At 75.7% G+C, this 56,382-nt stretch carries 54 protein-coding genes, 1 pseudogene and 1 riboswitch (2 of these 56 only partly in view); of the genes and pseudogenes, 25 read left to right on the top strand and 30 right to left on the bottom strand.

The features are described 5' to 3' along the window. Positions 1 to 535, bottom strand: the 5' portion of a protein-coding gene (locus E9549_RS02015) for an HAD hydrolase family protein (protein WP_236824901.1). It extends 287 nt beyond the left edge of the window; the window shows 535 of its 822 coding nt (coding positions 1–535); the start codon lies at positions 533 to 535; its stop codon lies off the left edge, out of view. A 58-nt stretch (positions 536 to 593) separates the two neighbouring features. Further along, a riboswitch (SAM riboswitch) is annotated at positions 594 to 728 on the top strand. Between the two features lie 12 nt (positions 729 to 740). Between E9549_RS02015 and thrC the strand changes: the two genes are divergently transcribed. The 3 genes from thrC (at position 741) to groL (ending at position 4,293) form a co-directional block, all read left to right on the top strand. Further along, positions 741 to 2,042: a threonine synthase gene (thrC, locus tag E9549_RS02010; RefSeq protein ID WP_236824900.1), complete on the top strand. Its 1,302-nt coding sequence runs from the start codon at positions 741 to 743 to the stop codon at positions 2,040 to 2,042. A gap of 175 nt (positions 2,043 to 2,217) precedes the next feature. Continuing rightward, entirely contained in the window at positions 2,218 to 2,418 is a 201-nt protein-coding gene (locus E9549_RS02005; protein WP_040337424.1) for a cold-shock protein, read from the top strand. 246 nt (positions 2,419 to 2,664) lie between these two features. After that, complete coding sequence (groL, locus tag E9549_RS02000) at positions 2,665 to 4,293, top strand: chaperonin GroEL (protein ID WP_236824899.1); 1,629 nt, start codon at positions 2,665 to 2,667, stop codon at positions 4,291 to 4,293. Between the two features lie 212 nt (positions 4,294 to 4,505). On the opposite strand, the gene E9549_RS23945 is transcribed toward groL, so the two are convergent. Further along, positions 4,506 to 6,584, bottom strand: a complete 2,079-nt coding sequence (locus E9549_RS23945; RefSeq protein WP_236824898.1) for a chitobiase/beta-hexosaminidase C-terminal domain-containing protein — start codon at positions 6,582 to 6,584, stop codon at positions 4,506 to 4,508. Between the two features lie 293 nt (positions 6,585 to 6,877). Then, positions 6,878 to 8,917: a fibronectin type III domain-containing protein gene (locus tag E9549_RS01990; RefSeq protein ID WP_236824897.1), complete on the bottom strand. Its 2,040-nt coding sequence runs from the start codon at positions 8,915 to 8,917 to the stop codon at positions 6,878 to 6,880. 267 nt (positions 8,918 to 9,184) lie between these two features. On the opposite strand from E9549_RS01990, the gene E9549_RS01985 reads away from it, so the two are divergent. Next, positions 9,185 to 9,982, top strand: a complete 798-nt coding sequence (locus E9549_RS01985) for a DUF72 domain-containing protein (RefSeq protein WP_236824896.1) — start codon at positions 9,185 to 9,187, stop codon at positions 9,980 to 9,982. A 9-nt stretch (positions 9,983 to 9,991) separates the two neighbouring features. Here the strand turns inward: E9549_RS01985 and E9549_RS01980 are convergent, their stop codons facing one another. The 3 genes from E9549_RS01980 to E9549_RS23090 form a co-directional block, all read right to left on the bottom strand. Further along, the gene (locus E9549_RS01980) at positions 9,992 to 10,654 is read right to left on the bottom strand and encodes a hypothetical protein (RefSeq protein WP_236824895.1); all 663 of its coding nucleotides are present in this window, start codon (positions 10,652 to 10,654) and stop codon (positions 9,992 to 9,994) included. A gap of 103 nt (positions 10,655 to 10,757) precedes the next feature. Then, a complete protein-coding gene (locus tag E9549_RS01975; protein ID WP_236824894.1) occupies positions 10,758 to 11,594 on the bottom strand; it encodes an SDR family oxidoreductase in 837 nt (278 codons plus the stop codon). After that, positions 11,591 to 12,586 carry a Gfo/Idh/MocA family protein gene (locus tag E9549_RS23090; RefSeq protein ID WP_236824893.1) on the bottom strand — a complete coding sequence of 332 codons (996 nt, stop codon included), beginning with the start codon at positions 12,584 to 12,586 and terminating at the stop codon, positions 11,591 to 11,593. The genes E9549_RS01975 and E9549_RS23090 overlap by 4 nt, the downstream gene beginning before the upstream one ends. Before the next feature lie 38 nt (positions 12,587 to 12,624). Between E9549_RS23090 and E9549_RS01965 the strand changes: the two genes are divergently transcribed. Next, the gene (locus E9549_RS01965; RefSeq protein ID WP_236824892.1) at positions 12,625 to 12,909 is read left to right on the top strand and encodes a DUF4031 domain-containing protein; all 285 of its coding nucleotides are present in this window, start codon (positions 12,625 to 12,627) and stop codon (positions 12,907 to 12,909) included. Here E9549_RS01965 and E9549_RS01960 read toward each other — a convergent pair. Next, positions 12,866 to 13,507 (bottom strand): metal-dependent phosphohydrolase, encoded by a 642-nt coding sequence (locus E9549_RS01960; RefSeq protein ID WP_236824891.1) that lies wholly within the window; start codon positions 13,505 to 13,507, stop codon positions 12,866 to 12,868. The genes E9549_RS01965 and E9549_RS01960 overlap by 44 nt on opposite strands. Beyond that, the gene (locus tag E9549_RS01955) at positions 13,504 to 14,769 is read right to left on the bottom strand and encodes an ArgE/DapE family deacylase (protein WP_236824890.1); all 1,266 of its coding nucleotides are present in this window, start codon (positions 14,767 to 14,769) and stop codon (positions 13,504 to 13,506) included. Before E9549_RS01955 ends, E9549_RS01960 begins: the two co-directional genes overlap by 4 nt. A 62-nt stretch (positions 14,770 to 14,831) precedes the next feature. Here E9549_RS01955 and E9549_RS01950 point away from each other — a divergent pair, with 62 nt between their 5' ends. Next, positions 14,832 to 15,554 carry a phospholipid scramblase-related protein gene (locus E9549_RS01950; RefSeq protein WP_236824889.1) on the top strand — a complete coding sequence of 241 codons (723 nt, stop codon included), beginning with the start codon at positions 14,832 to 14,834 and terminating at the stop codon, positions 15,552 to 15,554. Positions 15,555 to 15,862: 308 nt separating this feature from the next. Here the strand turns inward: E9549_RS01950 and E9549_RS01945 are convergent, their stop codons facing one another. Beyond that, positions 15,863 to 16,108, bottom strand: a complete 246-nt coding sequence (locus tag E9549_RS01945) for a DUF6458 family protein (RefSeq protein ID WP_236824888.1) — start codon at positions 16,106 to 16,108, stop codon at positions 15,863 to 15,865. Between the two features lie 226 nt (positions 16,109 to 16,334). Here E9549_RS01945 and E9549_RS23085 point away from each other — a divergent pair, with 226 nt between their 5' ends. Both E9549_RS23085 and E9549_RS01940 read left to right on the top strand, forming a co-directional pair. Beyond that, entirely contained in the window at positions 16,335 to 16,460 is a 126-nt protein-coding gene (locus E9549_RS23085; protein ID WP_255714284.1) for a hypothetical protein, read from the top strand. 62 nt (positions 16,461 to 16,522) lie between these two features. Further along, entirely contained in the window at positions 16,523 to 19,513 is a 2,991-nt protein-coding gene (locus tag E9549_RS01940; RefSeq protein ID WP_236824887.1) for an AAA family ATPase, read from the top strand. 140 nt (positions 19,514 to 19,653) lie between these two features. Here the strand turns inward: E9549_RS01940 and E9549_RS01935 are convergent, their stop codons facing one another. Both E9549_RS01935 and E9549_RS01930 read right to left on the bottom strand, forming a co-directional pair. Next, positions 19,654 to 20,442 carry an alpha/beta fold hydrolase gene (locus E9549_RS01935; RefSeq protein ID WP_236824886.1) on the bottom strand — a complete coding sequence of 263 codons (789 nt, stop codon included), beginning with the start codon at positions 20,440 to 20,442 and terminating at the stop codon, positions 19,654 to 19,656. Between the two features lie 118 nt (positions 20,443 to 20,560). Next, positions 20,561 to 22,336 carry a DEAD/DEAH box helicase gene (locus tag E9549_RS01930; RefSeq protein WP_236824885.1) on the bottom strand — a complete coding sequence of 592 codons (1,776 nt, stop codon included), beginning with the start codon at positions 22,334 to 22,336 and terminating at the stop codon, positions 20,561 to 20,563. 237 nt (positions 22,337 to 22,573) lie between these two features. On the opposite strand from E9549_RS01930, the gene E9549_RS01925 reads away from it, so the two are divergent. Continuing rightward, entirely contained in the window at positions 22,574 to 23,113 is a 540-nt protein-coding gene (locus E9549_RS01925; protein ID WP_236824884.1) for a GNAT family N-acetyltransferase, read from the top strand. 37 nt (positions 23,114 to 23,150) lie between these two features. Next, entirely contained in the window at positions 23,151 to 25,370 is a 2,220-nt protein-coding gene (locus E9549_RS01920) for an HNH endonuclease signature motif containing protein (protein ID WP_236824883.1), read from the top strand. A gap of 41 nt (positions 25,371 to 25,411) precedes the next feature. Here E9549_RS01920 and E9549_RS01915 read toward each other — a convergent pair whose 3' ends face one another. The 4 genes from E9549_RS01915 to E9549_RS01900 form a co-directional block, all read right to left on the bottom strand. After that, positions 25,412 to 27,097 (bottom strand): DNA repair helicase XPB, encoded by a 1,686-nt coding sequence (locus tag E9549_RS01915; RefSeq protein WP_236824882.1) that lies wholly within the window; start codon positions 27,095 to 27,097, stop codon positions 25,412 to 25,414. A 126-nt stretch (positions 27,098 to 27,223) separates the two neighbouring features. Beyond that, the gene (locus E9549_RS01910) at positions 27,224 to 27,685 is read right to left on the bottom strand and encodes a PaaI family thioesterase (protein WP_236824881.1); all 462 of its coding nucleotides are present in this window, start codon (positions 27,683 to 27,685) and stop codon (positions 27,224 to 27,226) included. Between the two features lie 79 nt (positions 27,686 to 27,764). Further along, the gene (locus E9549_RS01905) at positions 27,765 to 28,082 is read right to left on the bottom strand and encodes a DUF1905 domain-containing protein (protein ID WP_236824880.1); all 318 of its coding nucleotides are present in this window, start codon (positions 28,080 to 28,082) and stop codon (positions 27,765 to 27,767) included. 40 nt (positions 28,083 to 28,122) lie between these two features. Further along, positions 28,123 to 30,366 (bottom strand): helicase C-terminal domain-containing protein, encoded by a 2,244-nt coding sequence (locus E9549_RS01900; protein ID WP_236824879.1) that lies wholly within the window; start codon positions 30,364 to 30,366, stop codon positions 28,123 to 28,125. Between the two features lie 52 nt (positions 30,367 to 30,418). Here E9549_RS01900 and E9549_RS01895 point away from each other — a divergent pair, with 52 nt between their 5' ends. The 3 genes from E9549_RS01895 to E9549_RS01885 all read left to right on the top strand — a co-directional run bounded on the left by E9549_RS01895 (position 30,419) and on the right by E9549_RS01885 (position 32,926). Then, positions 30,419 to 30,931, top strand: a complete 513-nt coding sequence (locus tag E9549_RS01895; RefSeq protein WP_236824878.1) for a hypothetical protein — start codon at positions 30,419 to 30,421, stop codon at positions 30,929 to 30,931. Between the two features lie 115 nt (positions 30,932 to 31,046). Next, positions 31,047 to 31,274, top strand: coding sequence for a hypothetical protein (locus tag E9549_RS01890; protein ID WP_236824877.1), 228 nt, complete (start codon positions 31,047 to 31,049; stop codon positions 31,272 to 31,274). Continuing rightward, positions 31,271 to 32,926 (top strand): AMP-binding protein, encoded by a 1,656-nt coding sequence (locus E9549_RS01885; protein WP_236824876.1) that lies wholly within the window; start codon positions 31,271 to 31,273, stop codon positions 32,924 to 32,926. The genes E9549_RS01890 and E9549_RS01885 overlap by 4 nt, the downstream gene beginning before the upstream one ends. Here the strand turns inward: E9549_RS01885 and E9549_RS01880 are convergent. After that, a complete protein-coding gene (locus tag E9549_RS01880) occupies positions 32,923 to 33,237 on the bottom strand; it encodes a hypothetical protein (protein ID WP_236824875.1) in 315 nt (104 codons plus the stop codon). The genes E9549_RS01885 and E9549_RS01880 overlap by 4 nt on opposite strands. A gap of 46 nt (positions 33,238 to 33,283) precedes the next feature. Beyond that, the gene (locus E9549_RS01875; protein WP_236824874.1) at positions 33,284 to 34,051 is read right to left on the bottom strand and encodes an endonuclease/exonuclease/phosphatase family protein; all 768 of its coding nucleotides are present in this window, start codon (positions 34,049 to 34,051) and stop codon (positions 33,284 to 33,286) included. Positions 34,052 to 34,126: 75 nt separating this feature from the next. Between E9549_RS01875 and E9549_RS01870 the strand changes: the two genes are divergently transcribed. Then, complete coding sequence (locus tag E9549_RS01870; protein ID WP_236824873.1) at positions 34,127 to 34,693, top strand: nucleotidyltransferase family protein; 567 nt, start codon at positions 34,127 to 34,129, stop codon at positions 34,691 to 34,693. Here E9549_RS01870 and E9549_RS01865 read toward each other — a convergent pair. Then, the gene (locus E9549_RS01865; RefSeq protein WP_236824872.1) at positions 34,680 to 35,000 is read right to left on the bottom strand and encodes a DUF202 domain-containing protein; all 321 of its coding nucleotides are present in this window, start codon (positions 34,998 to 35,000) and stop codon (positions 34,680 to 34,682) included. The two genes, E9549_RS01870 and E9549_RS01865, sit on opposite strands and share 14 nt — an antisense overlap. Beyond that, a complete protein-coding gene (locus E9549_RS23940) occupies positions 34,997 to 35,338 on the bottom strand; it encodes a DUF202 domain-containing protein (RefSeq protein ID WP_236824871.1) in 342 nt (113 codons plus the stop codon). The genes E9549_RS01865 and E9549_RS23940 overlap by 4 nt, the downstream gene beginning before the upstream one ends. A gap of 138 nt (positions 35,339 to 35,476) precedes the next feature. On the opposite strand from E9549_RS23940, the pseudogene E9549_RS01855 reads away from it, so the two are divergent. Continuing rightward, positions 35,477 to 35,659: pseudogene (locus E9549_RS01855) on the top strand (cold-shock protein); the annotation flags it as partial. A 217-nt stretch (positions 35,660 to 35,876) separates the two neighbouring features. Here the strand turns inward: E9549_RS01855 and E9549_RS01850 are convergent. Then, complete coding sequence (locus tag E9549_RS01850) at positions 35,877 to 36,341, bottom strand: DUF2771 family protein (protein ID WP_236824870.1); 465 nt, start codon at positions 36,339 to 36,341, stop codon at positions 35,877 to 35,879. Next, positions 36,338 to 37,774 carry an MFS transporter gene (locus E9549_RS01845; protein ID WP_236824869.1) on the bottom strand — a complete coding sequence of 479 codons (1,437 nt, stop codon included), beginning with the start codon at positions 37,772 to 37,774 and terminating at the stop codon, positions 36,338 to 36,340. The genes E9549_RS01850 and E9549_RS01845 overlap by 4 nt, the downstream gene beginning before the upstream one ends. Positions 37,775 to 37,920: 146 nt before the next feature. Between E9549_RS01845 and E9549_RS01840 the strand changes: the two genes are divergently transcribed. After that, entirely contained in the window at positions 37,921 to 38,712 is a 792-nt protein-coding gene (locus tag E9549_RS01840; protein ID WP_236824868.1) for a DUF3027 domain-containing protein, read from the top strand. A 6-nt stretch (positions 38,713 to 38,718) separates the two neighbouring features. Here the strand turns inward: E9549_RS01840 and E9549_RS01835 are convergent, their stop codons facing one another. Further along, positions 38,719 to 38,946 carry a DUF2530 domain-containing protein gene (locus E9549_RS01835; protein ID WP_236824867.1) on the bottom strand — a complete coding sequence of 76 codons (228 nt, stop codon included), beginning with the start codon at positions 38,944 to 38,946 and terminating at the stop codon, positions 38,719 to 38,721. A 105-nt stretch (positions 38,947 to 39,051) separates the two neighbouring features. Between E9549_RS01835 and E9549_RS01830 the strand changes: the two genes are divergently transcribed. From E9549_RS01830 to thpR, 5 genes are read left to right on the top strand one after another with little or no spacing between them, the layout of a single operon-like run. Further along, positions 39,052 to 40,611 (top strand): NCS2 family permease, encoded by a 1,560-nt coding sequence (locus E9549_RS01830; protein ID WP_236824866.1) that lies wholly within the window; start codon positions 39,052 to 39,054, stop codon positions 40,609 to 40,611. Between the two features lie 26 nt (positions 40,612 to 40,637). After that, complete coding sequence (locus tag E9549_RS01825; RefSeq protein ID WP_236824865.1) at positions 40,638 to 41,072, top strand: MarR family winged helix-turn-helix transcriptional regulator; 435 nt, start codon at positions 40,638 to 40,640, stop codon at positions 41,070 to 41,072. Positions 41,073 to 41,119: 47 nt separating this feature from the next. Then, on the top strand, positions 41,120 to 42,439 hold the full coding sequence (locus E9549_RS01820; protein ID WP_236824864.1) for an MFS transporter: 1,320 nt from the start codon (positions 41,120 to 41,122) through the stop codon (positions 42,437 to 42,439). A 55-nt stretch (positions 42,440 to 42,494) separates the two neighbouring features. Further along, entirely contained in the window at positions 42,495 to 42,878 is a 384-nt protein-coding gene (locus E9549_RS01815) for a hypothetical protein (RefSeq protein ID WP_236824863.1), read from the top strand. Further along, the gene (gene thpR / locus E9549_RS01810) at positions 42,875 to 43,444 is read left to right on the top strand and encodes an RNA 2',3'-cyclic phosphodiesterase (protein ID WP_308191113.1); all 570 of its coding nucleotides are present in this window, start codon (positions 42,875 to 42,877) and stop codon (positions 43,442 to 43,444) included. The genes E9549_RS01815 and thpR overlap by 4 nt, the downstream gene beginning before the upstream one ends. A 76-nt stretch (positions 43,445 to 43,520) precedes the next feature. On the opposite strand, the gene E9549_RS01805 is transcribed toward thpR, so the two are convergent. Next, entirely contained in the window at positions 43,521 to 44,489 is a 969-nt protein-coding gene (locus E9549_RS01805) for an aldo/keto reductase (RefSeq protein WP_236824862.1), read from the bottom strand. Between the two features lie 27 nt (positions 44,490 to 44,516). Here E9549_RS01805 and E9549_RS01800 point away from each other — a divergent pair, with 27 nt between their 5' ends. Beyond that, positions 44,517 to 45,344 carry a thioesterase family protein gene (locus E9549_RS01800; protein WP_236824861.1) on the top strand — a complete coding sequence of 276 codons (828 nt, stop codon included), beginning with the start codon at positions 44,517 to 44,519 and terminating at the stop codon, positions 45,342 to 45,344. On the opposite strand, the gene E9549_RS01795 is transcribed toward E9549_RS01800, so the two are convergent. The 4 genes from E9549_RS01795 to E9549_RS01780 form a co-directional block, all read right to left on the bottom strand. Beyond that, positions 45,345 to 46,046, bottom strand: a complete 702-nt coding sequence (locus tag E9549_RS01795) for a TetR family transcriptional regulator (protein ID WP_236833420.1) — start codon at positions 46,044 to 46,046, stop codon at positions 45,345 to 45,347. It abuts the gene before it with no gap. Continuing rightward, the gene (locus tag E9549_RS01790) at positions 45,962 to 46,765 is read right to left on the bottom strand and encodes an ABC transporter permease (RefSeq protein ID WP_236824859.1); all 804 of its coding nucleotides are present in this window, start codon (positions 46,763 to 46,765) and stop codon (positions 45,962 to 45,964) included. The genes E9549_RS01795 and E9549_RS01790 overlap by 85 nt, the downstream gene beginning before the upstream one ends. Beyond that, a complete protein-coding gene (locus E9549_RS01785; protein ID WP_236824858.1) occupies positions 46,762 to 47,484 on the bottom strand; it encodes an ABC transporter ATP-binding protein in 723 nt (240 codons plus the stop codon). The genes E9549_RS01790 and E9549_RS01785 overlap by 4 nt, the downstream gene beginning before the upstream one ends. Positions 47,485 to 47,546: 62 nt before the next feature. Beyond that, positions 47,547 to 48,500: an NAD(P)/FAD-dependent oxidoreductase gene (locus E9549_RS01780; protein ID WP_236824857.1), complete on the bottom strand. Its 954-nt coding sequence runs from the start codon at positions 48,498 to 48,500 to the stop codon at positions 47,547 to 47,549. A gap of 53 nt (positions 48,501 to 48,553) precedes the next feature. Here E9549_RS01780 and E9549_RS01775 point away from each other — a divergent pair, with 53 nt between their 5' ends. Continuing rightward, complete coding sequence (locus E9549_RS01775) at positions 48,554 to 49,354, top strand: RNA methyltransferase (RefSeq protein WP_236824856.1); 801 nt, start codon at positions 48,554 to 48,556, stop codon at positions 49,352 to 49,354. Positions 49,355 to 49,364: 10 nt separating this feature from the next. Here the strand turns inward: E9549_RS01775 and E9549_RS01770 are convergent, their stop codons facing one another. Together E9549_RS01770 and sepH are read right to left on the bottom strand one after the other, a co-directional pair. Further along, positions 49,365 to 49,838 carry a general stress protein gene (locus E9549_RS01770; protein WP_236824855.1) on the bottom strand — a complete coding sequence of 158 codons (474 nt, stop codon included), beginning with the start codon at positions 49,836 to 49,838 and terminating at the stop codon, positions 49,365 to 49,367. A gap of 46 nt (positions 49,839 to 49,884) precedes the next feature. Then, the gene (sepH, locus tag E9549_RS01765; protein ID WP_236824854.1) at positions 49,885 to 50,778 is read right to left on the bottom strand and encodes a septation protein SepH; all 894 of its coding nucleotides are present in this window, start codon (positions 50,776 to 50,778) and stop codon (positions 49,885 to 49,887) included. Between the two features lie 235 nt (positions 50,779 to 51,013). Here sepH and E9549_RS01760 point away from each other — a divergent pair, with 235 nt between their 5' ends. Continuing rightward, positions 51,014 to 52,912 (top strand): prolyl oligopeptidase family serine peptidase, encoded by a 1,899-nt coding sequence (locus E9549_RS01760; protein ID WP_236824853.1) that lies wholly within the window; start codon positions 51,014 to 51,016, stop codon positions 52,910 to 52,912. Continuing rightward, the gene (locus E9549_RS01755) at positions 52,909 to 54,354 is read left to right on the top strand and encodes a circularly permuted type 2 ATP-grasp protein (protein ID WP_236824852.1); all 1,446 of its coding nucleotides are present in this window, start codon (positions 52,909 to 52,911) and stop codon (positions 54,352 to 54,354) included. Before E9549_RS01760 ends, E9549_RS01755 begins: the two co-directional genes overlap by 4 nt. Before the next feature lie 12 nt (positions 54,355 to 54,366). Here E9549_RS01755 and E9549_RS01750 read toward each other — a convergent pair whose 3' ends face one another. Continuing rightward, positions 54,367 to 56,382, bottom strand: the 3' portion of a protein-coding gene (locus E9549_RS01750; RefSeq protein WP_236824851.1) for an ATP-binding protein. 684 nt of this gene lie beyond the right edge of the window; only the last 2,016 of its 2,700 coding nucleotides appear in the window; its start codon lies beyond the right edge, outside the window — the gene reads right to left on this strand; it ends in the stop codon at positions 54,367 to 54,369.

Below are 56,382 nucleotides of genomic sequence, written 5' to 3'. Positions count from 1 at the left end.
CCTCGGCCAGCCCCATCCACGGTGCGGCGGGGATCGCGCCGTTGTCCTTGAGCGTCAGCCAGCCGGCCCCGCGCTCGGCCAGCCACGCGTCCACGGCGAGCGCGTCCACCCGGCCGCGGAGCAGCGCGTCGGTGGCGTGGGTGGCGTGCCACGGCGCGTGCCACTCCAGCCGCCCGGGGTGCGCGGCGACCAGGTCCTCGACGACGCCGAGCTCGGCCATGACGTCCATCGGGGTGCGCTCCCCGTACTCCTCGGGCAGCGCGCCCCGCAGCCGGTGGGTGTTCCGCCCGGAGCCCCAGCCGATGGTGGCGCCCAGCTCGGCGATGGCGCCGTCGGCGGCGAAGATCCGCGCGGCCTCGACCACCTGCTCGTAGGTGCGGCCGCTGACCAGCACCAACGCCGTCCCCGCCCGGTGCAGGTCCAGCAGCGCGCCGGCCGGCCCGTCGGTGAGGTCCCGTCCCGCCGTGTGCCAGAAGGAGCCCCGCGGGCCCACCATCGTGCCGTCGAGGTCGGTGTAGACGACGCGCGCGCTCACCGGCCCATCCTGTCCCGCCGCCGGGCGCGCGCCGCGACTGGGTAGAGTCCACCCCGTTCACTCATCCAGAGGGGCAGAGGGACACGGCCCGACGAAGCCCCGGCAACCGCCGCCTGCCGCGCTCCGCGCGACGGGCGGGAGGTGCCAATTCCGTCCCGCGCGGCTCGACGGCCCGCAGCGGGGAAGATGAGGAGGTAGTCGTCGCATGACCCTCACCGCTCCCGGATCGCTCCAGGCCGACTCCGCTGCCGGCGGCCCGGTGCCCCCCTGTCCCGCGCGCGGGCTGGTCTGCCGCAACTGCGGCGCCACGTTCGGGCTCATCGCCCAGCACGCCTGCGCCGAGTGCTTCGGCCCGCTGGAGGTCGACTACGACCCCGAGCTGATGAAGGCCGTCACCCGCGAGCAGATCGAGGCCGGCCCGCAGAACATCTGGCGGTACGTGGCCCTGCTGCCCGTGGGCCAGGACCCGGCCGACCGCGTCTCGCTCGACCCGGGGATGACCCCGCTGGTTCGCGCCGACCGCCTCGCCGCCGAGCTCGGCCTCACCGGCGGGCTCTGGGTCAAGGACGACTCGGCCAACCCCACCCACTCCTTCAAGGACCGCGTCGTCAGCCTCGCCGCGACCGCCGCCAAGGGCCTTGGCTACAAGAAGATCGCCGCCGCCTCCACCGGCAACCTGGCCAACTCCGTGGCCGCGCACGCCGCCCGCGTCGGCCTGCCCTCGTTCGTCTTCATCCCGAGCGACCTGGAGCCCGGCAAGGTCGTGCAGTCGGCGGTCTACGGGCAGACGCTGGTCGCCGTCGACGGCTCCTACGACGACGTCAACCGGCTGACCAGCGAGCTCGGCGAGACCGACGAGTTCGAGGACACCGCCTTCGTCAACCAGAACGTCCGGCCCTACTACGCCGAGGGCTCCAAGACGATGGGTTACGAGATCGCCGAGCAGCTGGGCTGGCGCATCCCGGCCCAGGTGGTCATCCCGATGGCCTCCGGCTCGCTGCTCACCAAGGTGGACAAGGCGTTCCGCGAGCTGGCGGCGGCCGGCATCGTCGAGGCCACCGAGTGGACGATCTTCGGCGCGCAGTCGGCCGGCTGCGACCCGATCGCCACCGCGTTCGACAACGGCTGGGACGTCGTCAAGCCGGTGAAGCCCACCGGGATCGCGAAGTCGCTCAACATCGGCAACCCCGCCGACGGCCCCTACGCGCTCGACGCGATCCGGCGCACCGGCGGCGCGGTCGCGCGGGTGGGCGACGACGAGATCGTCCAGGGCATCCGCGACCTGGCCCGCACCACCGGCATCTTCGCCGAGACCGCCGGCGGGGTGACCGTCGCGGTGCTCCGCACGCTGGTCGAGAGCGGGCGGCTCGACCCGGCGAAGGAGACCGTCGTCCTCAACACGGGGGAGGGGCTGAAGACCCTCGACCCGCTCGAGCCCGTCGTCGGCCCGACGCACCGGGTGGAGCCCTCCCTCAGGTCGGTGCGGGCCGCCGGGCTCATCGGCTGAGGCCGCGGTCGCCCGATCCGGCAACACGATGGCGGGGAAGCTCTTGCGCCCGGCCGCCGCTGATGTACCTTCTCGCGCGGATCCAGTTCCATGTTCGTGATATGCGGGCGGAAGAGCTAGGCCCGGTCTCCCGATCCAGAGGGACCGTCCGCACGCACGAAACGTGGGAGCACACGTGGCACAGGGCACCGTGAAGTGGTTCAACGCCGAGAAGGGCTTCGGCTTCATCGCCGTCGACGGCGGCCAGGACGTCTTCGTCCACTACTCGGCCATCCAGATGGACGGGTACAAGAGCCTCGACGAGGGTCAGCGCGTCGAGTTCGAGGTCGTCCAGGGTGCCAAGGGCCCCCAGGCCGACGCCGTCCGCAGCGCCTGAGGACCACCCAGCAGCACCGATCGGAGGCCCGGTCCCCCCAGCGGGGGGCCGGGCCTCCGGCGTTCCTTGCACTCACCCGCCCCGAGTGCCAGACTCGGGCCTGGCACTCGTACCCTTTGAGTGCCAATCAGGTCGGTCGGTGAGGCACCGGCGCGCGGGCCGAAGGAGCGCCCGCACCGCTGGTGTCGTCCGTCGCGGGCGCCGCACCCGGCCGTGCAGCGATCAACGCATGGAGGACATCACCACATGGCCAAGATGATCGCCTTCGAGGAAGAGGCGCGCCGCGGCCTCGAGCGGGGCATGAACACCCTCGCCGACGCCGTCAAGGTGACCCTCGGCCCCAAGGGCCGCAACGTCGTCCTGGAGAAGAAGTGGGGCGCCCCCACGATCACCAACGACGGTGTGAGCATCGCCAAGGAGATCGAGCTCGAGGACCCGTGGGAGAAGATCGGGGCCGAGCTCGTCAAGGAGGTCGCGAAGAAGACCGACGACGTCGCGGGTGACGGCACCACCACCGCCACCGTGCTCGCCCAGGCTCTCGTGCGCGAGGGTCTGCGCAACGTCGCCGCCGGCGCCAACCCGATGGCCCTGAAGAAGGGCATCGAGAAGGCCGTCGCCTCGGTCAGCGAGTACCTGCTCTCCACGGCCAAGGACGTCGAGACCAAGGAGCAGATCGCCGCCACCGCGTCGATCTCCGCCGCCGACCCCGCCATCGGCGAGCTCATCGCCGAGGCGATGGACAAGGTCGGCAAGGAAGGCGTCATCACCGTCGAGGAGAGCAACACCTTCGGCCTCGAGCTCGAGCTCACCGAGGGCATGCGCTTCGACAAGGGCTACATCTCGCCCTACTTCGTCACCGACGCCGAGCGCATGGAGGCCGTCCTCGACGACCCGTACGTGCTCGTCGTCAACAGCAAGATCAGCTCGGTCAAGGACCTGCTCCCGCTGCTGGAGAAGGTCATGCAGTCGGGCAAGCCGCTGGCCATCATCGCCGAGGACGTCGAGGGCGAGGCCCTCGCGACCCTGGTCGTGAACAAGATCCGCGGCACCTTCAAGTCCGTCGCCGTCAAGGCGCCGGGCTTCGGTGACCGCCGCAAGGCCATGCTCGGCGACATCGCCATCCTCACCGGTGGCCAGGTCATCAGCGAGGAGGTCGGCCTCAAGCTCGACACCGCCGGCCTCGAGCTGCTGGGCCGCGCCCGCAAGGTCGTCGTCACCAAGGACGAGACGACGATCGTCGAGGGTGCCGGGGACACCGACCAGATCGCCGGCCGGGTCAACCAGATCCGCAGCGAGATCGAGCGGTCGGACTCCGACTACGACCGGGAGAAGCTGCAGGAGCGCCTGGCCAAGCTGGCCGGTGGCGTCGCCGTCATCAAGGCCGGCGCCGCGACCGAGGTCGAGCTCAAGGAGCGCAAGCACCGCATCGAGGACGCGGTGCGCAACGCCAAGGCCGCCGTCGAGGAGGGCATCGTCGCCGGTGGTGGCGTCGCCCTCGCGCAGGCCACGGCCGTCGCGTTCGACAAGCTCGAGCTCGAGGGCGACGAGGCGACCGGTGCCAACATCGTGCGCGTCGCGCTCGAGGCGCCGCTGAAGCAGATCGCCATCAACGCCGGCCTCGAGGGCGGCGTCGTGGCGGAGAAGGTCCGCAACTCGGAGACCGGCTGGGGCCTCAACGCCGCCACCGGCGAGTACGTGGACCTCGTCGCCGCCGGGATCATCGACCCCGCCAAGGTGACCCGTTCGGCGCTGCAGAACGCCGCCTCCATCGCGGCGCTCTTCCTCACCACCGAGGCCGTCATCGCCGACAAGCCGGAGAAGTCCGCTCCGGCCATGCCCGGTGGCGACGGCGGCATGGGCGGCATGGACTTCTGAGTCCGACCACCTGGCACCACCTCCGGCAGGGGCCGGTCCGCGCGAGCGGGCCGGCCCCTGTCGGCGTCTTCGGGGCGGCCGCCGCACGAGAGGCGCCAGATCGGTCGGCGCACGAGGCGTCGGAGCCCGATGTGCCGCAGCTCGTGGTCACCCCAGCACAAGGCCGGGGGCCCGCCACCGTGTGGTGACGGGCCCCCGGGATGTGCGACGGGTCAGCGCACCTCGACCGGGAAGGGGCCGGAGACCCCGCCCTCGCTCGACTTGACCCAGATCTCGGTCGGCGCGGTCGCCGGAGCCGGGTCGACGGTGATCGCCCAGGCGCCGACGGCCTCGGGGGCCTCGATCGGACCGACGACACCGGTCGGGTACCCGGCGATCGGGTTGAGCGCCGGCCCGGTGCCCGCGGTGTTGGTGCGGTGCACCGTGATCGTCGCGCCGGGCACGGTGCCCGACCCGTCGATCCGGAACTCGTCGCCGGTCCGGAACTGGGCCAGCCCGATCGCGATGTCGTCACCGACGACCCGGTGGTTCACCGGCGCCGACAAGGTGCTGTACGGCGTCGTCGTCCCGGTGCGGGACTGCACCCGGAACAGGTACCGCTGGCCGTCCGCGCTCTTGGCCAGGCCGGTGACGTCCGCCGTGGTGCCCGTGACGATGACGTCGTGCTCGGGCATCGGCGTGACCGTGAGTGCCGTCGTGGCCGTCGCATCGGTGCGCAGGAACACCCGCACCCGGTAGGACACCGCGTCCGGAACGGGGTTCCAGCCGAGGCTGACCCGGCCCTGCGGTGCGGCCGGGTCGGGACCCGCGCCGCTGGTGCTGGTGATGGCCAAGCCCGTGGGCGTGACCGCCTCGGCGACCGGGGCGGGCGACACGAGGCCGGAGGCGTGCGTGGCGTTGCCGGCGGCGTCGATCACCGCGATGGCGACGGCGGTGTTGTCGGCCGTGATCGGGATCGGCTGCTGGTACAGCACCGCCGTGGAGGACGGCACGTTGCCGCCTTCCTCCGTGGTGACCGCCGAACCGTCGACCGTGTAGTAGATCGTGCCCTCGTCCGCGGACAGGGTCAGGGTCCGGTTGGGCGCGATCACCGCGGTGGCCGGGTCGAGCACCGGGTCGGTGGTCAGCACGGGTGGGGTGGTGTCGGTCCCGCCGTCCGGGGGCGGCGGCGAGGTGGTGCCGGCGAGGGCGAAGGGAGCGCCCATCTCGGTGCCGACCATCGAGCGGACCTCGATGTCGTACAGCGCGCCGCCGGTGAGCCCGTCCAGGACGACCTGGGTGGCGTCAGCACCCACGCGGTAGCCCTCCTGCCGCTGGGTGGCCTGGTCGACGGCGGTCACGCTGTAGCCGGTGACCGCGTCGCCACCGAGGACCGGCGTCGCGGCGGCCCAGGTGACCGTGGCCGCGGTCCCGTCGGCGTTCCACACCGTGGAGTACTCGCTGACCGGGGGCTTCGCGCCGTCCGGTCCGGGCGGGCAGCCGGGGGCACCGCCGCTGGCCAGGCCGTACTCGGAGAGGGTCAGGCCCAGCTGCTGCTCGACCGTGGTGGCGTCGGCCATCCAGCTCAGCGCGACCGCCTGGCCCTCGAACACCAGCTGCTGGTCCGAGGCCGACATGTCGGCGAACGTCACGGAGAACTCGCCGTTCGCCGCGGTGCCGGAGACCGTGTAGCCGGTGGGGACCTCGTCGGGCACCTCGTTGGGGCTCCAGCCGATGGCCCGCTCGCCGATGGCGCCCTCGTCCCGCATGGTCGGGTTGACCACCTCGACGGCGAAGCGGTCGAGGCTGACCTCGGGGCCGTAGGTGCCGCTGATCGTCACGGAGTTGGCGTTGCCCTCGACCGGGTCGCTGGCGGTGATCTCGGTGATCTGCGCCGAGCTGACCGTCATGCCGTCGACCAGGGGGGACCCGCTGAAGGACACCGACACCTCGTCACCGGCCTGCAGGTCGGGCGTGACGTCGGTGAAGCAGCTCGCCGAGTCGTGGTTCCACTCCCGGAAGCCGGTGTTGTCGACCTCGCCGGTGGCGGTCCCGACGACCTGGCCGCCGCGCCGGACGGTGACGGTCGCGGTCTGGCCGGCCTGGGCGGTGTAGCCCTCGATCGCGATCATGTCCCGATCGGGGAAGACCTCGATGTTGCCCGGCCCGGTCGGCGGCGTGCCGGCGCTCGCCACACCGGCGAGGGTCGTCACGACCCCCGCGGCGGTGACGACGGCGAGGCCGCCCGCCAGCGCGGCGCGGCGGGCTCTGGTGGTGGGGGTGCGGAGCGCTCCGGCCGCGGAGGAGGACACCGGTCCGGTCCCTCCTCCGCGACCACGCTCGGTGGTCGGTCCTGTCCTGGTCATGGCTGTCTCCGCAGTGAGCAGTGGTCGCCTCGGTCGAGGGAACGTGCTCACGGTTGTGGAGCCGGGTGGCGCGAGGCAGCCGAGGGGTGGGGGCCGGGCACCCCCCAAAAGGGGAGGGCGACGGCGTCCTGCCGGTCGCGGTGGCAGCAGGCGTGGACGCGCCGAGGGCCCGCCACCGGTGTGGTGACGGGCCCTCGGGTGCCCGCTCGTGGCCGCGGCAGTTGCCGCGACCGCGGTGCTCAGCGGCGTTCCATCGGCACCCCGGTCAGGTTCCCCCCGGAGGACGAGGTCACCGTCAGCGTCGCCGTCGGCGTGGCCTGCGGGCCGTTGCGGGTGCTGATCGACCAGGCGCCGTCGGCCGTGACCGCCACGTTCTGCGCGACCAGCTCACCGGTGCTGAGCCGCACTGTCACGGTGTTGGCGGTGGTGTCCTGGGCAGTGCCGGTGATCCGGTACTCGTTCCGGTCGTCCCGGAACTGGGCCCGGCCGACGGTGAGGACGTCGTTCGGCACCACCGTCCCGGGGTGGCCGTCGGCGAAGGTCGCCGCCGAGCCCCTCGACTCCCCGGCGAGCGCCACCACGTCGAGGTCGTACGTGGTGCCGTTGCTCAGGCCGGTGATCGTGCCGGTGGTGACGGCGCCGACCGTGGCCGTGACCGGCGTCCCGAGCGTGCCGTTTGCGTTGACCGGGGTGGCCGAGAGCTCGTAGCCGGTCACCGGAGCAGCCGGGTTGCCCGCGGTGGCCGCGAGCCATTCCATCGTGACGCGCTCGTGGCCACCGACGACGCGGGTCACCGTCGTGCTGCTCGGTGCGTCGCTCAGCGTGGTCGCCGACACCGTCTCGGTCGAGGTGGTGCGGGTTCCGGCGCTGTCGACCGCGGTGACCGAGACGCCGTACGTGGTGCCCGCTGTGAGCCCGGCGAACGAGGCGGTCGTGGTGGTGATGCCCGTCTGGGTGACGGCGTCACCGGTGGGCGGAGTCAGGCTCACGTCGTAGGAGACGGCGTCGAGCGCGGCCGTCCAGCTCACGTCCACCGAGGTCGTCCCGGTGGCCGTGGCGGTCACGCCGGTCGGTTCCGCGGACGTGGGCGGCGGGGTCTCCCCACCCGTACCACCGTCCCCGGCGCCCGGTGAGGTCCGCGGCGTGTACGCCCCTGTGGCGAGGTCCACCGAACCGAGCGGGGCCGGCTCGCTCCACCGGCCGTCGAACGGGACGACGGTGCCGCTGAACGCCTCGATGAGCAGCTCGTAGCTCTTGGACCCGTCCAGTCCTTGGAACGTGGCCGTGGTGCCGGTGGTGCGGATCGCGGCCTCCTGACCGGTCGCGGCGTCGTAGGCCGATACCCGGTACTGGCTGACGGCGGGGGCGTCGACCGGCTGCTGGGGAACGGGCCAGGTGACGGTGAACCCGGTCCCGCCCGCGGACAGGCCGGTCACGTCGGCCGTGGTGGGAGGCACCGGCATGCCGTCGGCCGCCCCGGGCGGGCACGACGGGTCGCCGGGGCCGTTGACCTGACCGCTCTCCCACAGGGTGAGGCCGAGCTGCTGCTCCACGGTCGGGTGGTCCGCCATCCAGCTCAGGACGACGTGCTCACCGGCGGCCACGTGCTGCTGGTCGGCCTCGGACAGCCCGCCGAAGGTGGCCGAGAATGCGCCGTCCGCCGCCGTCCCCACGGCGGTGTACCCCCTGCCGCCGTTGGTCTCGCCGTCGGCCAGGGTCGGATCCCAGGAGATGGCCCGGTCCTCGATGCCGCCGGGCTCCTCGCGCATGTCCGGGTTGACGACCTCGACCATGAAGCGGTTGAGATCGACGTCGGCGCCGTAGGTCCCTTCGATGGTGACGGAGTAGGCGCCCGAGGCGTCCGGTCCGGTGGTCGTGTACCCCGTGATGACCGAGGAAGCGATCACCATGCCGTCGCTGAACGCGGTGTCGCTGAAGGACACGTCGATCCGGTCGCCACCCCTGAGGTCGGGGGTGACAGCGGTGCTCGGGTCGCTGGGGTCGAGCGGGCCCCAGCACGCGGCGCCCGCGTGGTTGAACTCGAGGAAGCCGTTGGCGTCCACGGTGCCGGTGCCGCGGCCGATCACCTGACCGTCGCGGGTCGCGGTGACGGTGGCCGTCTGGCCGGCCTGCTCGGCGTAGCCGTCGATCGCCACCATGTCCCGGGCCGGGAACGCCTCGATGTTCCCCGGGCCCAGCGGTGGTGTGCCCGCCTCGGCCGTGGCGGCCAGCGTGACGATCGCACTGGTGGTCAGGGCGGCGCCGAGCCCCCCGGCCAACAGACGCCTCCGCGTCGTTCGAGGGCCGGGGAGTGGCGCGGCTCGGTGCGCTCCTCCGCGACCAGGGTTCCGGGTCGGTCGTGTAGTCATCATCGCGCGCTCCGCTGTTCCCGCCGTGCCCACCCCGTCGCGGGCAGGTCTGGTGCGGGCCACGGTCGTCCGTATCCCGGGGGAGGAGCACCCGAGCAGAGGGGTGCGCCCGTCCCCCAATACGGGGGCGCGGGTCGGTGCCGCGTCAGTCACCGCGGCGCGGGGTAGCGGCGGGGGATGGCGGTGATCATCGGGACCTCGGGGTGGCAGTACCGCGACTGGCGCGGCGCCTTCTACCCGCCCAAGCTGCCCCAGCGCCTCTGGCTGGAGCACTACGTCCAGCACTTCGCCACGGTCGAGAGCAACAACGCGTTCTACCGGCTGCCCGAGCGGGAGACGTTCGAGAAGTGGCGCGAGCGCACCCCGCCGGACTTCCGGTGGGCGGTCAAGGCCAGCCGCTTCCTCACCCACATCAAGCGGCTGCGCGAGCCCGAGGAGCCGGTCGCCCGCCTGATGGGCCGCGCCGAGGGGCTCGGGCCCAAGCTGGACACGGTCCTGCTGCAGCTGCCGCCCACGCTGAAGGCCGACCCGGAGCTGCTGCGCGACTGCCTGGCGCAGTTCCCGGCCGGCGCCCGGGTGGCGGTCGAGCCGCGGCACGAGTCCTGGTGGACCGACGAGGTGCGCGCCCTGCTGGAGCGCTACGGCGCGGCGCTGTGCTGGGCCGACCGCGACGAGCAGCCGGTGGCGCCGCTCTGGCGGACCGCCGGCTGGGGCTACCTGCGGCTGCACCACGGGTTCGAGGGCTGGGGGTACCGCCCGCAGACGCTGCAGCTGTGGGCCGACCGGCTGGTGGCCGCCTACGGGGACGACGACGTCCTCGTCTACTTCAACAACGACCCCGGCTGCGCCGCGGTCATCGACGCGGTGCGTTTTGCCGAGGCGGTGCGCCGCGCCGGGGGGACGCCCACCCGCGTGCCCACGGCCGCCGAGGCGACGGGCCTGGCATGGGCACCGGTGGAGGTCCCCCCGGGCTGACCCGGCCGGTCAGTTGCCGCCGCGCCCCTGCTTGCCCCGGCCCTGGTCGGCGGGCTGCGCGGTGCCGGCGCCGTCGGCCTGCTCGACCGGCTCCTCGACCGGGGTGGGGACGCCGCGGGTGGCCTTCGCCGCGTCGCGGGCGGCCTTCTCCGCCTCCCGGGCCGCGTCCCGCGCGGCCTTCTCCGTGTCGTGGGCCGCCTGGCGGGCCTGAGCCGCCGCCAGTGCTCCCTGGGCGTGCTCGTCGGCGTGCGCGATGGCGTTGTCCAGGCCGCGGAGCCCGGTCTCCTCCGCGCTGGTCTCGTCCTCGGTGGTCTCGTCCTCGGGCGCGCCGTCCTCGGTGGTCCCGTCCTCGGTGGTCCCGTCCTCGGGCGCGCCGTCCTCGGTGTCCCCGTCGTCGACGACCTCCGGGTCGGCGGTGTCCTCGGTCGCCTCCACGTCGACGTCCGTGGCGCCGTCGGTCGTGGCGTCGTCGTCCGAGCTCGGGAGCTCGAACGGCGTCACCGTCTCCACCGTGCCGGCGACGGCGTCCTGCACCGGCGTCGGCAGGACGCCGACGGCGCCGGCGCCGGTGACGCCGGCGGTGGCGATGCCGACGCCGGTCGCCACCTGGGCGACCGTGCTCGCGCCGGCGAACTTCGCCGCCAGCGCGGCCAGACCTTCGAGCAGTGCCATGGGTGTCGTCCCCTCGGGAGGATGGCCGTCGGTACGGCCGTTCCCGTTCCCCATCGGCAGGTGGCGGTGGCAGCTGCAGGCGAGCCACCCGGTCGGGGGACGGTCAGGCGCCCGCCGGGACCCGCTCGGCGAGGTGCTCGGCGAACGTGCGCGGCGCCCGGCCGAGCAGCGCGGCGAGCACGCGCGGGCTGCCGGTGAAGCCGTGCGCCCGGTACCAGTCGAACATGGTGGTGCGGCAGCGGCCGGCGTAGGTCCCGTCGTCCTCGGCGTGGACGTCGACCGCGGTGACCGGCCGGCCGGCCCGCTCGCCGAGCAGCGCGGCGACGTCCGGGGCGGTGAGCGCCTCGGGGCCCACTGCCTCGAAGGTGCCGCTGTCCAGCCCGTCCTCGGTGAGCAGCACGGCCGCCGCCTCGGCGACGTCGCGGAGGTCGACGAAGGACTGCGCCCGCTCCAGGCCCCACGGGCTGCGCAGCTCTCCGCTGTCGACCGCCCCGGGCAGCTGCCCGTCGAGGTTGTCGGCGTACGCGCAGGGCTGCAGCACCCGCCACCGCGCCCCGGTGCCCGCGACGGCCTCGTCGAGCGCCTCCTCGACGAGGTCCTTGGCGGCGTGGTGCGGCATCGCGCGGGCCTGCGGGCGCAGCACCGAGTGGTAGACGAGCCGGGGCACCCCTGCGCGGGCGGCCGCGGTGAGCACGGCGGCGGCCCCGGCGGCCTCGCCCGGGTCGAAGTTCGGCCAGATCAGGTACAGGGCGTCCGCACCGGCCAGCGCGTCCGACAGGTCGCCGGTGAGGTCACCCACGACCACCTCGGCGCCGAGCGTGTCCAGCTCCGGCCGCGGCTTCCGCGACGGCACGACGGCGCGCACCTGCTCGCCGCGCGCCAGCAGGGCCCGGACGGCGGCGGTGCCGGTGGACCCGCCGGCCGCGGTCACCACGATCACAGGACGTCGACCGCCTCGGCGTGCCGCACCCCGAGCTGGTCGGCGGCCTGCCCGAGCACATCCTGCACCACCAGCGTGTCGGCCAGCGGCATCGCAGGGCTCTCGGTGCGGCCGGCGCGCAGGCACCCGGTCACCTCGGCCAGCTCGTGCGCGTATCCGGCGCCGGTCTGCGGGCGGGTGATCTCCTCGGGCTCGGCGCCGTCGCGGTGCAGCACGATCGTCTGCGGGTGGTGGAAGCGGGGGACGACGTCGATCCAGCCCGTCGTCCCCACCACGCGGGCCGTCCCGGGCAGGGCGTACTTCAGCGAGGTGGTGAGCGCGGCGTTGCGGCCGTCCTCCCAGCCCAGCAGGATCGCCGCCTCCGCGTCGGCTCCTGACGGGAACAGCGAGCCGGTGGCGACCACGCGGTCGGGCGTGCCCAGCAGCATCTGGGCGAAGGAGACGACGTAGACCCCCAGGTCGAGCAGGGCTCCGCCGCCGAGCTCCAGCGCGAACAGCCGGTCGACCGGGTCGTACTCGCGGGAGACGCCGAGGTCGGCCTGCACCGAGCGCACCTCGCCGATCGCGCCGTCGGCCACGAGCTCGTTCAGCCTGGCGACGGCCGGCTGGAACCGGGTCCACATCGCCTCCATGACGAAGGTGCCGCTCTCCCGGGCGAGGTCGACCACCTCGGCGGCCCCGGCGGTGGTGGCGGTGAACGCCTTCTCCACCAGCAGCGCCTTGCCCGCGCGCAGCGCGGCCAGCGCGAACTGGTGGTGGTGCGGGTGCGGGGTGGCGACGTAGAGGACGTCGACGTCGGGGTCGGCCAGGATCTCGCCGTAGGAGCCGTAGGCCCGCTCCAGGCCGTGCCGCGCGGCGAACCCGTCGGCGCGCTCCTGCGACCGGGAGGCGACGGCGACCGCGCGGGCGCCGTCGACGACCGCGAAGTCCTCCACCACCTTCTCCGCGATGCGGCCCGGCCCGACGATTCCCCAGCGGATCTCTGCACTCACCGGGCAGACGCTAGTCGCGGCCCGGCACACTGCTCGCCGTGGCGGTGCTGATCGACTCCCCGGTGTGGCCGTGGCGGGGGCGGATGTGGTCGCACCTGGTCAGCGACGTCTCCTACGAGGAGCTGCACGCCTTCGTCGCCGTGGAGCTGGGCATCCCGCGCCGGGCGTTCCAGGGCGACCACTACGACGTCCCCGCGGACCTCTACGAGGTCGCGGTCGCCGCGGGGGCGCTGCCGGTGGGTTCCCGGGAGCTGCTGCAGCGGCTGCTCGCGGCGGGGCTCAGGCTCCGGAAGCCTCGCCGGCCCGCTGCCTCAGCAGGGTGATCTCCGCGGTCAGGTTCGCGCGCGCCGGCTGCTCCCACTCCGCGGCCGCGGGCAGCCGGTAGAGGCGGGGCAGCTCGAGCAGCCGCTCCAGGACCGCGATCCGCCCGGCGGTGAAGTCCTCGTCGGAGAGGTGCCCGTACTCCGCGCGCACCGCGGAGGCGTAGCCCGCGTACGCGGCCGGGGGCGCGGCGAGGACGGCGAGGTCGGCGTCGCACAGCGCCGCACCGTTCACGTCGCCCGGCTCGGGGTCGTGCGCGGCGGTGAGCAGCACCAGGCGGGCGACCTCCTCCACCCGCTCCTCCGGCACGAGGCCACGCAGCCCGGCCCGGGCGCGGTCGGCGCTGACCTGCTCGTTGTCGGCGCGCAGCGGGTCGTAGACGACGTCGTGGTACCAGGCGGCCAGGGCGACGGCGGCCGGGTCCGGCGCGTCGGCGGAGAGCCGCTCGACCAGCCCGAGCACGGCCGCCAGGTGCGCGAGGTCGTGGTAGCGGCGGTGCGGCTCGCTCCAGGCGGCGACGACGGCGGCCCACTCGGTGCGCGAGATGGGGGAGTCCCCGGCCAGCGCGGCCCAGGCCTCGAACCCGACCGGGCCGCTCACCGGACCCCGCAGGTGCGCAGGGCGAGCAGCGCGAACGCCCGGGCAGCGGTGACCAGCTCGGCGACCGGCACCTGCTCCTGCGGGCCGTGCGCCAGGTGGAGGTCACCCGGCCCGTAGTGCAGCGTCGGGACGCCCCTGGCGGCGTAGAGCCGCAGGTCGGTGCCCGCGGGCAGGGCGCGTTCGACCGGTGGCGGCCCGCCGGCGTCGACGACCGCGGCCCGCACGGCGGGCAGCAGCGGGTGCCCGGCCGGCAGCTGACCGCTGGCGAACGCGCCGCCGACCCACGTCAGCCGCACCGGGTGCCCGGCCAGCCACGGGTGCGCCGCCGAGACCTCCGCCAGCCGGGTCTCCAGTGCCGCGCGCGCCGCCTCCACCGGCTCGCCGATGCGTACCCCGTACCGCCCCTCGGCCACCAGCCGGTCGGGCACCGAGCTCGCCCAGTCGCCGGCCCGGACCCGGCCGATGGAGATGCCGTACGGGAAGCGGGCGTCGCCGAAGCGCGGGTCGGCGTCGCGCTGCCGCTCCGCCTCCAGCTCCCGCAGCGCGGCGTGCACGTGCGCGAACAGCTCGACGGCGCTCACCCCGCGGTCGCGCATGGCGGCGTGCGCGGCGCGGCCGGTGACCTCCAGCCGGAAGGTGAGCGCGCCGGCGTGCGCGGTCACCACGGCCTGCGCCGTCGGCTCCGGGATCACGCACAGCTCGCCGGTGTGGCCACGGCGCAGGGTGGCCCAGGCGCCCAGGCCGCCGTCCTCCTCGCCGACGACGCCGTGCACGGCCAGCGGCCGGGCCAGCCGCACCCCCGCCGTCCGCAGGGCGTGCACGGCGGCGAGCGTGGCGACGACGCCGGCCTTCATGTCGCAGGCCCCGCGTCCGTGCACCGCGCCGTCGGCGAACCGGGGGACGAAGGGGTCGCCGGCCCACAGGCCCGGGTCGCCGGCCGGGACGACGTCGGTGTGCCCGGAGAGCACCAGCGCCGGGGTGCCCTCGCCGCCGGTGGTGCCGACCACGCCCCACGCCTCGGTGCGCACGACCTCCTGGCCGGGGGCGTCGGCGGCGGTCGCCGCCTCCGCGAGGTCGACCGGCCAGCAGTCGACGTCGCAGCCCAGCTCGTCCAGCCAGCCCGCGAGCAGGTGCTGCACCTCGCTCTCGGCCGCCGAGCCGCCCACCGACGGGACGGCGATCATCGCCGCGAGCCGGTCCACCGCCCACTGCTCGTCGACGGCGGAGAGGACGCGGGCCTCCACGTCGGTCAGCTCGGCCACGGTTCGGAGTCTGGCACGCCGGCCGCGCGGCCCCGCGGGGCAGCGGCGCTAGGTTCACCGCCGTGACGCAGCCCCCGCCGCCCGGTTGGTACCCCGATCCCGCCGGCGGCCCCGGCACCCGGTGGTGGGACGGCCAGGGCTGGAGCGAGCACGTGCAGCAGCCCGCGGCGCCGCCGCCGGCGGCCGGGCCGTCGCTGTACGACCAGCCGGTCCTCCTGGTGAACCAGAGGACCAAGCTCGTCGAGCTCACCAACGAGTACGCCGTCCTCGACGGGAACGGGCAGCAGATCGGTGCCGTCGTCCAGGTCGGGCAGAGCGGGCTCCGCAAGGCCGTCCGCTTCGTCTCGAACCTCGACCAGTTCCTGACCCACCGGCTGGAGGTGCGCGACGCCCGCGGGCCGGTGCTGGTGCTCACCCGGCCGGCGAAGCTGGTGAGGTCGCGGGTGGTGGTCGAGCGACCCGACGGGGCGCCGGTCGGCGAGATCGTGCAGGCCAACGTCTTCGGGAGGATCCGCTTCGACCTGGTGGCCGACGGGGCGCTGGTCGGGGCGATCCAGGCGGAGAACTGGCGGGCGTGGGACTTCGCCATCACCGACGCCGCCGGTGTCGAGATCGCCCGGATCACCAAGAAGTGGGAGGGCCTGGCCCGCATCATGTTCACCACGGCCGACCGCTACGTCGTCCTGGTGCACTACCGCCTGCCCGAGCCGCTGGCGAGCATGGTCATCGCCGCGGCGCTGACCGTCGACACGGCCCTCAAGCAGGACGAGCGCGGGTTCAACTGACCCGCGACGCTCCGCGTCGCACCGCGGCCAGGTGCCGTCCCCACCGGCGCTGAGCCCGTGTCCACGGCCACGTCCCGCGACATGACGCCGGTACGTCCGGCGCGTACGGTGGGACGAGTCCGGGCCGGGTGCATCGTGCCCCCGGGTGCCATTTGGTTACGCCTTCACGGACTACCGCCCCGACCTCGGTCGGGGGCCTGGAGCCGTGTTGTGCTTATCGCCGCGAGGCGGCCGTCATCCGGTCCGGACCTGAACCGACGAGAGCCCCCGCCCTGCCCGGGCGGGGGCTCTCGTCGTCCGCGCGTCGCTCAGTAGGTCTCCTCCGTGGTGCTCCGGCGGGCCGGTGCACCACCCGGGTCGCCGTAGGCGTCGGTCCGGGTCACCCGGCGCTGGCGCGGCCCCCAGACGGCGAGCTCGAGGACGATCCCGAGCGCTCCGACGATCATCAGGATCCAGGCCACGACCTGCAGGTCGACGCCGCTGACGTCCACGCGCAGGGCGAAGGTGAGGATCGCGCCGAGGGCGAGCAGCACGATGGCGGTTCCGAGTCGCATGACGAACTCCTCCGGTGGCGGCCGGCGGGGCGCCGGCTCGCGAGGGCAGCGGTTCCCGCGAGCCGGCCGGTCAACCGCGTCCCGGCCCCGGTGTCACCCTGACGGGTGGCGGCTGAGGGCCCCTTAGGTGTGCGTCCCCACCGCGGACGGCGTGACCGCCCGATGCCCGGCCCCCGGCCTCAGCACGACCGTTCCTCGTGTCACCACCGACGAGAGAGGGACGACGATGACCTACCCCAACCCCGGCCTCGAGGCCGAGCTCGCCTACCGCCGCGAGGTCCTCCAGGGGATCGGCCGCACCACCGGCACCCGGCGGGGTTCCTGGCTCCGCCGGCACCGGCGTTCGCGCTGAGCGCACCCCGGCCGGGTGGGACCGGCCGCGATCGGTCACCCCCGCGTGCCACGATCCCAGCCGTGTCACGCTGGGACGACGCCCCGCTGGTGGGCCGGGCCGAGGAGCTCGCCCGCCTGCTCGCGCAGGTGGAGCGGGCCGCCGCCGGCCGGGCGTGCGCGACGCTGCTGGCCGGCGACGCCGGCGTCGGCAAGACCCGCCTGCTCGACGAGCTGGGCCGGGAGGCGGCCGCGCGCGGGCTGCGGGTGCTCACCGGGCACTGCGTGGACCTCGGCGACGTCGGGCTGCCCTACCTGCCCTTCGTCGACCTCCTCCGCCCGCTCGCCGCCGACCCCGAGCTGGTGCCGGCGGCCCGGGCGAACCCGGTCCTGACCGGCTTCCTCGCCGGCCACCCGGGCGCGGTCGTCCCCGTGCCGCCGCCGGGCGAGGGACTGGACCTCGGCCGCCCGCTGCCGCACCGGGCCGCGCCGCAGCCGGTCGACGACGGGCGGCTGCAGCTGTTCGAGTCGGTCGCCGCGCTGCTGTGCGAGCTCGCCGCCGCAGGCCCGCTGCTCGTCGTCCTCGAGGACGTGCACTGGGCCGACCGGTCCAGCCGCGACCTGCTGCGCTACCTGCTGGCCCGGCTGGTCGACGAGCCGGTCGCCGTCGTCGCCTCCTACCGCGCCGACGACCTGCACCGCCGGCACCCGCTGCGCCCGCTGCTGGCCGAGCTGGTGCGGCTGCCGGGCGTCGAGCGCCTCGACCTCGCGCCGCTGCCCGACGCGGCCGTCGGCGACCTGGTCCGCGGGCTGGCGAGCGCCGACCTCCCGCAGAGCGCCGTGGAGGACGTCGTCGCCCGCGCCGAGGGCAACGCCTTCTACGCCGAGGAGCTGCTGGCCGCCGGGCTGCAGGGCGAGGCGCTACCGCTCGCGCTGGCCGACGTCCTGCTGGCGCGGGTGGAGCAGCGCTCCCCGGCCGCCCAGCGGGTGCTGCGGGTGGCCGCGGTGGCGGGGCGGCGGGTGCGCCACGAGCTGGTCGCCGCCATCGGTGAGCTGGCGCCCGACGAGCTGGAGCGGGCGCTCGCCGAGGTGGTGCACCACCACCTCCTCGTCGTCTCCGACGACGGCCGCTACCGCTTCCGGCACGCGCTGCTGCGGGAGGCCGTGCTGACCGACCTGCTGCCCGGCGAGCGGGTGCGGCTGCACGCGGCGATCGCCGGCTACCTGGCCGCGCACGCCGACGCCGGCACCGCCGCCGAGCGGGCGCACCACGCGCGGGAGAGCAACGACCTGCCGGGCGCGTTCAGCGCCTCGCTGGAGGCGGCGTCCGACGCGTGCGCCGTCGGCGCGCCCGCCGAGCAGCTGCAGCACCTCGAGGCAGCGCTCGCACTGTGGCCGGCGGTGCCCGACGCGGCCGGGCGGGCCGGCCGCGACCAGGTGGCGTTGCTGGTGGAGACGGCCGCCGCGGCCCGCACGTCGGGCGAGCTGCACCGCGCCGCGGGGCTGCTGCGCGCCGCGCTGGAGCTGGTGGGGCCCGACGGCGACCCGGGGACCCGGGCGCGGCTGCACTACACGCTCGCCCAGGCCCTGGTGCGTATCGAGGACCACACCGGCGGCTACCGGGAGAGCAGCGCGGCGATGGCGCTGGTCCCGGCCGAGCCGCCGTCGGAGCTGCGCACGTGGGCGGCGGCCACGCACGCGCGCATGTGCTTCAGCCTCAACCTCCTCGCCGAGGGCGACGCGGCCGCGGAGGAGGCGCTCGCGGCGGCCGACGTCCTCGGCCTGGACGCCGCGTGGTCGGACACCGCCGTCTCGCAGGTGCGGTCCCGGCCGGCCGCGGACGTGGAGGGGGTGCGGCGTCGGCTGGGCGAGGCGTTGGAGCGGGGGCGGCGCTCGGGCGACGTCGACGTCGAGATGCGGGCCTGGTTCAACCTCGCCGTCGACCGGTTCGAGGCCGGGGACGTGCCGGGCGCGGTGGCCCTCACCGGGGAGGCGACCGAGCGGGCCCGGGCGCTGGGCGTCGAGTGGGCCACCTACCCGGCCGGGCTGCGGCACCTGCGGGTGACGGCGCTGTACACGGTGGGGGAGTGGGACGCGAGCCTGGCCGAGGCCGACGCGCTGGCGCGGGTGCCCGAGATGGCGGCGCACGTGCGCGCCGCCGCGCTGCTCGTGCTGGTCGGCCGGGGTGACCCGGCGGCACGGGACCGGCTGGCCTGGGCGCGGTCGCTGGTCGAGCGGGTCAACGCCCACTACCTGCTCTCGCTGGTCACCGGCGCGGCGGAGATCGACCTGGCCGCCTGGGCGGGCGACGCGGCGCGGGCGGTGGACGTCGCGATCGCGACCAGCGCCCGGCTGCGCGAGGTGTGGCGGTTCGACCACCTGGGCGTGCTGCGGCTGGTCGCCACGGCGCTGGGCGCGGTTGCCGATGCCGCGGCCGCCGCCCGGCTGGTGGGGGACCGCGTGACGGCGGACGGGTGGGTGCACCGCGGCGAGGAGCTCGTGGAGATCGCCCGGTCGGCCGTCGAGGTGTTCGAGCGGTCGGTCGGCGGGATGGGTGTCGAGGGCCTCGCGTGGCGGGCGCGGGTCGACGCCGAGCACGCCCGCCTGGCCGGGAAGGCCGCGCCCGAGCTGTGGCAGGCCGCCGCCGAGGCGTTCGGCTACGGCCACGTCTACGAGCAGGCGCGGTCGCGGCGGCGGCTGGCCGAGGCGCTGCTGGCCACCGACGACCGGGCCGGCGCCGCGGTGGAGGCCCGCGCGGCGCACGAGGTCGCCGTCCGGCTGGGTGCCACGCCGCTGCGCGAGGCGGTCGAGGCGCTGGTCCGCCGGGGCCGGCTCGACGTCGACCTGCCCGGGGTGCGGTTGGTCGACCCGGCCGCGGTGCTGACCCCGCGGGAGCAGTCGGTGCTGGCGCTGCTGGCGAAGGGCCGCACCAACCGGCAGATCGGCGCGGAGCTCTACATCAGCGAGAAGACCGCCAGCGTGCACGTCAGCAACATCCTGGCGAAGCTGGGCGCGAACGGCCGCACCGAGGCCGTGGCCATCGCCGCCCAGCGCGGGCTCTTGCCGGTGCCCTGACCGATCGCGGCGAGCGGACCTCGGAGGGGCGCGAGCGCGACGCAGCGGCTTCGCGGCACAGCGGACGCCACCTGGCTGCGGTGCGCGCGGTGTCACCGGGCGTGCCCCCCATCGCGCCCCCCTGCCCGGCGGCTCGGCCGTCAGCGCTGGCTGTCGAGGAAGCCGCGAACGATCTCGTTGAAGAGGTGCGGTGCCTCGAGGTTGCTGACGTGTCCGCAATCGGGGATGACCGCCAGGCGAGCTCCAGGGATCCGGCGCTCGAACTCGCGTGCCACCGACAGCGGCGACCGCGCATCGAGGGCGCCCCAGATCAACTGGGTGGGCACCTGGACGGTCGGCAGGACGTCGGTGAGATCGGCCCGTGCCATAGCGGTGAGGGCGATCAACATGCTGCGGCGTCTGACGTCCGCCGCCATCGCGTTCAGGAGCGGCACGAAAGGCGGGGGTGGATCACCCGCGAAGAGCCCGGGCAGGGTCGGATCGAATGCCTCAGCCGGCTCGGTCAGCGCGGCGCGCACGAGGGCCAACCTGGCGTCGGCCTCCTCGGCGCCCAGCGAACCCCGCCACCCGGCGTATCCGTCAGCCAGCACCATGCTCCGGATCACCGCGGGGTGCCGTCGGTACAGCTCGAGGATCACGGTCGTGCCCCATGAGAGGCCGACGAGCGAGGTGGGCGAGACCCCGAGCGCGCGGATCATCCCCGCGAGGCAGTCGGCGTAGTCGGAGAGGCCGAACTGGTCCGGCATGTCCTCGGATCGCCCGGCGCCGGGTTCGTCCCAGGCGATCACCGTGAACTCGCGGGAGAGCGCGTCGAGCTGCGGTGTCCAGGCGCGACCGTCCTCGGCGCCGCCGTGGACGAACACCACGGCTGGCCCGTGGCCGGTACGGCGGTATGCCAGGCGGAGGCCGTGCACCTCTACCGTCTCCATCGGGAGACGGTACTCCCGGTGTGCCTCCGGCCCGAAGCGCCGGCGGACCCGAGCGGTGGCCCTTGAGCGGTGACCGCAGATCAGGAGGCCCGTCGGGCAGCTACCGCCCACACCTCGGTCAGAGCATCGTGCGGAGGCGCTCCCGGCGGGCTCGGAGGACATCCACCGACGCGGACGCCGACGGGGGGCCGGGGACCTGCTGGCGCAGCTGCGTGTGCACCACGGCCTGCGGCTGCGAGGTGCGCGCCGCCACGCGGTTGACCAGCTTGTTGATCTCCCGGCGCAGCTCCGCCGCATCGCGCCAGGAGCGGCCGGCGTCGTCCTCGTCGGGGTGGTCCTCGACGACCATGAAGTCGTCGGCGTCGTCCCGGTGGCTCTGCGCGATGCGCAGCCGCAGCTCCTCGTCCCGCTTGGCCAGCAGCGACGCCGTCTGCTCGGGGGTGAGCAGGCCCGGGATGCCGAGGAAGTCCTCCTCCTCGGGTGCGACGACGGTCGCCGCGCGGCCCTCGCCGGTGTGTGCCGTCCCCCCGTGGAGGACGTGCGCGAAGCGGGCGTCGGCCTCCAGGGCCTCCCACTGCTTCATGCCGTCGGGGTCCTTCTCCTTGGGCGGCAGCGGCTCGAGGTCGAGCTCGTCGCCCTGGACCGTCTTCGGCGGCGGCATGACGTGGTTGCGCTGCTCCTCCATGGAGGCGGCCAGCGTCAGCAGCGGGCGCACCGCGGGGAGGAACACCGTCGCCGACTCGTGCGGGGAGCGGGACCGGACGACGCGGCCGACCGCCTGCGCGAAGAACAGCGGCGTCCGGTAGGAGGTCATCCACGCGAGGACGGCGGCGCGCGGCACGTCGACGCCCTCGGAGATCATGCGGACGCAGACGGCGATGCGGGCCGAGCCGGTCGCGAACCGCTCGATCTTCTTCGACGCCTTCGGGTCGTCCGAGAGGATCAGCTCCGGCGCCTTGCCGGTCACCCGCCGCACGATCTTCGCGTAGTCGCGGGCGTCGTCCTGGTCGCTGGCGAGGATCAGCCCGGCCGCGTCCGGCATGCCGCCCTCCTCGCGCAGGTGGGTGATCCGGTCGTCCATCGCGGCGATGACGTGCGGCACCCACTGGCCCCTGGGGTCCAGCGCGGTGCGCCAGGCCTGCATCTCCACCGACTTGGTACCGGCCTCGCTCAGCGACGCGGCGACGACCTCCCCGGCGGAGTTCCGCCAGCGCGAGGTGCCGGTGTAGGCGGCGAAGACGACCGGGCGGACGACGTTGTCGGCCAGCGCCTCCTTGTAGCCGTAGGTGTAGTCGGCGCGGCTGACCAGGCCGCCGGCCTCGCCCTCGAAGGTGTCCTCCTCGTACCGGACGAAGGGGATGCGCTCGTCGGGCTTGGTGCGGAACGGCGTCCCGGTGAGGCACAGCCGGCGCGCGGCCATGCCGTAGGCCTCCTCGACCGCCTCGCCCCAGGAGAGGCCGTCGCCGGCGTGGTGCACCTCGTCGAGGATCACCAGCGACTTCACGGCGGTGGCGCGGGCGGCGTGCAGCATCGGCTTGCCGGCCACCTGGGCGTAGGTGGTCACGTACCCCTGGGTGCCGGCGCGCACCGGGCCGACGGCGTTGGTGAGGTTCGGGTCGAGGACGATGCCCATCGCATCGGCGGCTTCGGCCCACTGCAGCCGCAGGTGGTCGGTGGGGGCGACGACGACCACGCGGGCGACCTCCCGCCGCGAGAGCAACCGGGCGGCCAGCGTCAGGGCGAACGTCGTCTTCCCGGCGCCCGGCGTAGCGGTGACGAGGAAGTCCTTGGGGGCGGCCTCCTCGTACTGCGCGAGGGCGGCCTGCTGCCATGCCCGGAGCGGTCGGCTGGTCGTCTGCGGGGCCCGGGCCGCCGCTGCTGCTGCAGTCGCCATGTCGGGGCCCATTCTGATCGGCGGCCGGGCAACACGCCCAACGGGCCCCTCCGGCGCGCCCCCGCCGTCGCCACGTATGGCGGCCTCCCGGTGGGCCGTTGACCAGCGCTTTCGTGGACCGCGGTCCGGCTGCTGTGGTGACTGTCATGGCCCGAACGGACCGGCTCGTCACTCCCGCGGGCCCCGGTGTCCCCAGGCGCCCCCGGCCGCATCGTGAGGGCTTGACAGTCGCCGCCGGTGCCCCCGCTCCGCTGGCTGACCGCGCCGGACCAGGTGAGCCCGTCCCTGCGGGCGGACCTGGTCAGCTGCTGGCGGGACGTGGTCAACGGCGGGGGAGCGGTCGGCTTCGCCCGGCAGGTCCCGGTGGACGACGACGTCGTCGCGCCGGTGGTCGACCGCCTGGGCTCCGGGCTCGACCCGCGGCTGCGCAGGCTCCTCGTCGCGCTCAGCGACGGCGGGGTGGCCGGCTGGCTGGTCCTCACGGGCAACGCCGACCCGGTCGCCGCGCACTGGGCCCGGGTGACGCACGTCCAGACGTCGCCGGCCGCCCGGGGGTCGGGGGTCGGTGGCGCGCTGATGGGCGAGGTGGCCCGTGCGGCACGGGACGACCTCGGTCTGGACGCGCTGCGGCTCGAGGTGCGGGGCGGGATGGGCCTGGAGTCGTTCTACGGCCGTCACGGGTGGACCGTGACCGGGTGCTGGCCCGGTGCGCTCCAGATCGGCGTGGACGACCGCCGGGACGAGGTGCTGATGGGGCTGGACCTGCGGGCTCGCTGACGCCGGAACTGTCAGAGGTCAAACGTATGTTCGATCCATGGTGGATGAGGAGCGGGCAGGGGTCACGGAGCCAGTGGCGCCGGCGGCCGGGTGGGCCACCGGCCCGCTGGCGGTGGTCCAGGCCGCCGACCGCCAGATCGCCCGTCAGACCGCGCTGCGCGCGCGGGCGATCGCCGAGTTCGCCGCGACCCGGCCCTCCTCAGCTGACCGCCAGCCCGGCGAACCGGGCGCCATGAGCGCCGACCGCCGGGCGTCGCGTGCGGAGGTGCTGTCCGGCGTCAGCGAGTGGGCGACGCAGGAGCTCGTCCTCGGCCTGTCCCGCACCTCGCAGGCGGCCGAGGCGCTGCTCACCCGGTCCCTCACGCTGGTGCACCGGTTGCCGCGGACGCTGGACGCGCTCGAGGCAGGGCTGCTGCACGAGGGGCACCTGTGGCCGATGCTCGGCACCGTCGCGCCGATCGCCGACGCCAAGATCCGCGCCGAGGTGGAGGCCGAGCTGCTCGCCTGGGCGGCCGGGCGGGTCACCACCCCCGCCCAGCTGGGCGACAAGGCCCGCCGGGTGGTGCTCCGCCGGGATGCCCGGGACGCCGCCGGCCGGCTGACCCGCGCGCTCCGCGAGCGCGGGATCTCGGTCCGGCCAGGCACCACCGACGGGACGGCGGTGCTCAGCGCGCTGCTCTCCGTGCCGGAGGCCCAGGCGCTCCTCGACGCGCTCGGCCGCTATGCCGACGCCCTGGAGACCACGCCCGACGACCAGCGCACCCGCGGTCAGAAGATGGCCGACTGCCTGCTCGACCTGGTGCTGCGGCCGGGCGAGAACGGCCTGCCGCCCGTGCAGGCCCAGCTCGCCCTGGTGGCGGGCGTGCGCACCCTGCTCGGTGGCGACCAGCCGGGGGAGGTCAACGGCCAGGTGGTGCCGGCCGAGATGGTGCGGGCCCTGGCTCGCGCATTCGGCCTCGTCCCCGACGTCCCGGCTCCGGAGGTGGCCGTTCCGCCGGAACCTTCTCCCGCCGCGCCGGAACCTTCCCCCGCCGCGGACGCAGACACCGCTGCGGATGCGACCACTCCCTCGGAAAGCGATCCGGTTCCCGCTGCGGGCACGACCGGTGGCCCCACCGTGGCGCCCGCCGGGGGCAACGCCCCTGATGCCGAGCCGACGGTGTCCCCAGGCGCGCGTGCTGCGGACTGGTACCCGAGCGAGGAGGAGCAGCTCGCCGACTGGTGGGCGGCCACCGAGGCCCTCGTCCTGCAGGAGTGGGGCGGCGAGGAGGACCCGCCGCCGGAGGTTCAGGTAAGGTTCTTGGCGGAGTCGGCGCGCTGGAACGCGATGCCGGCTGAGATCGATCTGCTCCCGTGGGTGGAGCCGGCCTGGTGTGCCGACGACGGCCCGTGGACGGAGCCCGGTCCCGAACCCGAACCCTGGCTCGAACCGGAACCCGGACCATCCCCCGAGCTCGAGGACGCCCATGCGGGCGGGCGTCCGCCCGCTCCCGCTTCCGGGCGTGCGCTCGCCGACGCCCCCGCGCCCGAGCCCGGCTCGTGGGCGGCGGCCGACCGCGCGATCGAGGCCGCAGGAGCGGTCCTGCTCGACCTGGAGCGGGCGGTGGGGAAGGCGCGCCGCGCCGTGGACGCCGCCGAGGTGGCCGACTCGACCGACGAGGCGGCCCGGCGGGACAGCTCGGCGGGGCGGTCCTCCTCGGCGCCGGACGCGCTCGGCGCGCTCGGTGCCGCGACCGACGCCCAGCGGCGCGCGCTTGCCGAGCTGCTCGACCGGACCGGTGGCGGGGGACTGGTCGACCGCCCGCGGATCGCCCTGGTCGACGAGTTGACCGGCGCGCTGGTGGCGCTCACCGACGCCGACGAGCTCCGTCGGCGCTCCCGGTGCGGCGACAGCGCGTGCCGGCGGGCCGGGGCGAGCTGCACCCACGACCTGAGCGGCCTACCGGGCCTGGGCGCTCCGCCGCCGACCGACGGGTACCGGCCGGGCGCGCGGCTCGACCGGTTCCTGCGCGCCCGCGACCGCCGGTGCCGGCAACCCGGCTGCCGTCGACCGGTCCCCAGGCGCGGCGAACTGGACCACGATCGCCCCTGGCCCGAGGGCGAGACGAGCGCGGCCAACCTGGTCGGCTACTGCACCCCGCACCACCGGGGCAAGCACCAGGCCCCGGGCTGCCAGCACCACCTCGCTCCCGACGGCACCCTCACCGTGACCACGCCCAGCGGTCTGGCGGCCTCGACGACGCCACCGCCGTACTGACGTCTCGGGTGCGGGTCGGCAGGTCGGCCGGTGCTCAGCGCTCAGTCGGCCGGTTCGTCCACCCAGTCGGGGCCGTTGACCTCGCCCGGGCCGGCCAGGTCACCGGCGTCGACGATCGTGTACGCGTAGCCCTGCTCGGCGAGGAAGCGCTGCCGGTGGGCGGCGTACTCGCTGTCGAGGGTGTCGCGGCTGACCACGGTGTAGAAGTGCGCCTGCCGCCCGTCGGCCTTGGGCCGCAGCACCCGGCCGAGACGCTGCGCCTCCTCCTGGCGCGACCCGAACGTGCCCGACACCTGCACCGCGACGGCAGCCTCGGGCAGGTCGATGGAGAAGTTCGCGACCTTCGAGACCACCAGCGTCTTCACCTCGCCGGCGCGGAAGGCGTCGAACAGCTTCTCCCGCTCCCGGTTGGTCGTCGAGCCCTGGATCACCGGGGCGTCCAGCGCCTGACCCAGCTCCTCGAGCTGGTCGAGGTAGGCGCCGATCACGAGCTTCTGCTCGTCGGGGTGCCGGTCCAGCACCCGGCGGATCACCGGCAGCTTGGACTTCGCCGTCGCCGCGATCCGGTACCGCTCCTCGGGCTCGGCGACGGCGTAGGTCATCCGCTCCTCGTCGTCGAGCGCGACCCGCACCTCGACGCACTCGGCCGGCGCGATGTAGCCCTGGGACTCGATGTCCTTCCACGGGGCGTCGTAGCGCTTGGGCCCGATGAGCGAGAAGACGTCGTCCTCCCGCCCGTCCTCGCGCACCAGCGTCGCGGTCAGCCCCAGCCGGCGCCGGGACTGCAGGTCGGCGGTCAGCCGGAAGATCGGCGCCGGCAGCAGGTGCACCTCGTCGTAGACGATCAGGCCCCAGTCCTGCGCGTCGAACAGGTCCAGGTGCCGGTACTCGCCCTTCCGGCGGGTGGTGATCACCTGGTAGGTCGCGATCGTGACCGGCCGGATCTCCTTGCGCTCGCCGGAGTACTCGCCGATCTCGTCCTCGGTCAGCGTGGTGCGGGCCAGCAGCTCGCGCTTCCACTGCCGCCCGGAGACGGTGTTGGTCACCAGGATCAGCGTGGTCGCCTTCGCCTCGGCCATCGCCGCGGCGCCCACCAGCGTCTTGCCGGCGCCGCAGGGGAGGACGACGACGCCCGAGCCGCCGGCCCAGAAGCCGTCGACCGCCTCCTGCTGGTAGTCACGCAGGTGCCAGCCGTCCTGCTCCAGGAAGATCGGGTGCGCCTGCCCGTCGACGTAGCCGGCCAGGTCCTCCGCCGGCCAGCCCACCTTGAGCAGCGCCTGCTTCAGCCGGCCCCGCTCCGAGGGGTGGACGACGACGCTGTCGGCGTCGAGCCGGGCGCCCAGCATCGGGGCGACCTTCTTCGAGCGGATGACCTCCTCCAGCACCGCGCGGTCGGAGCTGGTGAGCACCAGGCCGTGGACCGGGTTGTTCTGCAGGGTCAGCCGGCCGAAGCGGTCCATCGTGTCGGCGACGTCGACCAGCAGCGCGTGCGGCACCGGGTAGCGCGAGTAGCGCACCAGCGCGTCGACGACCTGCTCGGCGTCGTGCCCGGCGGCGCGCGCGTTCCACAGCGCCAGCGGCGTCACCCGGTAGGTGTGCACGTGCTCCGGGGAGCGCTCCAGCTCCGCGAACGGGGCGATCGCGGCGCGGCAGTCGCGGGCCAGCGGGTGGTCGACCTCCAGCAGCAGCGTCTTGTCCGACTGGACGATCAGGGGGCCGTCAGGCACGCGCACGCATCCTTCGCTCGGGAACTGCGGCGCGGGCGGGCGCGCCGGACTCTCCACGGTAACGCCGGGGGACGACGGGTCCTTCCGTCCCGGATCGAGACGACGGCGGCACGGAGACGCCGGCGCTCAGGCGCGGGGCCGCCAGCGCTTCCACAGCGCGACCGCGGTGGCCCGCGGCTTGCCGTCCCAGTGCAGCCCGACGTCGACGGTCATCTGCCCCTGGCCCGCCTCGGTGACCACCGCCCGCAGCTCCACCGGCTCGGTGAGCGGGGCCGGGCGCAGGTACCGCACGTCCAGCCCCGCGGTCACGTACGCGAGCGCCGCTCCCGGCAGCGGCCCCCAGCCGCGCACGTCGGCCTCGTGCAGCACGGCAGCGGCGCTGTGGCAGTCCAGGAGCGTGGAGATGATGCCGCCGTTGAGGTACCCCAGGCCGTTGTCGGGCTCGGGCCACGGCGTGAAGGTCGCGGTGACGGCGTCCCCGCCGGGGTGGCTGCGCAGCCCGAGGCCGCGCTCGTTGGCCGGGCCGCAGCCGAAGCACGTCAGCGTGGGGACCAGTCGTTCCTGGATGCTCGGGGGGCCGTCGATCACCCGGGCAGCATGCCCGGCCCGCAGCCGCGCCCCGATCCAGGGGCCGGCGCCGACAGGTAGGTCGTCCTGGGCCGGATGCTCACCCGCCGCGTCGCGGTGCCGGATCCCGGCTGACGGCGAGCTGGACCACCACCCGGTCACCGGCGCGCAGCCCCTCCGCCGCCCGCACCGGCCTCTTCACCGGCAGCAGGTAGGAGCCGCTGCGCGCGTCCGGGAACACCGACGTCCGCCACGAGGTGCCGCCCACCGTGGCGGTGACCCGCACCGACCCGAACCCGGCGCGGACGGCCGCGCCGGCCTCGCGCACGTCGTCGGCGACCTCGGGCGGCAGGGTGAGGAAGTGCCACCCGGCCGGGCCGTCGTGCACCCAGAGGACGGCGGTGAACGTCTCGGTCACGGCGGCACGGTAGGCCGCCCCCCCGACGGAACGGCGCGGGTCAGTCGCCGTCGTCCTCCACCAGCGCCACCGACGTGATCCGGTGGACGGCGAAGGTGCGGCTCTCCCCGCGTCGCTCGTCGTACCCCTGCAGGAAGCCCCCGGCCAGCGAGACCGGCTGCACCACGCGCTGGCTGCCGCTGCCCTGGGCGTCCACGTAGCCCAACCACACCGGCACGCCCTCCCGGACCGCGCGCGACAGCAGTTCCAGCGTCGACGCCGTCGTCACCCCCGGCACCTGGCGCACCGCCTCGCCGCGGCGCGCGGCCAGCGCCGCATCCCCGGCGCGGATCTCCCGCACCGTCGTCTCCAGGTCGGCCGCGGTCAGCGGACGGGGCGCGGCCGCCGGCTCGGTCCCGCGGCGGCCGGCGGCGCGTGGCCGGGCCGGGGGCCGGGTGAGCACCGCACCGCCCGGGTGCTCGCCGGCCGGGGCGTAGCCGGCCTCGCGCAGCACGGTGAGCACCTCGTCGGCCCCCAGCCCGCTCACCAGCACGCCCGGGGCCAGCCGGCGCAGTTCCGCGGCGGCGGTGCGCCGGTCGCTCAGCACCTGGGAGAGCAGCCCGTGGTCGTCCGAGCGGACGTAGGACTCGATCGCCCCCACCCGCAGCCGCCCGTGCTGCCGGGCGACGTCGTCGACCAGGTAGTCCAGCGCCTGGGGGACCGGGGTGCGGGACGCCTTCGCGAAGAAGTCGTGCAGGTCGGCGGCCGACCAGCCGGCGTCCAGCGCCCGCCGGACCGAGGAGTCCGACACCCGGAACACCGTCGCGCCACCGGAGGACTCGACGTCGGCGACGACCGACAGGGTGTCGGCCAGCTCGGCCACCAGCGGCCCCGGGGCGATCAGCGACAGGTCCGGCTGGGCGAGGACGTGGTCGACCGGCTCGGGCAGCAGCCCGCGCACGCCGTCGGCGGCGCCGTCCTCCCCGGCGGCGAGCAGGCCGCGGCCACCGGTGGAGAGCACCCCGCCCACGACCACGCCCAGCCGGGCGGCCTCGGCCAGCACGTCCGGCACCGGCGCCAGCCGGTCGGCCCGGCGCGGGGTGCGCCAGCGCAGCAGCGCGGTCAGCTCGTCGGCCCCCAGCCCGGACCCGGGCGGCTGCTCGGTGAGCACCGCCAGCGCCGACCGGCGGATGGCCGGCGCGGTGTGCCGCACGAGGTCGGGGGAGAGCGGGTTGGCGGCCTTGCCGGCCATGTCGCGCACGCCCACCAGGGAGGGGAGGCGGACGGCGCCCAGCCACCCGGCCGCCAGCACCGCCCACCGGTCGGCGAGGTCCTGCTCCCGCCAGACGTCGTAGGCGCGGGTGGGCAGCCACTCGTCGCGGTGCGGGCCGCCGACGTCGAGCAGCCCCGCCGCGTGCGCCAGCTCCAGCAGCCAGGCGGCGTCCGGCTCGGCCACCTTGAGCGCCTTCGCCAGCCGCTTCTGGTCACGGACCCCCACCCCGCCGCTGCGCAGCAGCCCGGCCGGCTCCTCCTCCAGCAGCGCCAGCAGCTCGCCGACCCGCCCGACCTGCTCCAGCGCCGCACCGGCGGCCTGCCGGTCCACCACCTGCGGGTCACGGGCGACGACGGCGGGCTCGGGGCGCCGCCGCGGCGGGCCGTAGGGGCGGTCGCCGCGCAGCAGCAGCCCCAGCTCGCGGGGCAGCTCGACGTTCAGCGCGTCGATGCGGGCCAGCAGGCCCCGCTGCAGCAGCCGCCGCGCCGGGGTGGCGCCGCCGTTGGGCGCCTCCGGGAGGTGGCCGACCGGGCGGTCGCCGGCCAGCCGCTCCAGGACGGCGCGCTCCTCGGGGTCGAGCTCGCCGACGGCGGCCGGCAGGTCCGCGGGTAGCTGCAGCCGCAGGTCGACCGCCCGGCGGCCCAGCCCGGCGGGGTGGCGGACGGCGCGGCGCACCGGGTCGGGGGCGTGCAGGACGTCGTCGCCCCACAGCAGCGCCCGCGTGGTCAGCGCCTCCACCGCGGCCTCGACCACCTCGTCGGGCACCTCGGGCAGCGCGGCCACCAGCGCGTCGGGCGGCAGCCCGTCGGTGGGCGCCAGCAGGACCACGTCGAGCACCTGCAGGGTGGCGGCGTCGAGCTCGTCGAGGGCGCGGTCGACCGACACCGGCACGGCCAGCCGGCTGGCCAGCGCGACGACGTCGGAGGGTGCGGGGCGGGCGACGTCGGGCCGGGCCGCCAGCAACGCGCGCAGCTGCTCGTCGCTGCGGGTGCGCAACCAGGCGGCGAGCGTCGCGGGGGCTTCCGTGGACATCCGGTCCACGCTACGTCGCCGTCCCGGCGGACGCTGCTGCCAGCATGTGCCCATGCACCCGGCGAGTGACGACCCCGGCACCCGGACCGCCCTGGCCGCCCTCCAGGTCGGGGCGCTGCGCTGGCTGGGCGGCGGCGCCATCGCCGTCGTCCTCGGGGTCCTGCTCGGCGCCGCCACCGTGTCGATGGCCGGGGAGGAGGGCCGTCGGGTACCCGGCGCCGGGCTCGTCGTCCTCGCGCTCGTCCTGGGCGGGCTGGCCGCCGTCGTCGTCGGCGGCGGGGCGCTGCTGCGCACCAGCCGCTGGCGGCGCGCGCTGGCCGGCACGACGTGGCGCCCCGGGCGGCTCTACGTCGCCGGGCCCGCGGTGCTGGCCTTCGAGCCCGACGGCGGGGACGAGGCGGTGCAGCTGCGGCTGCTGAGCACAGCGATCTGGCGCACCCGCGCGGTGCAGGCCCTCGACGGTGCCGCCGTGCTCGCCGCCCCGGTGGGGTCGGGGCAGTGGGTGTTCACCGCGGAGGGAGCGGGCACCCTCTACGGGGCCCGGGCCGTCACCCGGGGGCGCTGACCGCGACACCACCGCCGCCACGGGGGGCGGTGGCGCGCGGCCGGCGGGGCGGTCGGGGGAAGATGTCGGCAAGAGTGCACCGCGCGGTGCACCCGCTACCGCACACGGAGGCGTCATGGCCAAGCGCAACGAGAAGCACGCCCACCTGGTGGAACCCACCTGGGGCGAGTCCGACGGCGGCGGCCCGCCGATCACCGAGCTCTCCGCCTCGGTCGCCGGCGGCCTGTCGCCGTTCGGCGAGGACCACGGCTTCCCGCTCCCGGCCGACCGGCTGCGCTACGCCCACCCGACGGACAAGCCCAACCGGGCCGGCGTCCAGACCCCCGAGGGCCGGCGGCGGTGACCGCGCCCGCGCTGCCGTCCTACAGCAGCGGGACCTCCACGGTCCCCCTGCTGGGCGACACGATCGGGGCGAACCTGGATCGGACGGCAGCGCGGGTGGGCGACCACGAAGCGCTCGTCGAGTGCGCCTCGGGCCGCCGCTGGACCTACCCGCAGCTCGTCGACGACGTCGACGCCTGCGCCCTCGGGCTCGACGCCCTCGGCGTCGGCAAGGGTGACCGGGTCGGCATCTGGGCGCCCAACTGCGCCGAGTGGGTCTTCGTCCAGTACGCCACGGCGAAGCTCGGCGCGATCCTGGTCAACATCAACCCGGCCTACCGCACCCACGAGCTCGCCTACGTGCTGCAGCAGGCCGGCATCTCGGTGCTGGTGAGCGCACCGGAGTTCAGGACCAGCGACTACCGCGCGATGGTCGCCGAGGTCCGGGGCGACTGCCCGGCGCTGCGCGAGGTGGTCTTCCTGGGCTCCCCCGAGTGGGAGCGGCTGGTGGACGCCGGTCGCGCCGGCGACCGGGGCCGGCTGGCCCAGCGGGCCGCCGAGCTCTCGGCCGACGACCCGATCAACATCCAGTACACCTCGGGGACGACGGGCTTCCCCAAGGGCGCCACGCTCACCCACCACAACCTGCTCAACAACGGGTTCTTCGTGGGCGAGGGCTGCGGCTACACCGAGGCCGACCGCATCTGCATCCCGGTGCCCTACTACCACTGCTTCGGCATGGGCATGGGCAACCTGGCGGCCACCAGCCACGGCGCGACGATGGTCATCCCCGCGCCCGGCTTCGACCCCGCGCTGACCCTGCGCGCGGTCCAGGAGGAGCGCTGCACCTCGCTGTACGGCGTCCCGACGATGTTCATCGCGGAGCTCGCGCTGCCCGACTTCGCGAGCTACGACCTCTCCACCCTGCGCACCGGCATCATGGCCGGCTCCCCGTGCCCGGTGGAGGTGATGAAGCGGGTCGTCGCCGAGATGGGCATGACCGAGGTGACCATCTGCTACGGCATGACCGAGACCTCGCCGGTCTCCACCCAGACCGGCGCCGACGACGACCTCGACCGCCGCACCTCCACGGTCGGCCGGGTGCACCCGCACCTCGAGGTCAAGGTCGTGGACCCGGTCACCGGGCTCACCGTCCCACGCGGCACGCCCGGGGAGTTCTGCACCCGCGGCTACTCGGTGATGCTCGGCTACTGGGACGAGCCGGAGAAGACAGCGGAGGCGATCGACGCCGCGCGCTGGATGCACACCGGCGACCTCGCGGTCATGGACGACGCCGGCTACCTGAACATCGTCGGCCGCATCAAGGACATGGTCATCCGCGGCGGGGAGAACGTGTACCCGCGGGAGATCGAGGAGTTCCTCTACACCCACCCCGACGTCGTCGACGCCCAGGTCATCGGCGTCCCCGACGAGCGGTACGGCGAGGAGCTCATGGCTTGGGTGCGGCTGCGCGAGGGCGCCGAGCCGCTCACCGCCGAGGCGCTGCGGGAGTTCTGCGCCGGCCGGCTCGCCCACTTCAAGGTGCCGCGGTACGTGAAGGTCGTCGACGAGTTCCCGATGACGGTCACCGGCAAGGTGCGCAAGGTGGAGATGCGCCGGGTCGCCGTCGCCGAGCTGGGACTGGAGTCCGCCGCCGCGGTGCGGAACGCCTAGACGCCGGCGGTGCTGCTGGGCGCCAGCCGGACGACCAGCTTCGACAGCAGCGAGCCCGCGACCACCCAGATCAGCGCGGCGAGCGCCGCGTTGACCGCCTCGGCGACCTCCGGGTCCGACGGCGTGAACAGGTCGCGGGTGAACCAGCCGAACGTCTCGCGCCAGTCGGCCGCGAACTGCACGAGGACGTTGCCCGGGTTGGCCTCGAACAGCACGAAGACCGCGTGGACGACGATGACCGCGGCGATCACCGCGAACACCGTGCGCACGATCGAGGCGACCAGCGTCAGGATGCGACCGGCTCCGGGCATGCGGTCATGATCCACTGCACGGTGCGCCACCGCGACCGCTCCCCGCTCAGGCGGCCGCGACCCGGACGACGAGCGCCCGGTGGTCCGACAGGGGCAGCCGCACGGCCTCGGCCGGGCCGTCCGCGCGCAGGCCGCCGCGCACCAGGACGTGGTCCAGCTGCCGCGACGGCCGCGGTGCCGGGAAGGTGGGGGCCTCCGCGATCGGGGTGAGCCCGCTGTGCCGGGCGGCGGCCCGCGGCGGCATGTTCAGGTCGCCCATGAGCACCAGCGGCTCCACGGTGCCCTCGAGCGACCGCACCAGGCTCCGCAACTGGTGGCCGTTCCACCGCGGGATGAACGACAGGTGGGTGTTGCACACGGTGAACCGCCCGGCCGGGCCGTCGACGACGGCGGCGACGGCGACCCGCGGCTCGTCGCGGGCCAGGAAGGGACGCCGGGACTGCGGGGACCACAGCGGCACGCTCACCCGCAGGGGGGCCATCCGCACCACCCGCCAGGAGACGACGGGGTGGCGCGACAGGAGCGAGATCCCGTAGCTCGCCGAGCCGGGCTGCTCCTCGCCGGTCGCCGCCATCCAGGTGCCGCCGGGGGTCCCGTCGAGGGCCGCGACGAACTGCGAGTCGACCGCCCCCATCGCCTCGGCGGCGACGGCGGTCAGGTCCGCGCCGAGCGAGCGCGGCTGGTCGCGGTCGACCTCCTGCAGGCCGAGCACATCGGCGTCCAGGGTCTTCACCGCCGCGGCCAGCCGGTCGACGTCGACCCGGCCGTCGTCGAGCGAGCGTCCGTGCAGGATGTTGAAGGTCGCGATGCGCACCCGGTCCCTGTGCCCCGCTGCCCCGGGGATCTACCCCTCCGTGTGCCCGCGGCGCGCGCGGGTAGCAGGCGCTGGGTGCAGACGTCCCCCCGCGAGCAGGTGCGCGACCTGCTCAAGCGCACCGCCGTCGCGCTGAAGCAGGCCGACGTGCCGTTCGCGCTCTGCGGCGGTTACGCCGCCTGGGTGCGCGGCGCCCCCGAGCCCGACCACGACGCCGACTTCCTGGTGCCGGCGGCTGAGGCGGAGCGGGCGGCGAAGGCGCTGGCCGACGCCGGTCTGCAGGTCGTCGACCCGGCGGAGGACTGGCTGCTGAAGGTGGAACGGGACGACGTCTTCGTCGACGTCATCTGGCGCACCTGCGGGCGGCCGGTGGAGACCGACCTGGTCGACCGGGCGGAGGTGCTGCCGGTGCTGTCGGTGCAGATGCCGGTCATGGCGCCGACCGACATCGTCGTCTCCAAGCTCATGGCGCTGGACGAGCACTACTGCGACTTCGCGCGGCTGCTGCCGGTGGCCCGGGCGCTGCGCGAGCAGGTCGACTGGGCCCGGGTGGCCGGCGAGGTGGCGGGGAACGACTTCGCCGTCGCCTTCCTGCACCTGCTGGACCGGCTGGGGATCGTGCCGGGCATCAGCCGGGGATGAGCACCGCGACCGCCGCGGCGAGGGCGGTGAGGACGACGGCCGCCGTCGCGGCCAGCGCGGCCGCCCGGTCCCCGACGGGGCGCCCGGTGGCGACCCGCTGCTGCACCCGGTGGTAGCGGGCCGGCCCCAGCCCGCCGAGCACCCCGATGCCGAGGAGCGCGGCGACGCCCGCGACGACCAGCAGGGCCGGTCGGCCGAGGTGGACCGCCCGGTGCCCGACCAGGCCGGCCACGGCCAGCAGCCCCAGGCCGGTGCGCTGCCAGGCCAGCACCGTGCGCTCGGGCTGGGTCTCCACCGGCCCGCTCACCCGCGCAGCACCTCCACGCCCACGAGCACGCCGACGACGACCACCACCGCCGCCACGGCCGCGACCGCGGCAGGGACGAGCCGGCTGGCCGGCAGGGCGCGCCCGGCCCCGATCGCCGCCTCGTTGGCCTGCCAGCGGCGGTAGCCGGCCAGCGCGATGCCCAGCCCGATGAGGACCAGCGCGAGCGCGACCGCGGCGCTGCCCCAGCGCACCCCGAGGTCGGGGGCGTAGGTGGCGACGGCCACCCCGCCGGCGACCAGCGCCAGCCCCGTCCGCAGCCAGGCCAGCAGCGTGCGCTCGTTGGCGAGCGTGAAGCGGTAGTCGGGGTGGTCGGGCACCGGCCCAGCGTAGGGACCCGCCCGGAATCGGCAGGTCGGGGCGGCGCCGCGGCGGCTAACCTGTCCAGCAGCGGCGTCCCGCCGCGTCGACCGTCCGGCCAGCGCGCCGCGCCACAGCGAGGAACTGAGGGATCCACCGTGCCCACCGGCAGAGTGAAGTGGTTCAACGCGGAGAAGGGCTTCGGCTTCCTGTCCCGCGAGGACGGTCCCGACGTCTTCGTGCACAAGGACGCGCTCCCGGCCGGCACCGACCTCAAGCCCGGCCAGCGGGTGGAGTTCGGGATCGTCGCCGGCCGCCGCGGCGACCAGGCGCTGCAGGTGCGCCTGCTCGACCCGCTGCCGTCGGTGGCGGCCACCGTCGCCGCGGCCGCGCGGAAGAAGCCCGACGAGCTGGTCCCGATCGTCGAGGACCTGATCAAGCTGCTCGACGACGTCTCCGAGGGGCTGCGGCACGGCCGCTACCCCGACCGGGGCCATGCCCGGAAGGTGGCCGCCGTGCTGCGCGCGGTCGCCACCGACCTGGAGGGCTGAGCGCCGCTCAGCTCCCCAGGTCGCCGCCGGCGCGCAGGAAGCCGACCGGCCAGGCCGCGGTGAACTCGCCGCAGTCGCCGCCGGCGTCCTCGACGACCACCAGGTAGAAGGCGGGTGGGACGACGTCGGAGGAGCTGATCCCCTCGAAGGTCTCGGTGCCCGTGGGGACGTCGACCTCGCCGATCAGCTGCTCCAGCGACTCGTCGAACACCTGCACCTGCCACCCGCGCTCGGCGATCGCCTCCGGCACGGTCAGCGCGATCGTGGTGTCCGGGGAGACCTCGACGACCGGGGGACGGGTGCTGTAGCGCTGCCCCTCGCCGTCCAGGCAGTACTGGGTCGGCGCGGCGGTGACGTCCTGGCTGCCGGCCTGCACCCGCAGGTCCTGCGGGGTCGCGGGCTCACCGGCGCAGGCGGTCAGCGACCCGGCGGTGCAGAGGGCGAGCAGCAGGGCGGTGCGGGGCGTTCTCACGACCACGACGGTCCCACCGGCGTCGTCGGTGCGTCCGGGGCCCCCGCCGTCCCCGGCGCGGGGCGGCTGCGGTAGAGGCTCCACAGGATCAGCGCCACCGCCAGCACGAGCAGCGCCGCGGCGACGGTGAACCCGATCCAGCCGGTGGGCGGCAGCGCGATGCCCAGCGCCCCGCCGGCGACCCAGGCCAGCTGCAGCACCGTCTCGGAGCGGGCGAACGCCGAGGCGCGCAGGCTCTCGGGCACCTCGCGCTGGATGATCGCGTCGAGCGAGACCTTGCCCAGCGCGTTGGCCACGGCGGAGACGCCGGCGACCAGCACCGCCATGCCGAACCCGTAGAAGACCGCGGCCAGCACCGTCACCACCGCGGCGGCGGACGCGGCGTGCAGCACCAGCCGGTCGGGGGCGGCGGAGTGCATCCGCGACCCGACCGCGGTCCCCGTGAAGCTGCCCAGCCCCGCCGCGGCGGCCAGCGCGCCCAGGGCGAGGGTCGCCGACCATCCGTCGGCGAACGTCGCCTGCACGAGGAACGCGGCGAAGATGGTGAGGAACCCGCCCAGCCCGCGCAGCGCCGCGTTGGCCCGCAGCGCCAGCACCACGTGCGGGGAGACCCGCCGCCGGCGGCCGGGCAGCGGGATCTCGGCGGTGGTGAGCACGTCGGCCGGCTCCTCGCCGGTGGGGACGTCGACGTGCCGGGGGAGCCGCACGGCGAGCACCGCGCCGGCCACGAAGACCGCCGCCGTCGCCCACAGCTCCCAGTCGAAGCCGAGCAGCGCGGCCACCCCGGCGCCCAGCCCCCCGGCGACGCCGGCCGTGACCAGGCCGAACACCGACAGCCGGGCGTTCGCCGACGTCAGCGACATCGGCCCGGGCAGCACGCGCGGGACGACCGCGGCCCGCAGCACGTTGTGCGCCTTGGAGAGCACCAGCACGCCCAGCGCCGCCGGGTAGAGCCACAGGTCGTCGAAGTGCCGGGCCATGACCAGCGCGAGCACCGCCCGCCCGCCCAGCGAGACCGCCAGCGCCCACCGGCGGCCGCGCTGGAGCCGGTCCAGCGCCGGGCCGATGACCGGGGCCAGCAGTGCGAACGGCGCCATGGTGACCAGCAGGTAGAGCGCGACGTTGCCGCGCTGGGCGTCGGCGGTGGCGGCGAAGAACAGCGTCCCGGCCAGGGAGACGGCGATCATCGCGTCGCCGGCCATGTGCAGGGCGTTCACCCACAGCAGGTGGGTCAGCCCGCTGTCGCCGGCGCCGTCGGCCCGGCTCGCCGTGCGGACCCGGCGCGCGGCCGCGACCGTCAGCTCGCGGCTGCGGGCGGCGGCGACCCGGGTGACGGTGACCCTCGGCGGGGCAGGTGCGGGCGCCGGCCCGGGCCCTGGCGCGGGCAGCGGCCGCGTCTGCGGCCGGGGGACGCCGAGCGGGGTCGTGTCCACCGACGGCGCCGGCTCCTGCCCGCCCGTCCGCGGCCAGCGGCGAGCACCGGCGGGGCGGGGCGAGGAGCGCACGCCGCCCATGGTGCCGCACCGGTGCGGCGGTGCGGTCGGAGACGCCGGGCCGGCCGTCAGCCACAATGGGGGGCGTGCCCGCCTCCACCCCGCCCGTCCCGTCCCCGGCCGAGCCGCTGACCGCCGCGGTGGAGCCGGCCCGGGCGGCCGCCGTCGAGACGGCCGGGGCCGCCGACCTGGTGGGCGAGCACCTGGGCGCGACGGCGGAGGCCGTGGGGCCCGCGGAGCTCGGCGAGGTGCTCACCCACACCTTCGCCAGCCGGCTGCCCGGGTACGTGGGCTGGCACTGGGCGGTCACGATCGCCCGGGTGCCCGGCGAGGAGCGGGTGACCGTCGACGAGGTCGTCCTGCTGCCGGGCGACCAGGCGCTGCTCGCGCCGGCGTGGGTGCCGTGGCACGAGCGGCTGCGCCCGGGGGACCTCTCGGTGGGCGACGTCCTGCCGGCCACCGAGGACGACCCCCGCCTGGTACCGGCCTACACGGTCGACGACGACTCCGCCGACGACGCCGAGGGGCGCGTCGTCGCCCGAGAGATCGGGCTGGGCCGGGAGCGGGTCATGTCCCGCGAGGGGCGTGCCGAGGCCGTGGCCCGCTGGTCGTCGGGGGAGTTCGGCCCGACCTCACCGATGGCCCGTCAGGCCCCCGGCCCCTGCGCGACCTGCGGCTTCTGGCTCCCGCTGGCCGGCTCGCTCCGCGGGATGGTCGGCGCCTGCGGCAACGCCTACGCACCCGGTGACGGGCGGGTCGTGGCCGCCGACTACGGCTGCGGCGCGCACAGCCAGGCCACGCTCGTCGTCGTCCAGGACACCGAGGTGGTCACCTCGGCGCGCTACGACACCTCGGAGTACGACGTCCTGGCGGACTGACCGCGCTCAGCCGCGGTCGCGGGGGCCCAGCTGCCCCTGCAGCTTCATGACGCCGAGGCCGAGCACCGCCAGCCCGATGGCGGCCACGCAGGTCCAGGTCCACATGCGGTCCACCCGGTCGCCCAGTAGCAGGAGCACGACCAGCGCCACCGCCCACACGGCGATGCCGGCGATCACCACGCGCGCGGTGTCGACCTGCAACGGCGGGGGAGCCTGCTTGACGGGACGGGGCACGACGGCACCTTAGATCCCATCCTGGTCACGGGGCGACGGTGCCGGTCCCTGCATGTGGCACGCTGGCGCCGCTCGATGGCCACCCGCACCGCCCGGAGAACCCGCATGCCGCAGAAGTCCCGTCCCTCCGGTGGCGCCAGCGCCTCGGCCGCCGACGGCAGCACCCCCGCCGACGTCTCGGCGGGGCGGCCGCCGACCACGCCGCGCCGCAGCGAGGGGCCGCGGGTCCGCCCGAAGAACGGTCTGGACCGGTACTTCGAGATCAGCGCCCGCCGCTCGACGGTCAGCCGCGAGGTGCGCGGTGGGATCACCACCTTCTTCACGATGGCCTACATCGTGGTGCTCAACCCGATCATCCTGACCAGCATCGCCGGTCCGGACGGCACACCGGGTGCCGACGTCGAGGGGACGGTCCTGCCGTTCGGCTCGATCGCGGCCGTCACCGCGCTGCTCGCCGGTGCGCTGACGCTGCTGATGGGCATCGTCGGGCGCTACCCGTTCGCGCTCGCCACCGGCCTGGGCATCAACGCGATCGTCGCCGTCTTCGCGGCCACCCAGCTGACCTGGCCCGAGATCATGGGCCTGGTCGTGCTGGAGGGCCTGCTGATCACCGTGCTGGTGCTCACCGGCTTCCGCAAGGCGGTCTTCGAGGCGATCCCGGCCCAGCTCAAGATCGCGATCGCCGTCGGCATCGGCTTTTTCCTGGCGATCATCGGGCTGGCCGACGCCGGCATCATCCGGCCGGGCAACCCGCTGATCAGCTTCGGTGTGGGCGGCCAGCTCGCCGGCTGGCCGATGCTCACCTTCGTCGTCGGCCTGCTGCTCATGAGCCTGCTGGTGGTCCGCCGGGTCAAGGGCGCGCTGCTCATCGGCATCGTGGCGACGACGGTGCTGGCGATCGTCGTCGAGGCCGTCGCCGGCGTCGGCCCGCGCTTCGGCGAGGACGGCGAGAACCCCCGCGGGTGGTGGCTGCAGGTGCCCGAGCTGCCCGACGACGTCGTCGGCACCCCCGACTTCTCCCTGCTCGGCAACTTCTCCCTGTTCGGCGGGTTCGAGCGCATCGGCGTCATCGCCGCCCTGCTGATCGTCTTCTCCATCATGATCGCCGACTTCTTCGACACCGTCGGCACGGTCACCGCGGTCGGCGCCGAGGGCGACCTGCTGGACGAGAACCGCAACCTGCCGAAGTCGCAGCCGGTCCTGCTCGTCGACTCGCTGGCCGCCGCCGCGGGTGGCGCGGGCAGCGTCTCGTCGAACACCACCTACATCGAGAGCACCGCCGGGGTGGCCGACGGCGCCCGCACCGGGCTGGCCAGCATCGTCACCGGCCTGCTGTTCCTGGTCGCGGTGTTCTTCACCCCCCTGGTGGCGGTCGTGCCCGCCGAGGCGGCGGCCCCCGCGCTGGTGATCGTCGGCGCGCTGATGATCAGCCAGATCAAGAACCTCACCTGGGACGACATGTCCCTGGTCATCCCGGCGTTCCTGACCATCGCGCTGATGCCGTTCACCTACTCGATCACCAACGGCATCGGGGCCGGCGTCATCAGCTTCGTGCTGCTGCGCGTGGCCGTCGGGCGACGCCGGGAGATCCACCCGCTCATGTGGGTGGTGGCCCTGCTCTTCCTGGTCTACTTCGCGCTCGAGCCGCTGCAGCAGCTGTTCTGACCAGGCGCTGAGTTAGGCTAACGACCGTGGGCCGGACGACGCTGGACACCGCCGCGCTCGCCCACGAGCTGCGGCTCGCGGTCATGCGGTTCTCCCGGCGGCTGCGCAACCAGCGGGTGGACACGTCGGTGACGCTCACCCACCTCGCTGCGTTGTCGACGCTCAAGCGGCACGGCCCGATGAGCCCGGGGGAGCTGGCCGCCCACGAGCGGGTGCAGCCGCCGTCGATGACCCGGGTCGTCGTCGCCCTGGAGAACGCGGGGCTGGTCACCCGCACGCCGCACCCCACCGACGGCCGCCAGGTGATCATCGGGCTCACCCCGGCCGCCGAGGAGATGCTGTCGGCGGAGGCGCAGGCGCGTGAGGCGTGGCTGGCCTCCCGGCTGCAGGAGCTCACCGCCGAGGAGCGGGCGGTGCTGCGCGAGGCGGCCGAGATCATGGACAAGCTCGCCGGTGGGTGACCTGGACGAGCACTGACCAGCGGACGCCGCCCGAGCAGGGGAGCGGCATGTTCCGGGCCCTCCGGGTGCGCAACTTCCGCCGCTACGCCTCGGCCAACCTGCTCAGCCTGACCGGTACCTGGATGCAGCGCATCGGCCAGGACTGGCTGGTGCTGCAGCTCTCCGACGACAGCGGCGTCGCCCTCGGGCTGATCACCGCGCTGCAGTTCGGCCCCTCGCTGCTGCTGAGCGCCTACGGCGGTGTCCTCGCCGACCGCTACCCCAAGCGACGGCTGCTGATCATCGCCCAGGCCCTCATGGGCCTGCTCGCGCTCGTGCTGGGCGTCCTGGTGGCCACCGGGGCGGTCGCGCTGTGGCACGTGTTCGTGCTGGCCGGGCTGCTCGGGTCGGTGGCCGCCGTCGACGTGCCGGTGCGGCAGTCGTTCGTCCCGGAGATGGTCGGCCCTGAGCTGATCACCAACGCGGTGAGCCTCAACTCGACGATCTTCAACGGCGCCCGGCTGATCGGCCCCGCCCTGGCCGGGCTGCTCATCGGCGCCGCCTCGGGGAACACCGCACCGGCGTTCTTCCTCAACGCGGCGAGCTTCGCGTTCACCATCGCCGCGATCGCCGGCATGCGCGCCGACGAGCTCACCCCGAGCCCCCCGGTCGCCCGGGGCCGGGGCCAGCTGCGCGAGGGGCTGGCCTACACCAGGGCCCACCCCGACCTGCTGCTGGCGATGGGCCTCGCCTTCGTCCTGGGCACCTTCGGGTTCAACTACCAGGTGACCATCGCGCTGATGGCCCGGGAGACCTTCGACCTCGGCGCGGAGGCGTTCGGGCTGCTGTCGACGTGCTTCGCGGTGGGGTCGCTGAGCGGCGCGCTGCTCTCCACCCGGCGCAGCGTGCGGCCACGGCAGCGGTTCCTCGTCGGCTCGGCTGTGCTCTTCGGCGCCTGCACCGTCGTCGCCGGGCTGATGCCGACCTACCTGGCGTTCGCCGCGCTGCTGGTGCCCACGGGGGCCGCGGCGCTGGTGTTCAGCGTGGCCAACAACAGCTTCGTCCAGCTCGGCGTCGATCCGCAGATGCGCGGCCGGGTGATGGCGCTCTACTTCATGTGCTTCATGGGCGGCACGCCGGTCGGTGCACCGCTGATCGGCTGGGTCGCCGAGCGCTTCGGCGCCCCGTGGGGGCTCGTCCTCGGGGGCGGGGTCTGCATCGTGGCCGGCGTCGTCGCCGCCGCCTGGCTGGCCCACCGCGGCTCGCTGCGGCTGACGGTGCAGCGCTCGCCGGTGCGGGTGCGCATCCGCCGCACCGTCCCCTCCGCGCAGGTGCGCACGGTGGAGGAGCAGCTCAGCCAGAAGGCCCCCGGTCAGCAGTCGCTCTGAGCGTTCCGCGCGTACCGTTCGCTGCACCGGTACCGCCCGTGCCCCGAGGACCACCATGGCCGCGCTCCTCCAGCTCATCGCACTGCTCGCCGCCTTCGCGGGCCTGGTCGCCGGCCTGGGGCCGCTGATCCGGCGGATCGAGGCGTGGTCGGCCCGCCGCCACGCGGCCCGCCACCCGGCGCCGCCCGGGCGGTCGCTGCAGGTCGTCGCCGCGGACGTGCGCCGGCTCGGCCGCCAGGTGGCGCTGGTGCCCGCCGGCATGCCCATGGCCCGGCGGCGGGCGCTGCTGGCGGCCTACGACGACGTCCTCGGTGAGGCGGCCGGGATGCTCGGCGTGGCCTCGGCGCTGGCGGAGCTGCCGGAGGGCCGGGCGCGCGAGGTCGAGCGCCTGCGGGTGGCCGCGGAGCTGCGCGCCGCCGGCTTGCAGGTGCCCCTCTGACCGCCGGGGCCACCCGTCGGCTGTTCTTCGCCGTCGACCCGCCCGACCCTGCGCGCCGCGACCTCGAACGCGCGCTCGGCCCGCTCCGCGACCTCCCGGGTGCGCCGCGCTGGGGCCGGCCCGAGCGCTGGCACCTGACGCTGCTGTTCCTGGGCGCGGTGCCCGAGCCGGTGGTGCCCCGTCTGGTGGCCTCGGCCGCGCCGGCGGTGGCCGCGACCCCGCCGATGGCGCTGCGGCTGGCCGGGGGAGGGCGGTTCGGGTCGCTGCGCCGCCCGCAGGTCGCCTGGACGGGGCTGGAGGGCGACGTCGAGCCGCTGGTCGCGCTGGCCGGCCGGCTGGCCGCCGTCGCCCGCACCCTGGGGCTCCCCGTGGAGGACCGGCCCTTCCGGCCGCACCTGACGCTCGGCCGGTGGCGCCCCGGCCGGCCCGCCGACGGCACCGTCCCCGACCGGCTGGCCGGCTACCGGGGACCCGAGTGGCCGGTGCAGGAGATCCGGCTGTGGGAGAGCCGCCTCGGACCGGCCCCCGCGTACACGGTCATCGCCGCCTGGCCCCTCGTGAGGTGAGCTGCTCCGCGGAACGCGGCTCGGTCGCAGGGGCCCGCGCCGAGCGTGCGAGGCGTCGGGGGGCGACGGGGTCCTTCTACCAGGCGTACTCCATCGGGGCGGCGCGGTAGCCGGGGAAGATCTCGTCGAGGCGGGCCAGGGCGTCCGCCTCCAGGGTGATCCCGAGCGCCCGCAACCCGCCCTCGAGCTGCTCCACGGTGCGCGGCCCCACGATCGGCGCGGTGACGGCCGGCTGGTGCAGCAGCCAGGCCAGCCCGACGTCGGCGGGGGCGTGCCCCAGCTCCCGGCACAGCGCCTCGTACCGCTCCAGCGCCGGCCGGTGCCGCTCGACCCTCTCCCGGGTGCGCTCCTCGCCGCGGCGCGCTCCCTCGGCCTTCTCCAGGGCGCCGGCGAGCAGGCCACCGGCCAGCGGGCTCCACGGGATGATGCCGACGCCGTAGTGCTGCGCGGCGGGGAGCACCTCCAGCTCCACGTGCCGGGTCAGCAGGTTGTAGTGCGACTGCTCGCTCACCAGGCCCTGAAAGTTTCGCCGGGCGGCCGCCTCGTTGGCGGCGGCGATCTGCCAGGCGGCGTGGTTGGACGAGCCGACGTAGAGCACCTTGCCCTGGGCGACCAGCGTCTCGCAGGCCTGCCAGATCTCCTCCCACGGCGTCGCGAGGTCGACGTGGTGGAACTGGTAGAGGTCGATCCAGTCGGTGCCCATCCGGCGCAGCGAGGCCTCGCAGGCACGCACGATGTTGCGGGCGGACAGGAACGTGTCGTTGGGCCAGTCGCTCATGCCGCCGTAGACCTTGGTCGCGAGCACCGCCTTCTCGCGCCGTCCGCCGCCCTGGGCGAACCAGCTGCCCAGCACCTCCTCGGTGCGGCCCTTGCCGGCGTCGAAGCCGTAGACGTTGGCCGTGTCGAAGAAGTTGATCCCCTCGGCCAGCGCCCGGTCGAGGATCGCGTGCGCGTCGCCCTCCTCGGTCTTCCAGCCGAAGTTCATCGTCCCCAGGCACAGCCGGGACACCGTCAGGCCGCTGCGGCCGAGGTGGGTGTAGTCCATGCCGGCCACCCTGGCACCCTGTCCGGCGTGCCGCAGAACGATGCCCAGGGTCTCTCCGAGTTCGACGCCGCCACGACGGTGCAGCGGTCCGAGGGCGGCGGCTTCGTCGCCGACCTCCACCCGGGCTGGGACGTCGGCGCCGGCATCCTCAACGGCGGCTACCTGCTCGCCGTCACCGCGCGGGCCGTGCTCGCCGACAGCCCCCACCCGCACCCGGTGGCGGTCTCGGCCAGCTACCTGCGCGCCACCCCGCCCGGCCCGGCCTCGCTGGCGGTCACGCCGGGCCCGGCGGGCCGGACGCTGGCGCACACCGGCGTCGTGCTCAGCGGCCCGGCGGGGCCCACGCTCAGCGTCCAGGTGACGACGGCGGCGCTCGGCGAGGAGGCCCCGCTGCGCTCGGTGCCGGCGCCCGACGTCCCGCCGGTGGAGGAGTGCCTGGACGCCGAACCGGGCGCGCAGATGGGCGGCCACCCCGTCCCGGCGGTCGGCCTGCGGCACCGCGTGGAGACCCGCCTGGACCCCGCCACCGCCGGGTGGGCGCTGGGCAAGCCCTCGGGGGAGCCGGTGATGCGTGCCTGGCTGCGGCTCGCCGACGGCCGCGAGCCCGACCCGCTGGCGCTGCTGCTGTTCGCCGACGTGCTGCCGCCGACGAGCTGGTCGATGGGGCTCATGGGCTGGGCACCCACGGTGCAGCTGCAGGTGCTCGTCCGGGCGCTGCCGGCGCCGGGGTGGTGCCTGGCCGAGGCCCGGGCCAACGAGGTCGCCGGCGGCTGGCTGGACGAGGAGTACCGGATCTGGGACTCCACCGGCCGGCTGGTCGCGCAGAGCCGGCAGCTGGCGCGCGCGCCGCGGTAGTCAGGCCTGCGGCAGCTCCACCTCGCCGGTGAGGTACCGCTGCACGGTGGGGCCGACCGCCGCGACGATCGACTCCGGCGCTGCGGAGGCCAGCGGCTCCACCCGCAGCACGTAGCGGGCCATCACCAGGCCGATGAGCTGCGAGGCGGCCAGGGAGCCGCGCGCCTCCCGCTCGGCGGTGGGCAGCCCCAGCGTGCCGACCACGCGCCGCAGGATCTGGGAGACCAGGAACTCGCGGAGCAGCTTCGCCGTCCACTCGTTGGCGACGGCGGAGCGGACCAGGGCCAGCGCCGCCGGGCGCATCGGCCCGTCCCAGACGCGCAGCAGCAGCCGCACGATGTTCTCGCCCAGGTTCTCGTGGCCGCCGGCGAGGACCTCGGGCAGCAGCTCCGCCGGGTTCGCGGGCGCCTCGATGGCGGCGAGGAAGAGCTTTTCCTTGTTGCCGAAGTAGTGGTGCACCAGCGCCGGGTCGACGCCGGCCGCGCCGGCGATCCCGCGGATGGTGGCGCCGTCGAAACCCCGCTCGGCGAACGCCTCCCGGGCCGCGGCCAGGACGGCGTCCCGGGTGTCGGGGTTCCCGGGACGCCGTCCCGGTCGTCGGGCCGGTCCTGCTGCGCTCAGCTGGTCCTCCTCCGCAGGGTCGCCGCCGCCAGGGCGAGGGCGAGCAGGGCGGCGCCGGCGACGATCCCGACGTCCACCCACATCGTGCCGGTCGCCGACGGCGACCGCCCGACCTCCTGCAGGGCCTCGACCGCGTAGGTCAGCGGCAGGACGTCGCTGATCGCCTGCAGCCAGCCGGCCATCTGCTCGCGCGGCACCAGCAACCCGCAGAGGAAGAACTGCGGCAGCACGACCACCGGCATGAACTGCACCGCCTGGAACTCGCTGCGGGCGAAGGCGCTGGCCAGCAGCCCCAGGGCCACGCCGAGGACGGCGTCGGCGACGGCGATGAGCACGACCAGCTCCAGGGGCCCGGCGATGTCGAGGTCGTAGAGCGTGACGGCCACGGTCACCGTGATCACCGCCTGCACGGCGGCGGCCAGCCCGAACGCCGTCCCGTAGCCCAGCAGCAGGTCCAGCCGCGACTGCGGCGTGGTGAGGAGCCGCTCGAGCGTGCCGGAGGTGCGCTCGCGGAGCATCGCGATGCTGGTGACCAGGAACATCACCACGAACGGGAAGATGCCGAGCATCGTCAGCCCGACCCGGTCGAAGGTGCTCGGCTGCCCGGGCGGCGCGGGCACGTCGGCCCACAGCAGCGCGAGCAGGCCCAGCAGCAGGCTGGGCAGCACCAGCATCATGGCGATCGTCCGGTGGTCGTGCCGCAGCTGGCGCAGCACCCGGGCGGTCGTGGCGGCGGTGAGCCGGGGGCTGAGCCGGCCCGTGGCCCGGTCGGGGGTGCGGGTGGGTGCCGCGGTGGTCACGCCGCCACCTCCTCGCGGGCGCGGATGAGCCGGAGGAAGGCGTCCTCCAGGTCGTCGGTGCCCGCCTCCGCGCGCACCTCCGCCGGGGTGGCGTCGGCCAGCAGCGCGCCGTCGCGCAGCAGGAGGAGCCGGTCGCAGCGGGCCGCCTCGTCCATGACGTGGCTGGAGACCAGCAGCGTCGCACCGGCGGCGGCCAGGGCGTGGAACCTCTCCCACAGCTCCACCCGGAGCACCGGGTCCAGCCCGACGGTGGGCTCGTCGAGCACCAGCACGTCCGGCTCGCCGACCAGTGCGCAGGCCAGCGAGGCTCGGCCGCGCTGCCCGCCGGAGAGGTCCTCGACCAGCTGCCCGGACGCGTCGGCGAGGCCGACGGCGGCGACGGCGGCGTCGGCCTCCTTCGCGCCCCGGCCGTGCAGGGCGGCGAAGTAGCGGGCGTTCTCGCGCACGGTCAGGTCGGCGTAGACGCTGGGCGCCTGGGTGACGTAGCCGACGCGGCTGCGCAGGGCGGGGGAGCCGGCCGGCTCCCCGAGCACGGTGACCGTGCCCGAGCGGACCACCTGCACGCCGACGACGGCCCGCATCAGCGTGGTCTTCCCGCTGCCGCTCGGGCCGAGCAGGCCGGTGACCTGCCCCGGCGGCACGGTGGTGGACAGGCCGTCGAGCACCCGGCGGTGCCCGCGGTCGACGACGAGATCGGTGACGGTGACGGCGGCGTCCATGCCCGGCCTCCCGCGATTCAACGGATGATGAATTCAACGGTAGGTGAGTTCTCGGCGTCCCGTCAACGGGTGAGCGCCCGGCCCAGTGCCGTGCCCGAGGACCAGGCGCCCTCCACCTTCGCCGGGGCGTGCCAGCCGTCGCCGCAGAGCCCGATCCCGTCGGCCAGGCCGAACGGCTCCTCCCGCGGGGCGGCCGGCCGGGCGAACGTCCAGCGGTGGACGTCGGTCCACCCGGGCTCCGCGTCGATGCCCAGGGCGGACCGCACCGCCGAGACCACGGCCGGCACGGCGCCGGCGGGGTCCTCGAGGTGCGCGGCGGCCAGCGCGGCGGTGGTGTGCGCGACCAGCACCGGGGCGCCGTCCCCGCGTCGGTCGCCGTCGTCGGCGATCCACTCCACCGCCGGGTCGTCGTGCACGAAGGCCCCGTGCAGGTCGGCCGGCCACCGGCGCCCGGTCCAGCCGAGCACCACGGCCAGGGCCGGCTGCCAGGTCTCCGCGGCGGCCAGCCGCCCCGCCGGGCCGGCCGGGTCCAGCAGGCGGGCGGCCTGGGGCCCCGGCATCGCGAGGACGGCGGCCGGCACGGCCCGCCCGTCGACGGCCGGGCCGGCGGTCACCTCCCGCACGGTCGTCCCGGACCGGACGGGCAGGCCGCTGGCGAGGTCGGTGGCGAGGCTGCGCGACCCGCCCGGCGTCCCGTACCGCATCGGCCCGGACTTCCGGTCCCGCAGCCCGTCCGGTCCGGCGACCGCGAAGGTGTCGGTCCAGGGGCGGGCCAGCCCGCGCGCCACCCAGTCGGCCACCACGGCGGCGAACGGGGAGCCCTCGCCGGCGGTGAGGTAGGAGGCGCCGAGGTCGACCGGGCGGCCGCGCACCGTGCGCGAGGACAGCCGCCCACCCGGGGCCCGGCCCCGGTCGAGCACCTGGACGTCGCGGCCGGCGTCCCGCAGGACGCGGGCGCAGGCCAGGCCGGCGATGCCGGCGCCGATCACGGTCACGGGGGAGCTGTCGGGAGCCACGGCTCGATCCTGGGGGTCGCGCCCCGCCGTCGCCCGCCCGGCAGAATCACCGGGTGCCCGAGACCATCACCGACCCGGCCGACGAGCGGGTGGCCGACTTCCGCGACCTGAAGGCGGGGGACCGCCCCGCCGGCACCCCGCGGGGCACGGGGACGGTGATCGTGGAGGGTGTGCCGGCCGTGCAGCGGCTGCTGTCCTCCCCGTACCGGGTGCGGGCGGTGCTCGGGGTGCCCGGGCGGGTGGCCGCGCTGGGGCTGCCCGACGACGTCCCGGCCTACGAGGCGGACAAGTGGGTGCTGTCCGAGATCATCGGCTTCCGGCTGACCCGGGGCGTCGTCGCCTCGGCCGACCGGCGTCCGCCCGCCGAGCTGGACCCGCTGCTCGCCGGGCCCGACGCGGCCGCGCCCCGGCGGCTGGCCGTCCTGGAGGCGCTCAACGACGCCGAGAACCTCGGCTCGATCGCCCGCTCGGCGGTGGCCCTGGGGGTCGACGGCCTGCTGCTGGACCCGCGCTGCGCCGACCCGCTGTACCGGCGCTCGGTGCGGGTCTCGATGGGGCACGTGCTGGCCCTGCCGTTCGCCGTGCTGCCCGACTGGCCGGCCGGGCTCGGGCGGCTGCACGACGCGGGGTACCTCACCGTCGCGCTCACCCCCGCCGCCGGCGCCGTCGACCTCGGCGAGATCGACCCGCGGGCGCACCCGCGCACCGCCGTGCTGCTGGGCGCCGAAGGGCCCGGGCTCACCCCGGAGGCGCAGGCCGCCGCTCGGGTGCGGGCGCGCATCCCGATGCGCAGCGGGGTGGACTCCCTCGGCGTGGCCGCCGCGGCGGCCGTCGCGTTCGCAACGCTGCGCTAGCGGCCGGGACCTAGCCGCGCAGCGAGAAGCGGGCCAGCATCGCGCGGGCCTCCTCGGCGTGCGCCGGGTGGCACATCACGTCGTACCGGCTGGCGGTGATCTTGCTGGTGCTGGTGAAGTCCCGCTTGCCCCGGGTGGCGGCGTAGCTCATGCCGCCGAAGGCGGCGCCGAAGGCCAGACCGATCAGCAGGCCGGTCAGCACCGAGCCGATCCAGCCGCTGCCGTCGGGGGCGAAGATGCCGAGCAGGAGCCCGACGAACAGACCCCACCAGGCACCCGCCGCCGCGCCGGCCGCGATCGCGCGCCCCATCGTCATGCGACCGGTCACCGTCTCGACCATGCGCAGGTCGGTACCGATGATGGTCACGTTCTCGACCGCGAACTTCTCGTCGGAGAGGTAGTCGACGGCGGCCTGGGCCTGCTCGTAGCTGTCGTAGGACCCGACCTGCACGCCGCCGAGCGGCATCGACACCGAAGCACTCATGCCGGGTCAACTACCCAGCCGGGCCCGGTGTTCCACGCGGAGGGGCTCAGCGGTTGCGGCGGACCCCGAAGACGATGTCCTCCCACGCGGGGATGCGGGCGCGCGGGTCCTCGTCGTCGTCGGTGCCCCCGCCGCCCCGGCCGAGCACCACGGTGTCGTGCTCGGCGACCTCGTCCAGCAGCGCGGCCATCGACTCCTCGTCGGCCGGGGTGCCGTCGGGGGCGTGCACGTCGCGCACGTGCGCGTCCTCGTCCGGGGTGGGCGGCGGCTCCGGGCTGCGCACCACCTGCACGGGGCGGCTGCGCGGCGCCGGTGCGGGCTGGCCGGCCGGCACCTCGGGGACGACGCGCACCAGGCGGGTGCCCTCGGCGAAGTCGGTCGTCGCGGCGTCGTGCGGGGCGACGGTGCGGGAGGGGAGGTCGAAGTTCCACCGGGCGGTGCCCGACTTCGCCCCCGCGCGCCACTCGCCGGTGACCACCCAGGTGCCGTCCTCGTCGCGGTAGGCGTCCCACCGGACGGCGTCGATGTCGGTGTCGATGAGCCGCAGCCGCTCGACCATGAACTGCTGGAGCGCCGCACCGGGCGCCCCCTCGGTGAGCCGGACGCGCGCCTCGCGCGCCTGCGTGGCCACCCGCTCGCGCTCCTGGAGCACGGGGTGCGCGAAGCGCATGATGCGCTCGACCCGGGCGCCGGTGGCGGCGGCGACCTGCTCGGGCGTCTCGCCGGCGCGGATGCGGGACTGGATCACCCGCGGCGGCAGCTCGGTGCCGAGGTCGACGTCGATCTGGGTCAGGCGGCGGGCGTCGCCCCGGGCGGCCGCGCGCACGCGCTCGTCGATCGGGAGCTCGAACCGCTCGCCCTCGGGGTGGTCGGGGCTGTCGGCCACGAGGACGAGGCTCTTCCCGTCGTCGGAGAGTGCCACGAGGCGCAGCGTGCGCATGGGCGACCTCCTGCAGCCGGCGCGGCGGGCCCGGACGAGACCCCGGTCCCGGAGGTTATCCGGAGCGGCCGCCCGCGGCACGCAGGCGCCCCGGCGTGGCGCGGACCGCGCGACTCCCCGGGGAGGGGGTTCGGCGGGCCCCGGCCCACGCCGATGAGAGCGCTGGGACCTGCCCGGGACGAGCCGCCGCCACAGCGGGGGGCTCGCCGGCGCCGCGCCGAGCCGAGGAGGAGCGATGGCCAGCCCCGCGACCCAGCAGTGGACGACCGCGCCCGCCGCGTGCCCCGCGCTGCCCGTGCTCGCCCCGCCGGAGGCGCTGCCGGCCGCGGTGCGCCGCGCCGTCACCGGGATCGCCGGTGCCACCGCCGCCTGGTGCCCCGCCCCGGCCCCCGACGGGCACCGCGTCGCCTACGTCACGGACCGCTCCGGCCTGCCCCGGCTGGAGGTCGCGGCCCTGGACGGGGCCACCCCGCCGGTCCAGGTGTCCGGCGCCGACCAGGAGGTCATCTCGGTCTCCTGGTCGCCCGACGGCGAGCGGCTGGCCTACCTGGTGAGCCCGGGCGGATCCATCTGCGCGGAGCTGCACGTGGTGCGCCCCGACGGCTCGGGGCGGGCGCTGGTGGCCGGGGCCGATCCGCGGGCGGCCGTGTTCGCCGGGTGCTGGGTGGGGCCGCGGCACTACGCGTGCTCGATCGCCCCGGGCTCCGGGCCGGACGCCGACGTGGTGCTGGTCGACGTGGTCACCGGGGAGCAGCGGACGCTGGCCTCCGGTGGCTTCCTCGCCGTCACCGCGGTCTCCGCCGACCGGCGCACCGTCCTGGCCCGGCGCGGCCCGCGCGCCTACCGGCACATCGTCGTCATCGACGTCGCCACCGGCATCCAGCGACGGGTGGTCCCGCTGGACGCCCCCGGCGGGATCGCCTCCGAGGACGGCCGGTTCGCCGACGGCGGGGCCACCGTGCACGTGCGCGCCGCGCTGCCGGGCCCCCCGGGGACCGACCGCGCCGGCCTGGTCGCCGTCCCCCTCGACGGGGAGGGGGTGCCCGGCCGCGGCCGCGTCGTGCTGCGGCGCCCCGACGCCGACCTCGACGGGTACGTGGTGCGCGCCGACGGCACGGTGCTGGCGGTCTGGAACGCCGACGGGGTCAGCGAGCTGTGGCTGCACGCACGTTCCGACGGCGCCGTCGTGCGGCGCATCGCGCTGCCCGAGCCGGTCCTCTCCGGCTGGGCGCCGGCGCCCGGCGGCGGGGCGCTCGTCGCCGAGCTCTCCGGCCCCCGCACGCCCCGCGGGCTCTGGCGGGTGCCGCTGGACGGCGCCGCCGCCGAGCCGCTGCCCTGCTCGTCCCCGCGGCCGGAGGTGCCCGGACTCGTCGAGCCGGTGCGCCACGAGTACCTCACCCCGGACGGCCTCCGGCTCTCCGGCTGGCTGTACGTGCCCGAGGGCAGCCGCGGCCCGAACCGCACGGTGGTCAGCTTCCACGGCGGGCCGGAGGGGCAGGCGCGGCCGAACTGGTCGCCGATCACGCAGAGCATGGTCGCCGCGGGGTTGACCGTCTTCGCCCCGAACGTGCGGGGCTCCGGGGGGTTCGGCCGCGCCTTCCTCACCGCCGACGACGGACCGGCGCGGGAGCACTCCTTCGCCGACGTCCGGACGACGGTGGACGAGCTGGTGACCGCGGGCATCGCCGCCCCCGGCCGGGTCGGCGCGCACGGGTGGTCCTACGGCGGCTACCTGACCCTCGTCGCGCTCACCCGCTGGCCCGAGCTGTTCGCCGCGGGCACCTCGCTGGCCGGCATGAGCGACCTGCGGACCTTCTTCGCCGGCACCGAGCCGTGGATGGCGGCGGCCTCGGTGACCGAGTACGGCGACCCGGTCGCCGACCGGGACCTGCTGGCCGGCCTCTCGCCGATGACCGCCCTGGACCGGATCACCGCGCCGGTGCTGCTGGCCCACGGGGACCGCGACACCAACGTGCCGGTCGCGGAGTCGGTGCAGGCCCACCAGGCGCTGCAGGCACGCGGCGCCCGCGCCGACCTGCTGCTCTTCCGCGGGGAGGGCCACGCGATCGTGGGACGCGAGCACCTGGTGGAGCTGGGCGAGCGGCTCGCCGCCTGGTTCGATCGGTGGCTGTGAGCGGGGAACTCTTCGCCGGCTACCCCACCGACCGCGGCGACGAGGCCGTCGGTGCCGACGGCCGGCTGCGCGACGGGTGGGCCGGGCCGGTCGCCGCCCTGGAGCGGCTGGGCGCCGCCGGGCTGGCGGCCGCGGAGGAGGAGCTGGCGCGGCGGCGGCAGGAGCGCGGCGTCGTCGTCGGCACCTGGGCCGACGGGCGGCAGCAGCTGCGGCCGGTGGTGCAGGACCCGGTGCCGCGGGTGCTCGACGCCGCGACCTGGCGGGCGCTGTCGGCCGGCGTGGCCCAGCGGCACCGGGCGCTGAACGCCTTCCTCGCCGACGCCTACCGCCCGGCCGGCCGGCGGCGGGGCGACCCCGACCGGGCCGCGGAGATCGTGCGGGCCGGTGCCGTGCCGGAGTGGGCGGTGGCGAACGGCCCGGGCCGGGACCCCGAGGCGGTCGCCCGCGCCTGGCCCGGGCAGCCGCGCGCGACCGTCGCCGCGGCCGACCTCGTCCGGACGGTGGACGGCCGCTGGGCGGTGGTCCGCGACCACCTGCGCGCGCCGTCGGGCATCGGCTACGCGCTGGCCGACCGGGAGTGCACCCGCGCGGTCCTGCCGGAGCTCCTCTCCGGCGCCGGCGACCGGCTCCGCGACCCCGCCGACGCCGTCCCGCTGCTCGCCGCCGCGCTGGCCGACGCCGCACCCCCGGGCGTGACGGGGCCGCGCACCGCCGTGCTCACCCAGGGCGAGGGCGAGGGCGCCTGGTTCGAGCACCGGGTGCTCGCCGAGGCGCTCGACGCCCCGCTGGTGCGCGCCGGTGACCTGTGGCCGCGCAGCGACGGGGGGGTGGAGGCGGTGGTCGACGGCGGTCGCGTGCCGGTCGACGTCCTCTACCGGCGCTTCGACGACGCCCTGCTCGGCGCCTACCCGACCGGCGCGGGGGTGCCCCTGGACCTCGCGCTGACCGAGGCGGTGCGGGCCCGCAGGCTCGGCCTGGCCAACGTTCCGGGCAACGCGGTGGCCGACGACGCGGCCGGCTACGCCTGGGTGCCGGCGATGATCCGCTTCTACCTCGGCGAGGAGCCGCTGCTGGCCTCCGCGCGGACCTGGGTGCTCGCCGACCCGGCCGCGTGGGCCGAGGTGGCCGACCGGCTGCACGAGCTCGAGGTCGAGTCCGTCGCCGGGTACGGCGGCCGGCGCGTCGTGCACGGCCCGTCCTGCCCGGCCGCCGGGCTGGCCGCGCTGCGGGCCGAGATCGCCGCCGCCCCGCACCGGTTCGTCGCCCGCGAGCCGCTGGCCCCCTCCACCGCACCGGCGCTGGCCGGCGGGTGCCTGCACCCCCGGCCGGTGGGGCTGCGGGTGTTCTCCGTCGCCGGGCGCACCACGGCCACGCTGCCGCTGGCGCTGACCCGGGTGGGCGGCGACGGCCTCCTCGGCAAGGACACCTGGCTGCTGCGCTGAGCACGCCCCGGCTCAGGCGGGCGGGCGCACCGCCGACCGGATGCGGACCGTCGTCCCCTCCGGGCTGGGGACGGCGGTGACCTCGGCGAAGGCGCTCATCAGCGTGGAGCCGCGGCCGCGGTCCATGCTCGGCACCCGCTCCCGCCACTGGCCGTGGTCGCGCACCGTGATCTCGACGAGACCGCCCTCGACGAGCGCGGTCACCTCCACCACCGGCTCGGTGGGGTCCTGGGCGTGCTCGATCGCGTTGCTGGTCGCCTCGCACGCGGCCACGAGCAGGTCGTAGGCCTGCTCCTCGCCGACCCCGGCCTCGGCCAGCAGCACGCGCAGCCGCCGGCGCACCACGGGGATGGACGAGAGCGCCGAGGGCAGCCGCCAGCGCGCGCGGGAGCCGCTGCCCGTGGCGTCCCCGGCGCGGGGAGCCGGCACCGCGTCGGCGCCGGGCCCCGGCCGCTCCACGTGCGTGGACGCCAGGGGCGCCGGCAGCGGCGAGGTCGCCGGCCGGGTCGAGGAGGCGACCTCCGGAGGAGCGGCCGGTGCCGCTGCGCGGCCGCCCGCGCGCTCGAGCGCCACCCGCACCCGGGCGAGCAGCTCCGCGGCCCGGAAGGGCTTGGCCAGGTAGTCGTCCGCGCCGGCCTCGAGACCCTCGACCGAGGCCTCCTGCCCGGCACGGGCGGTGAGCATGATCACCGGGAGGTCCCGGGTGGCCGGGTCCGCCCGCAGCTCCCGCAGCAGCCCGAACCCGTCGACCCGCGGCATCATCACGTCGGTCAGCACCAGGGCGGGACGCCGGGCCGCCACCGCGGCGAGCGCCTCGGCGCCGTCGGCCGCCGTGCGCACCGCGTAGAACGGCTGCAACAGGCGGGTGAGGTAGCCGCGCAGGTCGGCGTTGTCGTCGACGACCAGCACGTCGGCTGCGTCCGGGTCCTCCGGCCGCCCGGACGGGCGCGAGCCGACCTCCTCCCATCCCTCGGCCTCGCCGTGGGCGGCGTCGGAGGGCACCGCCGCGGGGCCGTCGGCGGCGTCGGGCTCGCCGAAGGGCAGCGCGACGGTGAAGGTGCTGCCCCGCCCCGGCTCGCTGGTCACCGTGACCGCGCCGCCGTGCAGCGCGGCCAGCTCCTGCACCAGGGCCAGGCCGATGCCGGTGCCCTCGCGGGTCCGGGCAGCGGCCCCCGCGACGCGGTGGAAGCGCTGGAACAGCTGGGGGAGCTCCTCGGCGACGATGCCCACACCCGTGTCGGCGACGGTGAGCTCGAAGCGGCCGTCACCGCCGCGGAGGGCGACGTCGATGCCGCCCACGAAGGTGTACTTCACCGCGTTGGCGAGGAGGTTGACGACGATCTTCTCCCACATGCGGGGGTCCACGTGGGCGGGGCGGTCCAGGGGCGGGCAGTCGACGGTCAGGCGCAGCCCGGCCCGCTCCGCCGCCGACCGGAAGATGCCGGCGAGCTCGGCGGTGAAGGCGGCCACGTCGGTGGGCACCCGCACCGGCGTGGCGCGCCCGGCCTCGATGCCGGCGAAGTCGAGCAGGTCGTCGACCAGGCGGCGCAGCCGGCGGCCGCTGCGGACGGCGAGGGCGACCTGCTCCCGCACGTCCGGGGTCAGCACGGCGTCCGGGTCGTCGAGCACGTCCTGGAGCGGGCCGAGCAGGAGGGTCAGCGGCGTGCGCAGCTCGTGGCTGACGTCGGTGAAGAACGTCGTCTTGGCGCGGTCCAGCTCGGCGAGCGACTCGGCCCGCTGCCGCTCGACCTCGAAGGCGCGGACGGTGCCCAGCGCGCCGGCGAACTGGCCGGCCACCAGCTCGTGGAAGGAGGTGTAGTCGGCATCCAGCGCGCGGTTGGGCGACGTGCCGAGCACCAGCAGGCCCACCGGCTCGGCGTCACGGCCGGCGCCCAGCGGCAGCACGACCGCGTCGGTCACCCGGTCGCCCCACGGCCCGCCGGTCAGGCCCAGCGAGGCGACCGGCGGCAGCACGGCGTCCGCCCCGCCCGCCTCCGGCAGCAGCCCGTCGTCGACCCCGGTCACCGC

Source organism: Blastococcus sp. MG754426 (assembly GCF_021699055.1).
Taxonomy (GTDB): domain Bacteria; phylum Actinomycetota; class Actinomycetes; order Mycobacteriales; family Geodermatophilaceae; genus Blastococcus.
This window is presented reverse-complemented; position numbering and strand designations above follow the sequence as displayed.

Bases quoted from the DNA above. Each gene is read 5' to 3' on its own strand.
- thrC (WP_236824900.1), top strand. From the start codon at position 741: ATGACCCTCACCGCTCCCGGATCGCTCCAGGCCGACTCCGCTGCCGGC.
- groL (WP_236824899.1), top strand. From the start codon at position 2,665: ATGGCCAAGATGATCGCCTTCGAGGAAGAGGCGCGCCGCGGCCTCGAG.
- E9549_RS01985 (WP_236824896.1), top strand. From the start codon at position 9,185: ATGGCGGTGATCATCGGGACCTCGGGGTGGCAGTACCGCGACTGGCGC.
- E9549_RS01980 (WP_236824895.1), bottom strand. From the start codon at position 10,654: ATGGCACTGCTCGAAGGTCTGGCCGCGCTGGCGGCGAAGTTCGCCGGC.
- E9549_RS01945 (WP_236824888.1), bottom strand. From the start codon at position 16,108: ATGCGACTCGGAACCGCCATCGTGCTGCTCGCCCTCGGCGCGATCCTC.
- E9549_RS23085 (WP_255714284.1), top strand. From the start codon at position 16,335: ATGACCTACCCCAACCCCGGCCTCGAGGCCGAGCTCGCCTACCGCCGC.
- E9549_RS01935 (WP_236824886.1), bottom strand. From the start codon at position 20,442: ATGGAGACGGTAGAGGTGCACGGCCTCCGCCTGGCATACCGCCGTACC.
- E9549_RS01930 (WP_236824885.1), bottom strand. From the start codon at position 22,336: ATGGCGACTGCAGCAGCAGCGGCGGCCCGGGCCCCGCAGACGACCAGC.
- E9549_RS01920 (WP_236824883.1), top strand. From the start codon at position 23,151: ATGGTGGATGAGGAGCGGGCAGGGGTCACGGAGCCAGTGGCGCCGGCG.
- E9549_RS01900 (WP_236824879.1), bottom strand. From the start codon at position 30,366: ATGTCCACGGAAGCCCCCGCGACGCTCGCCGCCTGGTTGCGCACCCGC.
- E9549_RS01895 (WP_236824878.1), top strand. From the start codon at position 30,419: ATGCACCCGGCGAGTGACGACCCCGGCACCCGGACCGCCCTGGCCGCC.
- E9549_RS01890 (WP_236824877.1), top strand. From the start codon at position 31,047: ATGGCCAAGCGCAACGAGAAGCACGCCCACCTGGTGGAACCCACCTGG.
- E9549_RS01880 (WP_236824875.1), bottom strand. From the start codon at position 33,237: ATGCCCGGAGCCGGTCGCATCCTGACGCTGGTCGCCTCGATCGTGCGC.
- E9549_RS01830 (WP_236824866.1), top strand. From the start codon at position 39,052: ATGCCGCAGAAGTCCCGTCCCTCCGGTGGCGCCAGCGCCTCGGCCGCC.
- E9549_RS01820 (WP_236824864.1), top strand. From the start codon at position 41,120: ATGTTCCGGGCCCTCCGGGTGCGCAACTTCCGCCGCTACGCCTCGGCC.
- E9549_RS01815 (WP_236824863.1), top strand. From the start codon at position 42,495: ATGGCCGCGCTCCTCCAGCTCATCGCACTGCTCGCCGCCTTCGCGGGC.
- E9549_RS01805 (WP_236824862.1), bottom strand. From the start codon at position 44,489: ATGGACTACACCCACCTCGGCCGCAGCGGCCTGACGGTGTCCCGGCTG.
- E9549_RS01785 (WP_236824858.1), bottom strand. From the start codon at position 47,484: ATGGACGCCGCCGTCACCGTCACCGATCTCGTCGTCGACCGCGGGCAC.
- E9549_RS01770 (WP_236824855.1), bottom strand. From the start codon at position 49,838: ATGAGTGCTTCGGTGTCGATGCCGCTCGGCGGCGTGCAGGTCGGGTCC.
- sepH (WP_236824854.1), bottom strand. From the start codon at position 50,778: ATGCGCACGCTGCGCCTCGTGGCACTCTCCGACGACGGGAAGAGCCTC.
- E9549_RS01760 (WP_236824853.1), top strand. From the start codon at position 51,014: ATGGCCAGCCCCGCGACCCAGCAGTGGACGACCGCGCCCGCCGCGTGC.